Source organism: Glycomyces tenuis DSM 44171, from assembly GCF_000427885.1.
GTDB classification, from domain to species: domain Bacteria; phylum Actinomycetota; class Actinomycetes; order Mycobacteriales; family Micromonosporaceae; genus Glycomyces; species Glycomyces tenuis.
The window spans coordinates 1-57,327 of the sequence record NZ_ATYW01000024.1 but is presented as its reverse complement, the minus strand read 5'-3'; the positions used below and the strand labels follow the sequence as shown (position 1 = coordinate 57,327).

Annotated in this window: 53 protein-coding genes and 2 pseudogenes (1 of these 55 only partly in view); 35 read left to right on the top strand and 20 right to left on the bottom strand. The window is 71.0% G+C overall.

Features of this window, described 5'->3' with window-relative positions; all coding sequences use genetic code 11:
* Positions 1-184, top strand: partial view of a threonine--tRNA ligase gene (gene thrS / locus YWW_RS0122320; RefSeq protein WP_026931853.1) — the 3' portion only. Its footprint begins 1,805 nt before the window's first position; the window shows 184 of its 1,989 coding nt (coding positions 1,806-1,989); its start codon lies beyond the left edge, outside the window; its stop codon occupies positions 182-184.
* Between the two features lie 294 nt (positions 185-478).
* Here thrS and YWW_RS32300 read toward each other — a convergent pair whose 3' ends face one another.
* Both YWW_RS32300 and YWW_RS0122305 read right to left on the bottom strand, forming a co-directional pair.
* Positions 479-1,402, bottom strand: coding sequence for a sulfite exporter TauE/SafE family protein (locus YWW_RS32300; RefSeq protein ID WP_035699034.1), 924 nt, complete (start codon positions 1,400-1,402; stop codon positions 479-481).
* A 113-nt stretch (positions 1,403-1,515) separates the two neighbouring features.
* Positions 1,516-3,009: a potassium/proton antiporter gene (locus YWW_RS0122305; protein ID WP_026931851.1), complete on the bottom strand. Its 1,494-nt coding sequence runs from the start codon at positions 3,007-3,009 to the stop codon at positions 1,516-1,518.
* Between the two features lie 122 nt (positions 3,010-3,131).
* Between YWW_RS0122305 and YWW_RS0122300 the strand changes: the two genes are divergently transcribed.
* The 6 genes from YWW_RS0122300 (at position 3,132) to pdxS (ending at position 8,065) form a co-directional block, all read left to right on the top strand.
* Positions 3,132-3,677, top strand: coding sequence for an HIT family protein (locus tag YWW_RS0122300; protein WP_245595491.1), 546 nt, complete (start codon positions 3,132-3,134; stop codon positions 3,675-3,677).
* 147 nt (positions 3,678-3,824) lie between these two features.
* Positions 3,825-4,454: a phosphatidylinositol phosphate synthase gene (gene pgsA / locus YWW_RS0122295; RefSeq protein WP_026931849.1), complete on the top strand. Its 630-nt coding sequence runs from the start codon at positions 3,825-3,827 to the stop codon at positions 4,452-4,454.
* A complete protein-coding gene (locus YWW_RS32295) occupies positions 4,447-5,361 on the top strand; it encodes a phosphatidylinositol mannoside acyltransferase (protein ID WP_051326182.1) in 915 nt (304 codons plus the stop codon). The genes pgsA and YWW_RS32295 overlap by 8 nt, the downstream gene beginning before the upstream one ends.
* Positions 5,362-5,369: 8 nt before the next feature.
* Complete coding sequence (locus YWW_RS0122285) at positions 5,370-6,485, top strand: glycosyltransferase (RefSeq protein ID WP_026931848.1); 1,116 nt, start codon at positions 5,370-5,372, stop codon at positions 6,483-6,485.
* 79 nt (positions 6,486-6,564) lie between these two features.
* Positions 6,565-7,044 carry a hypothetical protein gene (locus tag YWW_RS0122280; RefSeq protein WP_026931847.1) on the top strand — a complete coding sequence of 160 codons (480 nt, stop codon included), beginning with the start codon at positions 6,565-6,567 and terminating at the stop codon, positions 7,042-7,044.
* Positions 7,045-7,144: 100 nt separating this feature from the next.
* Complete coding sequence (pdxS, locus tag YWW_RS0122275; RefSeq protein WP_035699035.1) at positions 7,145-8,065, top strand: pyridoxal 5'-phosphate synthase lyase subunit PdxS; 921 nt, start codon at positions 7,145-7,147, stop codon at positions 8,063-8,065.
* Positions 8,066-8,129: 64 nt separating this feature from the next.
* Here pdxS and YWW_RS34435 read toward each other — a convergent pair whose 3' ends face one another.
* The 3 genes from YWW_RS34435 to YWW_RS0122260 form a co-directional block, all read right to left on the bottom strand.
* Positions 8,130-8,558 carry an SSI family serine proteinase inhibitor gene (locus YWW_RS34435; RefSeq protein ID WP_051326181.1) on the bottom strand — a complete coding sequence of 143 codons (429 nt, stop codon included), beginning with the start codon at positions 8,556-8,558 and terminating at the stop codon, positions 8,130-8,132.
* Positions 8,559-8,942: 384 nt separating this feature from the next.
* A complete protein-coding gene (locus tag YWW_RS36170; protein ID WP_026931845.1) occupies positions 8,943-9,509 on the bottom strand; it encodes a hypothetical protein in 567 nt (188 codons plus the stop codon).
* A gap of 21 nt (positions 9,510-9,530) precedes the next feature.
* Positions 9,531-9,941, bottom strand: coding sequence for a hypothetical protein (locus YWW_RS0122260; RefSeq protein WP_155830334.1), 411 nt, complete (start codon positions 9,939-9,941; stop codon positions 9,531-9,533).
* A 227-nt stretch (positions 9,942-10,168) separates the two neighbouring features.
* On the opposite strand from YWW_RS0122260, the gene pdxT reads away from it, so the two are divergent.
* The 5 genes and pseudogenes from pdxT (at position 10,169) to YWW_RS0122235 (ending at position 13,113) form a co-directional block, all read left to right on the top strand.
* Positions 10,169-10,807: a pyridoxal 5'-phosphate synthase glutaminase subunit PdxT gene (gene pdxT / locus YWW_RS0122255; RefSeq protein ID WP_026931843.1), complete on the top strand. Its 639-nt coding sequence runs from the start codon at positions 10,169-10,171 to the stop codon at positions 10,805-10,807.
* A 21-nt stretch (positions 10,808-10,828) separates the two neighbouring features.
* Complete coding sequence (locus YWW_RS0122250) at positions 10,829-11,587, top strand: YebC/PmpR family DNA-binding transcriptional regulator (RefSeq protein ID WP_026931842.1); 759 nt, start codon at positions 10,829-10,831, stop codon at positions 11,585-11,587.
* A pseudogene (locus YWW_RS32285) lies at positions 11,572-12,267 on the top strand (dienelactone hydrolase family protein); the annotation flags it as partial. The gene YWW_RS0122250 and the pseudogene YWW_RS32285, both read left to right, overlap by 16 nt.
* A 112-nt stretch (positions 12,268-12,379) precedes the next feature.
* Positions 12,380-12,697, top strand: coding sequence for a type II toxin-antitoxin system Phd/YefM family antitoxin (locus tag YWW_RS0122240; RefSeq protein WP_155830333.1), 318 nt, complete (start codon positions 12,380-12,382; stop codon positions 12,695-12,697).
* A complete protein-coding gene (locus YWW_RS0122235) occupies positions 12,697-13,113 on the top strand; it encodes a type II toxin-antitoxin system VapC family toxin (RefSeq protein ID WP_035699036.1) in 417 nt (138 codons plus the stop codon). Before YWW_RS0122240 ends, YWW_RS0122235 begins: the two co-directional genes overlap by 1 nt.
* A gap of 19 nt (positions 13,114-13,132) precedes the next feature.
* On the opposite strand, the gene YWW_RS0122230 is transcribed toward YWW_RS0122235, so the two are convergent.
* Positions 13,133-13,783, bottom strand: coding sequence for a phosphoribosyltransferase (locus YWW_RS0122230; RefSeq protein ID WP_026931839.1), 651 nt, complete (start codon positions 13,781-13,783; stop codon positions 13,133-13,135).
* Between the two features lie 78 nt (positions 13,784-13,861).
* On the bottom strand, positions 13,862-15,109 hold the full coding sequence (locus YWW_RS32280) for a multidrug effflux MFS transporter (protein ID WP_162145982.1): 1,248 nt from the start codon (positions 15,107-15,109) through the stop codon (positions 13,862-13,864).
* 236 nt (positions 15,110-15,345) lie between these two features.
* Between YWW_RS32280 and ruvC the strand changes: the two genes are divergently transcribed.
* From ruvC to secF, 6 genes are all read left to right on the top strand, one after another.
* A complete protein-coding gene (gene ruvC, locus YWW_RS0122220; protein ID WP_026931838.1) occupies positions 15,346-15,885 on the top strand; it encodes a crossover junction endodeoxyribonuclease RuvC in 540 nt (179 codons plus the stop codon).
* Positions 15,882-16,478, top strand: coding sequence for a Holliday junction branch migration protein RuvA (gene ruvA / locus YWW_RS0122215; RefSeq protein WP_026931837.1), 597 nt, complete (start codon positions 15,882-15,884; stop codon positions 16,476-16,478). Before ruvC ends, ruvA begins: the two co-directional genes overlap by 4 nt.
* Positions 16,479-16,481: 3 nt before the next feature.
* Positions 16,482-17,549, top strand: coding sequence for a Holliday junction branch migration DNA helicase RuvB (ruvB, locus tag YWW_RS0122210; RefSeq protein WP_026931836.1), 1,068 nt, complete (start codon positions 16,482-16,484; stop codon positions 17,547-17,549).
* Between the two features lie 145 nt (positions 17,550-17,694).
* Positions 17,695-18,135 (top strand): preprotein translocase subunit YajC, encoded by a 441-nt coding sequence (gene yajC, locus YWW_RS32275; protein ID WP_211228660.1) that lies wholly within the window; start codon positions 17,695-17,697, stop codon positions 18,133-18,135.
* A 290-nt stretch (positions 18,136-18,425) separates the two neighbouring features.
* A complete protein-coding gene (secD, locus tag YWW_RS0122200; protein WP_051326180.1) occupies positions 18,426-20,288 on the top strand; it encodes a protein translocase subunit SecD in 1,863 nt (620 codons plus the stop codon).
* A gap of 9 nt (positions 20,289-20,297) precedes the next feature.
* Positions 20,298-21,473, top strand: coding sequence for a protein translocase subunit SecF (gene secF / locus YWW_RS32270; RefSeq protein ID WP_051326179.1), 1,176 nt, complete (start codon positions 20,298-20,300; stop codon positions 21,471-21,473).
* A gap of 83 nt (positions 21,474-21,556) precedes the next feature.
* Here secF and YWW_RS0122190 read toward each other — a convergent pair whose 3' ends face one another.
* Positions 21,557-21,748 (bottom strand): hypothetical protein, encoded by a 192-nt coding sequence (locus tag YWW_RS0122190; protein WP_026931834.1) that lies wholly within the window; start codon positions 21,746-21,748, stop codon positions 21,557-21,559.
* A gap of 200 nt (positions 21,749-21,948) precedes the next feature.
* Here YWW_RS0122190 and YWW_RS35335 point away from each other — a divergent pair.
* Positions 21,949-22,944 (top strand): annotated as a pseudogene (locus tag YWW_RS35335) (FAD-dependent oxidoreductase); the annotation flags it as partial.
* A 207-nt stretch (positions 22,945-23,151) separates the two neighbouring features.
* On the opposite strand, the gene YWW_RS0122175 reads toward YWW_RS35335, so the two are convergent.
* The 4 genes from YWW_RS0122175 to YWW_RS0122160 all read right to left on the bottom strand — a co-directional run bounded on the left by YWW_RS0122175 (position 23,152) and on the right by YWW_RS0122160 (position 27,630).
* Complete coding sequence (locus YWW_RS0122175; RefSeq protein WP_211228659.1) at positions 23,152-23,637, bottom strand: hypothetical protein; 486 nt, start codon at positions 23,635-23,637, stop codon at positions 23,152-23,154.
* Positions 23,638-23,844: 207 nt separating this feature from the next.
* Positions 23,845-26,247, bottom strand: a complete 2,403-nt coding sequence (locus tag YWW_RS32265; protein ID WP_425402709.1) for a RelA/SpoT family protein — start codon at positions 26,245-26,247, stop codon at positions 23,845-23,847.
* A 195-nt stretch (positions 26,248-26,442) separates the two neighbouring features.
* Complete coding sequence (locus tag YWW_RS32260; RefSeq protein WP_155830332.1) at positions 26,443-27,279, bottom strand: peptidylprolyl isomerase; 837 nt, start codon at positions 27,277-27,279, stop codon at positions 26,443-26,445.
* Between the two features lie 36 nt (positions 27,280-27,315).
* The gene (locus tag YWW_RS0122160) at positions 27,316-27,630 is read right to left on the bottom strand and encodes a hypothetical protein (protein ID WP_026931831.1); all 315 of its coding nucleotides are present in this window, start codon (positions 27,628-27,630) and stop codon (positions 27,316-27,318) included.
* Between the two features lie 129 nt (positions 27,631-27,759).
* Here YWW_RS0122160 and YWW_RS0122155 point away from each other — a divergent pair, with 129 nt between their 5' ends.
* Both YWW_RS0122155 and hisS read left to right on the top strand, forming a co-directional pair.
* Complete coding sequence (locus YWW_RS0122155; RefSeq protein WP_026931830.1) at positions 27,760-28,437, top strand: MBL fold metallo-hydrolase; 678 nt, start codon at positions 27,760-27,762, stop codon at positions 28,435-28,437.
* Between the two features lie 59 nt (positions 28,438-28,496).
* A complete protein-coding gene (gene hisS / locus YWW_RS0122150) occupies positions 28,497-29,819 on the top strand; it encodes a histidine--tRNA ligase (RefSeq protein ID WP_026931829.1) in 1,323 nt (440 codons plus the stop codon).
* 57 nt (positions 29,820-29,876) lie between these two features.
* Here hisS and YWW_RS0122145 read toward each other — a convergent pair whose 3' ends face one another.
* From YWW_RS0122145 to YWW_RS0122130, 4 genes are all read right to left on the bottom strand, one after another.
* A complete protein-coding gene (locus tag YWW_RS0122145; protein ID WP_026931828.1) occupies positions 29,877-31,070 on the bottom strand; it encodes an NAD(P)/FAD-dependent oxidoreductase in 1,194 nt (397 codons plus the stop codon).
* Between the two features lie 92 nt (positions 31,071-31,162).
* On the bottom strand, positions 31,163-32,107 hold the full coding sequence (locus tag YWW_RS0122140) for an RNA polymerase sigma-70 factor (protein WP_026931827.1): 945 nt from the start codon (positions 32,105-32,107) through the stop codon (positions 31,163-31,165).
* Positions 32,108-32,167: 60 nt separating this feature from the next.
* Entirely contained in the window at positions 32,168-32,935 is a 768-nt protein-coding gene (locus tag YWW_RS0122135; RefSeq protein WP_026931826.1) for a single stranded DNA-binding domain-containing protein, read from the bottom strand.
* A 215-nt stretch (positions 32,936-33,150) separates the two neighbouring features.
* The gene (locus tag YWW_RS0122130) at positions 33,151-34,068 is read right to left on the bottom strand and encodes a hypothetical protein (protein ID WP_155830331.1); all 918 of its coding nucleotides are present in this window, start codon (positions 34,066-34,068) and stop codon (positions 33,151-33,153) included.
* Between the two features lie 484 nt (positions 34,069-34,552).
* Here YWW_RS0122130 and gltB point away from each other — a divergent pair, with 484 nt between their 5' ends.
* The 8 genes from gltB (at position 34,553) to YWW_RS0122090 (ending at position 47,545) form a co-directional block, all read left to right on the top strand.
* Entirely contained in the window at positions 34,553-39,037 is a 4,485-nt protein-coding gene (gene gltB, locus YWW_RS0122125) for a glutamate synthase large subunit (RefSeq protein ID WP_026931824.1), read from the top strand.
* Entirely contained in the window at positions 39,030-40,499 is a 1,470-nt protein-coding gene (locus tag YWW_RS0122120; RefSeq protein ID WP_026931823.1) for a glutamate synthase subunit beta, read from the top strand. The genes gltB and YWW_RS0122120 overlap by 8 nt, the downstream gene beginning before the upstream one ends.
* A 224-nt stretch (positions 40,500-40,723) precedes the next feature.
* On the top strand, positions 40,724-42,133 hold the full coding sequence (gene pyk / locus YWW_RS0122115; protein ID WP_081687673.1) for a pyruvate kinase: 1,410 nt from the start codon (positions 40,724-40,726) through the stop codon (positions 42,131-42,133).
* Complete coding sequence (locus YWW_RS0122110) at positions 42,133-43,029, top strand: acyl-CoA thioesterase (protein WP_026931821.1); 897 nt, start codon at positions 42,133-42,135, stop codon at positions 43,027-43,029. The genes pyk and YWW_RS0122110 overlap by 1 nt, the downstream gene beginning before the upstream one ends.
* A gap of 112 nt (positions 43,030-43,141) precedes the next feature.
* Entirely contained in the window at positions 43,142-43,387 is a 246-nt protein-coding gene (locus YWW_RS0122105; RefSeq protein WP_081687672.1) for a ribbon-helix-helix protein, CopG family, read from the top strand.
* A gap of 2 nt (positions 43,388-43,389) precedes the next feature.
* Positions 43,390-43,821 (top strand): type II toxin-antitoxin system VapC family toxin, encoded by a 432-nt coding sequence (locus tag YWW_RS0122100; protein ID WP_211228658.1) that lies wholly within the window; start codon positions 43,390-43,392, stop codon positions 43,819-43,821.
* Positions 43,822-44,084: 263 nt separating this feature from the next.
* Positions 44,085-46,259, top strand: a complete 2,175-nt coding sequence (locus tag YWW_RS32255) for an acyltransferase family protein (RefSeq protein WP_051326177.1) — start codon at positions 44,085-44,087, stop codon at positions 46,257-46,259.
* A gap of 86 nt (positions 46,260-46,345) precedes the next feature.
* Entirely contained in the window at positions 46,346-47,545 is a 1,200-nt protein-coding gene (locus tag YWW_RS0122090; RefSeq protein WP_026931818.1) for a sulfotransferase family protein, read from the top strand.
* On the opposite strand, the gene YWW_RS0122085 is transcribed toward YWW_RS0122090, so the two are convergent.
* Positions 47,542-48,054, bottom strand: a complete 513-nt coding sequence (locus tag YWW_RS0122085; protein WP_035699077.1) for a GNAT family N-acetyltransferase — start codon at positions 48,052-48,054, stop codon at positions 47,542-47,544. The genes YWW_RS0122090 and YWW_RS0122085 overlap by 4 nt on opposite strands.
* A 228-nt stretch (positions 48,055-48,282) precedes the next feature.
* On the opposite strand from YWW_RS0122085, the gene YWW_RS0122080 reads away from it, so the two are divergent.
* From YWW_RS0122080 to mnhG, 6 genes are read left to right on the top strand one after another with little or no spacing between them, the layout of a single operon-like run.
* On the top strand, positions 48,283-51,141 hold the full coding sequence (locus YWW_RS0122080; protein ID WP_026931816.1) for a Na+/H+ antiporter subunit A: 2,859 nt from the start codon (positions 48,283-48,285) through the stop codon (positions 51,139-51,141).
* Entirely contained in the window at positions 51,138-51,581 is a 444-nt protein-coding gene (locus tag YWW_RS0122075) for a Na(+)/H(+) antiporter subunit C (protein ID WP_026931815.1), read from the top strand. The genes YWW_RS0122080 and YWW_RS0122075 overlap by 4 nt, the downstream gene beginning before the upstream one ends.
* Entirely contained in the window at positions 51,578-53,116 is a 1,539-nt protein-coding gene (locus YWW_RS0122070) for a Na+/H+ antiporter subunit D (protein WP_026931814.1), read from the top strand. The genes YWW_RS0122075 and YWW_RS0122070 overlap by 4 nt, the downstream gene beginning before the upstream one ends.
* Complete coding sequence (locus YWW_RS0122065) at positions 53,113-53,691, top strand: Na+/H+ antiporter subunit E (protein WP_026931813.1); 579 nt, start codon at positions 53,113-53,115, stop codon at positions 53,689-53,691. The genes YWW_RS0122070 and YWW_RS0122065 overlap by 4 nt, the downstream gene beginning before the upstream one ends.
* Positions 53,688-53,948, top strand: coding sequence for an MrpF/PhaF family protein (locus tag YWW_RS0122060; protein ID WP_026931812.1), 261 nt, complete (start codon positions 53,688-53,690; stop codon positions 53,946-53,948). Before YWW_RS0122065 ends, YWW_RS0122060 begins: the two co-directional genes overlap by 4 nt.
* Positions 53,945-54,319, top strand: coding sequence for a monovalent cation/H(+) antiporter subunit G (mnhG, locus tag YWW_RS0122055; protein WP_026931811.1), 375 nt, complete (start codon positions 53,945-53,947; stop codon positions 54,317-54,319). The genes YWW_RS0122060 and mnhG overlap by 4 nt, the downstream gene beginning before the upstream one ends.
* Here the strand turns inward: mnhG and YWW_RS0122050 are convergent.
* From YWW_RS0122050 to YWW_RS32250, 3 genes are all read right to left on the bottom strand, one after another.
* Positions 54,299-55,351, bottom strand: coding sequence for a phosphotransferase (locus YWW_RS0122050; protein WP_155830330.1), 1,053 nt, complete (start codon positions 55,349-55,351; stop codon positions 54,299-54,301). The genes mnhG and YWW_RS0122050 overlap by 21 nt on opposite strands.
* A gap of 86 nt (positions 55,352-55,437) precedes the next feature.
* Positions 55,438-56,505 (bottom strand): LacI family DNA-binding transcriptional regulator, encoded by a 1,068-nt coding sequence (locus tag YWW_RS0122045; RefSeq protein ID WP_026931809.1) that lies wholly within the window; start codon positions 56,503-56,505, stop codon positions 55,438-55,440.
* A gap of 90 nt (positions 56,506-56,595) precedes the next feature.
* Positions 56,596-57,327: beta-galactosidase small subunit (locus YWW_RS32250; RefSeq protein WP_035704894.1), on the bottom strand; the 732-nt coding region annotated here is incomplete at its 5' end.

Sequence of the window (57,327 nt, the reverse complement as noted above, 5' to 3'; positions counted from 1 at the left end):
CCAGCTCCAGAAGATCCCGTTCATGGTGATCGTCGGCGACGAGGACCAGAACGCCGGCACCGTCTCCTTCCGCTACAGGGACGGCTCCCAGCGCAACGGCGTCCCCGTCGACGAGGCCCTCGCCCACGTCGTCGACGTCGTCGAATCCCGCGTCAACACGGGCCCCTCGGCGGCGGGGGAGTAGGACCGCCCGAACCCGGCGGCGGCCCGCCCGCCGCCGGGAACCGCTCCTGTCGCCTATCCGACAACAGTTGGTCGCGCGGTGCTCGCCGCCCGCCGATCACGTCGACTCGAAGGGCCTCTCGAGCGGCGGCCCGCGCGACCGCTACAACAACCTCTGGGCCGACGCGCACCGGCTCACCGAGCGCTTCGACCGCGCCTGCGGCCGCACCGGCGCCGAGCCCGCGGAACCCCCCCGCGCCGCGCCGACCGCCGAAACGGCGCAGGATCGCAGCCGCAGGCCGCCGCTCCGCTCGGTTCAGGCGTCCTCGGCCACCGGCTCGGTCCGCTCCGGGACCGGTTCCGCCGCGGCCGCGGCCCTGTCACGGCGGTGGGCCCGCACCGAGTAGGCGACCGCGCCGATCCAGGCGAGGGCGACGAGCACGTAGACCGTGTTCGCGACGGCCGACGGCGCGGCGATCCAGTCGCTGCGCAGCAGCGTCCGGGCATTGGTGAACACGATGACGCCGCCGACCAGGGACCCGAGGATCCGCGGCGGCACGTGCCGGACGAGCCAGGCAGCGATCGGGGCGGCGATCAGGCCGCCGATCAGCAGCACGCCGACCCAGGAGAAGTTGATCTCCTCGCCGCCCAGCCCGATCAGGAAGCCGATGCTGGCGGCCACGGCGACCAGGAACTCGGAGGTGTCGATCGAGCCGACGACCTTGCGCGGCTCCATCCGGCCGCTGGCCAGCAGGGCCGGGGTGCCGACCGGGCCCCAGCCCCCGCCTCCGGTGGCGTCGAAGAAGCCGCCCACCAGACCCAGTGGGCCGAGGAAGCGCCCCCGCAGCGGCTTGCCGAGGTTGTGCCGGTTGAGCCCGAAGAAGGTGAACCTGACCAGGACGTAGGCGCCGAGGCCGAACAGGATCACCGCCATGACCGGTCCGGCGACCTCCGTCGACAGGCTGGACAGGAACGTCGCTCCGGCGAAGGCGCCGACGGCGCCGGGCACGCCGATCTTCGCGACGACCTTCCAGTCGACGTTGCCGAAGCGCCAATGCGAGGCGCCCGAGGCGAGCGTGGTGCCGATCTCGGCGAGGTGGACGGTGGCCGACGCCGCCGCCGGGCTGGTGCCGATGGCCAGGAGCAGCGTCGACGAGGTCACGCCGTAGGCCATGCCGAGGCTGCCGTCGACGAGTTGCGCGACGAGACCGACCAGGCCGAGCAAGATGAGGGTGCGCACGGGGGCGATCCTTTCCTATAATTCCTATAGCATTAGTAGATTACTTGGATGCAAGAATGCGCGATCACCGGCGAGCTGTCAACCGCGCCGTCCCAGCCACTGGGAGCGGCGGCTCAGCTCCTGCCGTTCTCCCCGAGCCAGCGCGCCAGGCGCCCCGCGCGCATCAGGGCCGTCAGGCGCTGCTCGGTGGCCTCGCGCAGACGCGGCGGCGTGACCACCATGAGCTGGTCGCCCGAACGCAGCCGTTCGCCCACCTCCGGCACGAACAGACGCTCCTCGCGCACCACGGCCGCGATCACGCTGCCCTCCGGCAGCCGCAGCTCGAACAGGCGCAGCCCGGCCAGCCCCGAGCCCTTCGGCACGGTGGCGGTCAGGACCTCCCCGTCGATCGCGTCCAGCGGCGCGATCTCGATGTCGATCTCCCGGACGGCGCCCGGATCGTCGAGCCGCAGGCGCCGGGCGAGCCAGGCCATGGGCGGCCCTTGGAGCAGCGTGTACACCGCGACCAGGATGAACACGATCTCCCACAGCGACTGCGCGCCCTCCAGCCGCGTGGAGTGCGGGATGGTGGCCAGCACGATCGGCACCGCCCCGCGCAGCCCCGCCCAGGAGACGAACACCTGCTCCCGCCACGGCCTGCGGAACGGCAGCAGGCACAGCGCCACCGAGATCGGCCGGGCCGCCAAGGTCAGCACCGCCCCGATCACCAGCGCCGGGACCACCGCGTCCAGCAGGCCCGCCGGGCTCGCCAGCATCCCGAGCATGACGAACATGCCCAACTGCGCGATCCAGCCCAGCCCGGTCGCGAACGACTGCGTGGCCGCCCGGTGCGGCAGATGCGAGTTGCCCAGGACCAGCGCCGCCAGGTACGCGGCGATGAGGCCGGAGGCGTCGAGCGCCCCGGCCGCCGCGAACGCCGCCACGCCCAGGCTGAACACCGCCAGCGGGTACAGGCCCGAGACCGGCAGCGCCAGCCGCCTGAGCAGCCACGCCCCGGCGAGACCGACGGCCAGGCCGATCGACGCGCCCGCCGCCAGCTGCCAGATCAGCGTGCCGATCAGGTTCCCCGCGCTCGGCAGGCCCGCCGCCGAGGCGAAGGCGAGCACCAGGATCATCGCCGGGGCGTCGTTGAGCCCCGACTCGGCCTCGATCAGGCCGCTCAACCGCTTCGGCAGGCCCACGCCCCGCAGCTCCGAGAACACCGCTGCCGCGTCGGTCGAACCGATCACCGCGCCGATCACCAGGGAGAACTGCCAGGAGAAGCCGAGCAGGTAGTGCGTGCCGACGGCCGTGACTAGGACGCTGACGACCACGCCGCACGTCGCCAGGACGCTCGCGGGGGCCAACTGGGCCGAGATCGTGTTCCACCTGGTCGACAGGCCGCCCTCGATGAGGATGAGCGCCAGCGCGAAGGTGCCGATGACCTGCGCCAGCTCGAAGTCCTCGAACTCGATGCCCACCACGCCCTCGCCCAGCAGGATTCCCACGCCGAGGAACACCAGCAGCGCCGGCAGCCCCAGACGGTGGGTGGCGCGGATGGCCGCGATGGAGACGAGCACGGTGACGCAGCCGATGAGCAGCGCGAGATACAGCTGGGGCAACGTCACGCTCCGCAGCATATCGGTGCCGCGAGGGGTGAATCCCCATGGTTTGGCCCCGAAGCGGCGGGGAAGGCCGCCGCGTTTCGTCTCGGTCGACGCCGCGGCGCCGGTGGCTTAGGATCGTGTCCGTGAGCCAAGTTGCATCCGAAGGAGCCGGTGTCCCCGACGATTACGAGCGACTGTGGACGCCGCACCGGATGGCCTACATCAAGGGCGAGGGCAAACCGACCGGTGACGACTCCGACATCGAAGGGTGCCCCTTCTGCGAGATCCCCAAGCTCGGCGACGCCGACGGGCTCATCGTCGCACGGGGCCGCACCATGTACGTCGTCATGAACAAGTTCCCCTACAACTCCGGCCACCTCATGGTGGTGCCGCTGCGGCACGTCCCCGACTACACCGACCTCGACACCGACGAGGTCGCCGAGATGGGCGCCCTCACGCAGGAGGCGATGCGGGTGATCCGCGCCGCCATGGGCGCCCACGGCTTCAACATCGGCATGAACCAGGGCCAGGTCGCCGGCGCCGGCATCGCCGGGCACCTGCACCAGCACATCGTGCCCAGATGGGGCGGCGACGCGAACTTCATGCCGATCATCGCCCGCACCAAGACCCTCCCGCAGCTGCTGGCCGACACCCGGACCGAGCTGGCCGCCGCCTGGGGACGCCCCTGAGCCGGGGCGCATTATAGAGTCAAGGCGCACCCACCACCAGCCCAGTGCCCGAACACCCAATGGGCGACGCCGGCCACGGCGAAGCTTGCGAGCCGTGGATCAGCACCACGGCGAAGTCTGCGGGCCGTAGATCAGGATCAGGAGACCATGGCGAAGTTCCTTCGAACCTCTGGCCGCGCAGGACTGCGGCGTTACATCGACGCCACGGCGAAGGCCCTCATCCGCATCGGCGTGTCCGCCAACGCCGTCACCATCGCGGGCACCGCCGTCATCGTGGCCGCCTCGGTCCTGCTGCTGTCCCAAGGACACCTGCTGGCAGGCCTGATCGTGGTCACGCTCACCGCCTTCACCGACCTGCTCGACGGGGCCATCGCCCGCGTCAAGGGCACCATGAGCCGCTTCGGCGCGCTGCTCGACTCCACCTGCGACCGCCTCGCCGACGGCGCGATCCTGGCCGGCCTGGCCTACTGGCTGCTCACCGAGGAGCGCTTCACCGCCTGCGCGCTGGCGCTGTGGGCGCTCATCGCCTCGCAGATCGTCTCCTACGTCAAGGCCCGCTGCGAGAGCCTCGGCGCCGAATGCAAGGTCGGCATCGGCGAGCGGCCCGAGCGCCTCATCCTCGCCGGCGTGAGCGTCCTGGCCGAAGTGCTCACCGTCCCCTTCGCGATGGAGATCGGCATGGGGCTGCTGGCGCTGCTGGCGTCCGTCACGGTCGTCCAGCGCCTCGTCCACGCCCACGCCGCCCTGGAGGCCCTGGAGGAGCGCGTCGATGCGTGAGAAGCTCACCGAATGGGGCTACCTGGCCGCCTGGCGGGGCGTCCGCCTCATGCCCGAGCGCTCCGCCGCGGCCATGTTCCGCCGCTTCGCCGACCGCGCCTGGGCCAAGGACGGCCGCTCCGTCCGGCAGCTGCGCCGCAACCTCGCCCGCGTCGTCGACGGCGAACCCGACGAGGAGCTCGTGCGCGACGCCCTGCGCTCGTACGCCCGCTACTGGATGGAGGCGTTCCGGCTCCCCTCGATGAGCCGCGAGGCCCTGGCCCGCAATTTCGAGATGAACGGCTACGAGCCGGTCGCCGAGCGCGCCGCCGAGGGCAAGGGCAGCGTCGTCGCCCTGCCGCACTCGGGCAACTGGGACTTCGCCGGGGCCTGGGTGCCCCAGATCGCCGGGAACCCGCTCACCACCGTCGCCGAGCGCCTCAAACCCGAAGGCGTGTTCCGCCGCTTCGTCGAATACCGCGAGTCGCTGGGCATGACGATCGTCCCCGCCTCCGGCGGCGAGCGCAACCCGCAGACGCTCCTGGGCGAGGCCCTCGACGCCGGGCACGTCGTCGCCCTGGTCGCCGACCGCGACCTCGGCCGCAGCGGCGTCGAGGTCAAGTTCTTCGACGAGGCCACCACCTTCCCCTCGGGGCCGGCGCTGCTGGCGATCCGCAACAACGTCCCACTGTTCACCGCGCACATCCACTACGAGAGCGACCGCGCCGTCTGCCGCATCACCGGACCGGTCGACACCGGCACCGGCCGCCTGCGCGAGCGGGTCGCCTCCACCACTCAGGCCATGGCCGACGCCTTCGCCGAGGGCATCCGCGCCCACCCGGCCGACTGGCACATGCTCCAGCGGTTCTGGGCCGCCGACTTCGAGCCCCCGCCCCCGGCCGAGCCACTCGACGCCACGGAGGCCTGATGGGGGACCTGCGGATCGGGATCGTGAGCCCGTACTCCTTCGATGTGGCCGGCGGCGTCCAGTTCCACATCCGCGACCTCGCCGAGACCCTCATCGACGCCGGCCACGACGTGTCCGTGCTCGCCCCGGCCACCGAGACCGCCGAGCTGCCCGACTACGTCGTCCCCGGCGGCAAGGCCGTCGCCGTCCCCTACAACGGCTCCATCGCCCGCCTGGCCTTCGGGCCGCGCTCGGCGGCGCGCGTGCGGCGCTGGTGCCTCGACGGCGACTTCGACGTCGTCCACGTCCACGAACCGCTCACCCCGAGCCTGTCGTGCCTGGCCGTGCTCACCGCCCGATGCCCGGTCGTGGCGACCTTCCACACCGCCATCACCCGCTCGCGGATGCTCGCGGCCGGGAAGAACATGGCGCAACTGGTCCTGGAGAACCTCTCCGCGCGCATCGCCGTCAGCCCCTACGCCCGCAAGGTCCAGGTCGAGCACCTCGGCGGCGGGGCCGTCGAGATCCCCAACGGCGTCCCGGTCGCCTTCTACCGCAAGGCCGCCCCGCTGGTGGCCAAACCGGAGGGGCCCACCATCGGCTTCATGGGCCGCTACAACGAGCCCCGGAAGGGCTTCGGGATCCTGCGGGACGCCTTCGCCCGCCTCGCCGCCGACCGGCCCGAACTCCATCTGCTCGTCGTCGGCCGCGGCGAGCCCGCCGAGGCCCTCGCCGGGCTCGACGCCGGGCTCGCCGAGCGCGTCCACTTCCTCGGCGCGGTCTCCAACGAGGAGAAGGCGAGCATGCTCGCCAGCGTCGACCTCTACATCGCCCCCAACACCGGCGGCGAGTCGTTCGGGATGATCCTCACCGAGGCCATGGCCGCGGGCACCTGCGTGCTCGCCAGCGACATCGAGGCGTTCAAGAGCGTCCTCGACGAGGGCCGCGCCGGCGGCCTGTTCGCCGTCGGCGACGCCGCCGACCTCGCGGAGCAGGCCGGACGCCTGCTCGACGACGACGCCCTCAGATCCGCCTACGTCGAGCGCGCGAGCGAATGGGTCCGCCGCTACGACTGGCCCGAGGTCGCCGACCGCGTCGTCGAGGTCTACCGCGCCGCCATCGAAGCAGGAGCCGAACGCCGGTGAGCGCCCGGCTCCTCCGCGCGGCCCACACCGCGATCGGCCGGGACGGCCCCGCGTGCCGTACGGCATTACGATGATCCCGATGTGGTGGCTGGCTGTGCTCGTAGCGATCGTGGCGGCCGTCGGCGCGTACGCGACGTGGACGGTCACGCGCGTCGAACGGCTGCACCGGCGCGCCCGCACCGCCGAGGCCGCGCTGCTGACCAAGCTCGACGACCGCGCCGAGACCGTCCTCAAGTTCGTCGGACGGCCCGGCTTCGAGGAGGCCGTCGCCCTGGCCCTGTCCGTCGTCGCCGTTCCCGCCGAGACCCGCCGCCAGCGCGAGCTGCGCGAATACGCCGAGAACGACCTCACGCGGGCGCTGCGCGAGCTCGACCCCGGCCACGCCGGGGCCGAGGACCTGGAGGCCGCCAACCGGCGCGTCGCCCTGGCCCGCCAGATCCACACCGACTTCGTGCGCGACGCCGTCGCCTCCCGGTCCCTGCCCGTCGCCGTCATGCTGCGCCTCCACCACCGCCTGCCCCGCCCGCAGTACTGGGACATCGAGGACCCGCTCCACTAGCGCGGACCCCGCCTGGACGTGCGTTCCGCCACGGCGCTGTGAGGCCCGTCGCGGCGTAGAATCGACCAGGTCAGGCACCCCTACATGTCGAGACCAGCAGATGGAGCCGGTGACCGTGTCAGAGACCCAGAAGACCGAGGCCGAGGTCGGGACCGCCCGCGTCAAGCGCGGCATGGCCGACATGCTGAAGGGCGGCGTCATCATGGACGTCGTCACGCCCGAGCAGGCCAGGATCGCCGAGGACGCCGGAGCCGTGGCGGTCATGGCGCTCGAGCGCGTCCCCGCCGACATCCGTGCCGAGGGCGGCGTCTCGCGCATGTCGGACCCCGACATGATCGACGGCATCATCGAGGCCGTCTCCATCCCCGTGATGGCCAAGGCCCGCATCGGCCACTTCGTCGAAGCCCAGGTCCTGGAGACCCTCGGCGTCGACTACGTGGACGAGTCCGAGGTCCTCACTCCCGCCGACGAGGCCAACCACGTCGACAAGTGGCAGTTCACCGTGCCGTTCGTGTGCGGGGCGACCAACCTCGGCGAGGCGCTGCGCCGCATCGCCGAAGGCGCGGCCATGATCCGCTCCAAGGGCGAGGCCGGCACCGGCAACGTCGTCGAGGCCACCCGCCACATGCGGCAGATCCGCGCCGACATCGGCCGCCTGAAGGCGCTCGACGGTACCGAGCTCTACGCCGCCGCGAAGGAACTGCGCGCCCCCTACGAACTGGTCGCCGAGGTCGCCAGGCTCGGGAGGCTCCCGGTGGTGCTGTTCACCGCCGGCGGCATCGCCACCCCCGCCGACGCGGCCATGATGATGCGGCTCGGCGCCGAAGGCGTCTTCGTCGGCTCGGGCATCTTCAAGTCCGGCGACCCCGCCAAGCGGGCCGCCGCGATCGTCAAGGCCACCGCCATGTACGACGACCCGAAGGTCATCGCCGAGGTCTCCCGCGGCCTGGGCGAGGCCATGGTCGGCATCAACGTCGACACCCTCACCGAGGAGCAGAAGCTCGCCAAGCGCGGCTGGTAGCCCGCGAGCACACGTGTGAGGCCCCGGCCGCCCGGCCGGGGCCTCCTCGTCTTCCAGGCCGCCGCTACCGCGGCACGATGTCGAACAGCCGCCCGCCGGTGTGGCCGACGGCCGCGCAGTAGTTGCCGAACTGGCCCTCGTACGAGTGGAAGTCGCCGTTCCACAGGCCGTGCGCCCGCACGGTCACCGGCCGGTAGTCCATGGTGCACAGGCCGTCGCTCGCCCCCAGCGATCCGATGTCGCCGTCGACCTCGGTGAGCTGCGCGCAGACCTCGGCCCCGTGCGGGTGGCCGCCGCCTCCCGGGCACATCAGCACGGCGTCGTACGCGGCGCCGTCGGAGAACTCGACTTCCACGTAATAGGCGGACCCGCCTTGCAGCGGTTCGACCGGGTGCGACGGCTGTGCTTGCGCTCCAACCGCTCCGGTGGCGGTGAACACGGCGAACGCCGCCGGGCCGAGGACGGCGAGAGCGCGCGAGAGCTTCTTGACCATCCCGCGATCCTAAGGAGCCGGAGCGCCGCAAAACCCCATCGACACACCCGGATCGCCCGCCCGCCTTAGGCTGATGGCATGAGCGAAGACGACCTCGACCAGCTGTCCACCGCCGAACTCCAGCATCGGGCGTTCGCGCTGGCGCGCCACCGCCGCGACTGGGTGTTCTTCATCGACCTGTTCCGCCACACCCCCGCCGCCGGACAGGCCGACAGCCTCGACCCCGACGTCGCCGAGATCGGCGTGGCCATCGACGACCTCGTCGCGATGTGGCGCCAGATGACCGAAGGCGAATGGGGCGAGGCCGAGCCGCTGGCGCGAGCCCGGTTCATCGACTACCTCGCCAAGGGCGGGGACGACACGAAGCCCCCGCCGACCGAGGACTTACGACTCCTCGGGCGCGGGCGGCGTCGACTCCGACATCCAGTCCTTGACGTCACCGGAGAACAGCCACCACACCGCCAGGATCGAGGCGAACACCCAGATCATCAGTATGAGGAAGAAGGCCGGGACCATGAGCGTGGTGAGCATGGCGAGCAGCAGCAGCACGATGGAGGTCGCGATCGCCACGCGGCGCACGGTCTTCAACCGCGTCTTCAGCCTGACGGCGCACAGCGCCGAGAGGACGGCGGCGATGACCATGATGCCCGCGGGGATCAGGTTCGCGACGAGGAACTGGGTCGAGTTGTAGAAGTCGAACAGCTCCTGCCCGGCCTCGGTGGGCGATTCGACCTCGGCCTCGGCAGAGAGCTCGATGAGCTGGTCGAGCGTGGCCTGCCTGGCCGAGAACACCGACAGGACCAGGTAGTTGCCCGCCAGGACGGCGAAGGCGGTCTGGACCCACAGGGCGATCCGCAACCGGCCGAGCTTCCTCGGCGGCCCCTCGTCGGCCTCGTCGTTGTCGTCAGGGGGGCCTGAGGAGGTGGGACCGAAGTTCGGTTGCGGGAGCATCGCGTCAGCCTTCCGGGGTGGTCAGTGGTTGAACCAGCGGCGGGCGAACCGCTCGGTCAATGTTCCGATGATGATGATTGGAACGATAGCCAACGCGATGCACAACGCCCAGTACAGTCCGCCGGTGACCATGAGCCAGGCCAGGCCGGCGAGGCTCAGAACCTGGCTGAGCAGGATCAGGATCCACAGGACGCGCCACTGGGTGCGCAGCAGGAGCACGGCCAGGACCAGCCACAACGCGAGGGCGCCGAGGCCGACCGCGCCCCGGTAGACGTCGTGCTCGGCGGCGGGCGGAACGAAGTCGCGGGCGGTGTGGTGCAGCAGCACGATCAGTCCGCCCACGGCGAGGCTGATCGCCGTCTGGAACCACATGGCGTTGCGTCCGGCGCGGACCGAACGGGGCATGGGGTTGCGCTTCACTATCTCAGGCATGGTCCTCTTGCTCCTAGGGGTGCGGCACTTTCGCCCGCAGAGCCTAACGGATCACACCCAGGGACCCGAAGCCGGTCACAGTCCGATTGCCCAGGTAGGCAGTGCGGGGCGCTCGAACTACCCTTGAATCGCCCGCTGAACGCGGCACGCCGGACCGTTCCGCGGACCGCGAGCGCCGTCCGCCCACGCGCGGCTCGCGGACTTCACCGCTGAGAGGAGTGCCCTGAATGGGAATCGTGCCCGAGATCGGCGTGCTCGCCCTCCAAGGCGACGTCGTCGACCACATGCGCGCGGTCGAGGCCGCCGGAGCCCGCGCGGTGCCGGTCCGCCGTGAATCCGAGCTCGACTCGGTCGACGGCCTCGTCATACCCGGCGGCGAGTCGACCACCATGAGCAAGCTGCTGGCCGTCTTCGAGCTGTTCGAGCCCCTCCAGAAGCGCCTGGACGCCGGGATGCCCGCGTTCGGCTCCTGCGCCGGCATGATCATGCTCGCCGACGAGGTGCTCGACGGCCGACCCGACCAGCGCTCCTTCGGGGCCATCCCCATGACGGTGCGCCGCAACGCCTTCGGCCGCCAAGTCGACTCCTTCGAAGCGCCGATCGACTTGGAGGGCATGGTGGGCGGCCCGTTCCACGGCGTGTTCATCCGCGCCCCCTGGGTCGAGCGCGTCGGCGAGGGCGTCGAGGTCCTGGGCCGCGTCAACAGCGGGGACGGACCGGCCGACGAGGCGGGCGGTAGGATCGTCGCCGTACGCGCGGGCGCCTGCATGGCCACCTCCTTCCACCCGGAGGTGACGCCGGACGCGCGGGTGCACCAGTACTTCGTGGACATGGTCCGGCGCTCCGGCGCCGGAGCGGTTGAATAGAACGACAAGGGGAACGCCGGGATGAGTGGCCACTCCAAGTGGGCGACGACCAAGCACAAGAAGGCCGCGATCGACGCCAAGCGAGGCAAGATATTCGCCAAGCTGATCAAGAACATCGAGGTCGCCGCGCGCACCGGTGGTCCCGACCCCGCCGGCAACCCCACGCTCTTCGACGCGATCCAGAAGGCCAAGAAGAGCTCGGTCCCCAATGACAACATCGACCGGGCCGTCAAGCGCGGCGGCGGCCTCGACGGCGGCGGCGTCGACTACGAGACGATCATGTACGAGGGCTACGCGCCCGGCGGCGTCGCGGTGCTCATCGAGTGCCTGACCGACAACCGCAACCGGGCCGCCTCCGAGGTCCGGGTCGCCCTGACCCGCAACGGCGGGTCCCTCGGCGAGGCCGGGAGCGTCGGCTACCTGTTCGCGCGCAAGGGCGTCATCGTGGTCCCGCAGGCCGAGGGCCTGAGCGAGGACGACATCCTCATGGCCGTGCTCGACGCGGGCGCCGAAGAGGTCAACGACCTCGGCGAGGGCGGCTTCGAGGTGCTGTGCGAGCCGACCGACCTGGTCGCGGTGCGCACCGCGCTCCAGGAGGCCGGGATCGACTACGACTCGGCCGAGGCCGGGTTCCAGCCGTCCACGAGCATCGCCGTGGACGCCGAGGGCGCCCGCAAGGTCTTCCGCGTGGTCGACGCCCTGGAGGACTCCGACGAGGTCCAGAACGTGTACACCAACGTCGACGTCTCCGACGAGGTCCTCGCCGAGCTCGACGCCTGACGCTTAGCGGCCTCCGGCCGGGGTACGTCTGCCGGATGAGCGAAGAGACGCTGACGATCCCGGCCGGGCCGGTGCGGCTCGAGGCCCTCCTGGACGTCCCCGACGACGCCGCGGGTGTGGTGGTGTTCGCCCACGGCAGCGGCAGCAGCCGCCACAGCAGGCGCAACCGCTTCGTCGCCGAGGCCCTGCGCGGGGCCGGGCTCGGGACGCTCCTGTTCGACCTGCTCACGCTCGAGGAGGCCGACGACCGGGACAAGGTCTTCGACATCGGGCTGCTGGCCGAGCGGCTCACCGAGGTGACCAACTGGCTCCAGGACCGTCCGGGCCCGGAGAACGAGTGGATCGGCTACTTCGGGGCCAGCACCGGCGCGGCCGCCGCGCTGCGGGCCGCCACGGCCCCCGGCGTCGAAGTGCGCGCCGTCGTCTCCCGCGGCGGGCGCCCCGACCTGGCCGCCGACGACCTCCCGAACGTCAGGACGCCGACGCTCCTGATCGTCGGCGAGCGCGACGAAGACGTCCTGAGCCTGAACTACGACGCGCAGCGCCACCTCGGCGGGCCGAACCGGGTGGCGGTCGTCCAGGGCGCGACGCACCTGTTCGAGGAGCCGGGCGCCCTGGAATCCGTCGCCGAGCTCGCCCGCGACTGGTTCAACGAGCACCTGGGCGGCGTCACGCCCTGAACGCCGAACGCAGTCCCGCCTTCGGAGACGAGCACCGTGTGTCGTCCACCCGACAGTCAGATCGGCGAGTCATTTTCGAAATTCGCCTGACATGCTGGTCAAAATATGCGTCATGATTGACGTCATGACCGAAGAACACGTGACCATCCGAGAGCTCCAGCGGAACGCCGCCGAGATCTTCAAGCGTGTTCAGGAGGGGCACACCGTGCTCGTCACCCGGTGGGGCGAAGTGGTCGGCCAGATCACCCCGCCGGATCCCGCCAATATCGCAATCGACAGGGCCATCGCGGCCGGACTGCTTGATCCCGCGGTCCTCGACAGGCTCCCCACCGGGCCTGAAGCGCGCAACATCGTGCGCGAACCCTCCCCTCCGGGCACGAACCGCGGAAGCGAAGCGATCGATCGCCTGCGAGAAGAGCGAGAGTTCTGATGCGGTTCCACTATTTGGACTCCTCGGCGGCGATGAAGCTCTTCCTCGACGAAGAGTGCTCCGAGGACTTGGAGGAGTGGCTTGCGCGCCGTGTTGAAGATCGCCAGATCACCTCGAAGCTGACGCGAACTGAAGTGCGCAGAGGGCTGCACGCGGCGGGCGCGCAGGCCGACGCGCGGGCGCAGGCGCTGCATTGGTTGGAGCGCACCGCGGTGGTCGCGCTGCCGACCGAAGTGTTCGATGCGGCCGGGGACCTTCAAGCAGGATCTCCTCTGCGCTCGTTGGACGCGATCCACGTGGCGGTGGCAGGCGGCCTGGGCGAGGCACTGGGGTACTTCCTCACTTACGACAAGCGCCAGGCCGCTGCGGCCGAGGCTGAGGGCATGAAAGTGGCTTCACCGGGTCTGACCGGCTGACGCGCGGTGTCGCCGTGATTCAGGCGGCCAAGCTCCTGCCGAGGAGTTCCCGGACCTCGTCGTCGGACGTCTGCTCGAATCGCCGGTAGGACTGGCCGACCGCGTAGAACGGCTCGGGGTTCGTCGCGCACACCATCTCGTCGACCAGGGCGCCCAGCTCCCGGCACGTCGAGGCCGCGCCGGTGGGCACGGCGACGACGAGGTTCGCCGGGCCGAGGCCGCGCACCGCCTGGATCGCGGCCCGCATCGTCGAGCCGGTCGCCAGGCCGTCGTCGACGAGCAGCACCGTCCTGCCCTCCAGCTCCGGCGGCGGCCGGTCGCCGCGGTAGGCCCGCTCGCGGCGGTGCAATTCGGCGCTCTCGTGCTCGGCGACCCTGGCGATCGCCGCCTCGTCGACCCCGCTGAGGCGCACCACCTGGTCGTTCAGCACCTTGACGCCGCCGCTGGCGATGGCGCCCATCGCCAGTTCGGCGTGCCCCGGCACGCCGAGTTTGCGGACCGTGAAGACGTCCAGCGGCGCCCCCAGCGCCCGGGCGACTTCGAAGGCCACCGGCACGCCGCCGCGCGGCAGCGCCAGGACGAGTGTGTCGGAGCGGCCCCGGTAGCCGTCGAGCAGGGCGGCCAGTGCGTGCCCGGCGTCGCTTCGATCGCGGAAGACCCGGTTCGGCATCCAGGGGAGATGCCCCCCGGTGGCCCGGTTAAACGACGGCGGCCGGCCCCCGTGGGGACCGGCCGCGCCGAGCGAGTGTCAGTCGGCGAGCGCCGGCTTCCGCCGGTAGACCCGGATCGTCCAGACCACCGCCAGAGCCGTGGCGACGGCGTAGACCGAGATGCCCAACGTCATGTTCGCGAGCGTCACGCCGCCGATGGTCGCCAGCGCGGGCAGCGCCCCGCCCGCCCCCATCTGGAGTGCGCCCATGAACGCCGACGCAGTGCCCGCGACCTGCGGCGGCTGCGAGGACATCGCGGCCGCGCCCGCGTTCGGGAAGACCACGCCGCAGCCGAACATCATCACGATGATCCCCGCCGTGACCGTCCACAGGTTCTCGGCTCCGGCGAGCTGCACCCCGGCCAGCCACGCGACACCGGTCAGCGAGATCCCCATGCCGATGACCATCCGGTGGTTCGAGTCGCTGCGGTCGATCATGAGCATGTTCGTCTGGTTCCCGGCGAGGAGCGCCAGCGTGCCCGCGGCGAACAGCAGCGAGTAGAAGCCCGCGGAGGCGCCGAGCTCGTTCTGCGAGATGAAGCTGAACGTCGAGACGTAGGTGAACAGCATCGAGAAGTTCATGATCACGATGAGCGTCGGCGCGATGAAGCTCGCGTCGCGCACCAGCGCGACGACCGAGGCGCCGAACTCGCGCATGCCCATCGAGCGCCGCTCGACGGCCGGAAGGCTCTCGGGCAGGAACTTCCACACCAGGAACGTCGACAGCGTGGACAGCACCGCCATGAACACGAAGACCACCGGCCACGGGCCGAAGCGGATGAGCTGCGCCCCGATGATCGGGCCGAGCATCGGCGCGAGCATCGTGACGAACATCATCTTGGCCGTGAAGCGGGTCATGTCGTCGCCCTGGAAGTGGTCGCGGATGACCGCGCGGGCGACGACCACGCCGGCCGCGCCGCTCAGACCCTGCAGGAAGCGCATCGCGATGAGCAGGTCCGCGCTGGTCGCGACCGCGCACACGAGCGAGGTGAGGGTGAACAGGACCATGCCGATGAGCAGCGGCTTGCGGCGGCCGATGCGGTCGGAGAGCGGTCCGATGAACGCCTGGCCGATGCCCATGCCGACCATCATCGACGTCAGGGTGAGCTGGATGCGGGCCTCCGGCGTTCCGAGTGCGCCGGCCATGTCCGGGAAGGCCGGCAGGTAGAGGTCGATGGCGATCGGCGCGGTCGCCGAGAGCGCGCCGAGCACGAAGACCATCGTGGCGATGGAGCGGCGCGAGTGGCCGCCTGGGAGGGCGGGGGAATGAAGCGCAGCGGCAGACACAGGCATCTCACAAAGAACGTCTCGGGGAGAACAGGATGGGGAGCGGGAGGTCGACGTACGGCTCGCAGGGTTCGCCGTGCGGTAGGGCGACATCGTCGTCGGCTCCCGGCCATTATCAAGGTAACCCCGCGCCTAGCCGCCCGGCAAGTGGTTTATGGGCCATGCCACGGGCGTCACGGAACACACCTGTCACCCCGCCCGGATAAGCTGACGCGAACGACGGAACGGAGGGGCGAGTGCGCGTCATGGGGATCGATCCGGGGCTGACCCGCTGCGGCGTCGGCGTCGTCGAGGGAAGGCCCGGCGCGCCGGGCCGCATGATCGCCGTCGACGTCGTCCGCACCGATCCCGAAGCGCCCCTTGCCGACCGCCTGCTCGCCCTCGACGAGGGCCTGCGCCGCCACATCGAGTCGCACCGGCCCGAGACCGTCGCCGTCGAGCGGGTCTTCAGCCAGCACAACGTCGCCAGCGTCATCGGCACGGCCCAGGCCTCCGGCGTCGCCCTCCTCGCCGCCGCCCGGGCCGGGCTCCCCACCGCCACCTACACCCCCTCGGAGGCCAAGGCCGCCATCTGCGGCAACGGCACCGCCGACAAGCGGCAGGTGACCGCCATGGTCACCCGCATCCTCCGCCTGAGCGAAGCGCCCAGACCCGCCGACGCCGCCGACGCGCTGGCCATCGCCATCTGTCACCTTTGGAGAGGCGGCATGAAGGCCAGGCTCGCCGCCGCCGACGGCTCGCGGACGCCGCCGCCGAGGAAGGGAGGACCGCGATGATCGCGCAGCTCACCGGATCAGTGGCCGCGGTAGGGGAGTCGTACGCCGTCGTCGACGTCGGCGGGGTCGGCTACGCCGTGCACGCCGGGGCGCACACGCTCGCCAACCTGAAGGTCGGCTCCCAGGTCGTCCTCCACGTCTCCACGATCGTCCGCGAGGACTCGATCACCCTGTTCGGTTTCAACAGCGCCGCCGAGCGCGACCTGTTCGAGCTGCTCCAGACCGCGCAGAAGATCGGCCCGCGCATCGCCCGCGACGCCGTCGAGGTCCTGCGGCCCGACGTCATCCGGCGCGCCATCGCCACCGGCGACACCGCCACGCTCTCGCGGATCCCCGGCGTGGGCAAGAAGAGCGCCGAGCGGATCGTCCTCGACCTGGCCGACAAGATCGGCCCGGTCGACATCGGCTCCCCGGGGCGGGCCGCCCAGCGCCCGGGCGGCTGGCGCACCCAGGTCGGCCAGGGCCTCCAGGCGCTCGGCTGGTCGGCCAAGGACGCCGAGACCGCCATCGAGAAGCTCGACGCCGAAGGCGTCGACGGCTCGGACGTGCCCACGCTGCTCAAGCAAGCCATCCGACTCCTCGGGAAGCGATAGCCCATGGACGAGAAGGACGAACCCGAGTACACCGCCGAAGAGTGGGACGCGGCCCTCACCGCCGCCGAGGCCACCGAGCTCGACCGCCTCGTCGAGGCCGGCATCCGCCCCGGCAAGCTCGACGACGTCATCGGGCAGACCCGCGTCCGCGAGCAGATCGGCCTTCTCCTCGAAGGGGCCCGCCGCCGCGGCGCCTCCCCGGACCACCTGCTCCTGTCCGGCCCGCCCGGTCTCGGCAAGACCACCCTCGCGATGATCGTCGCCGCCGAGCTCGGCGTCGGCCTGCGCCAGACCTCCGGCCCGGCCATCGAGCGCTCCGGCGACCTCGCGGCGATCCTCACCAGCCTCGCGCCGGGCGAAGTCCTGTTCATCGACGAGATCCACCGCATCGCCCGCCCCGCCGAGGAGCTCCTCTACACCGCCATGGAGGACTTCCGAGTCGACGTCATCGTCGGCAAGGGCCCCGGCGCCACCGCCATCCCGCTCGAACTCGAGCCGTTCACGCTCGTCGGCGCCACCACCCGCGCGGGCCTGCTCACCGGCCCGCTGCGCGACCGCTTCGGCTTCCTCGGCCAGCTCGAGTTCTACGGCGACGCCGAGCTCGAGGCGATCGTGCAGCGCTCGGCCGGGATCCTCGACGTCGCGATCACCGACGACGGCGCCGTCGAGATCGCCTCGCGTTCGAGGGGCACGCCCCGCATCGCCAACCGGCTGCTGCGCCGCGTCCGCGACTTCGCGCAGGTCCGAGCCGACGGCACCATCACCAAGACCGTCGCCGAAAGCGCCTTGGCGCTCTACGACGTCGACGAGCTCGGCCTCGACCGCCTCGACCGGGCGGTCCTCGGCGCCCTGGTCAAGACCTTCGGCGGCGGCCCGGTCGGCCTGGCGACCCTCGCGGTGGCCGTGGGGGAGCAGTCCGACACCGTCGAGGAGGTCAGCGAGCCCTACCTGGTCCGCGCCGGGCTCCTGGCCCGCACGCCGCGAGGCCGCGTCGCCACCGCCGCCGGCTGGCGGCACCTCGGCCTGGCGCCCCCGAGCACCGAAGGGCTCTTCGGCGCCGGCGACGCGTAGGGTTGGGAGTACAAGCAGGAGCTCAGCTCCTCCCCGTCCCGCACGGACGGGCCGAAAGGCGCGGGCGGCGCGAACCGGACGCCGGGGCGCGCGAGATAGACTCCGCCCACGTCTCAAGTGACCACCAACGACGAAAGGCACCGCCGTGCTCTCAGCCGTAGACGTCCTCGCTCAAGAAGGCGCCGGAGGCAGCAACATGCTCTTCCTGATCATGATCGTCGGTTTCATCCTCCTGATGTACTTCGTCATGATCCGGCCGCAGAAGAAGCGCCAGCGCGAGCAGCAGGACATGCAGAACAACGTCGAACCGGGCGCCCGCGTCATGACCATCGGCGGCCTGTACGGCACTGTCGTGGACTCCGACGAGGAGACCGTGACCCTGGAGGCCTCCGACGACGTCTTCCTGGTGTTCGCGCGCCAGGCCATCGCCCGCGTCCTGCCCTCCGAGGAGGAGGGCCAGCCCGAGGCCGAGGCCCCGATCACCGAGGAAGACACCACGCTCACCGACGAGGACCTCGAGAAACTGCGCTCCGCCGACGACGGCGACGACAAGCACACCGGCAAGTCCGACCGCAAGGAGTACTAGCGGCGCCCGCGGCCGTGTGTTCGGACCGTGAACCGGCCGGGGCGCGCTCGAACCCCCGCACGGGGGCCGGTTCGGCCCCACCGCGCCCGCGGCCCGCGGTCAGGGCGGACAAAGCCGCCGATCGCGGCCGTCTAGAATGAGCCGCGCCGACACTACGTGTGCAAGGCCACTCCCTCCGGTCGGCGCCCGTCCCCATCGGGCGGAGCCCCGGAGGCCGGCACTGTCGGACCGGGCTCTCCCTGCGTCCGCTCCGCATCGAATGAGGAAGAGACTGACCATTGCCGTCGAACATGGGTGCAACCACGGGCGCTGACCGCCCGCGGAAGAAGATCCAGCGAAAGCGCCTGCCCGTCGCCCCCTATTTCCTGGCGCTGCTGGCCGTCATAGGCATCCTCTGGGCCGCCTCGCTGGCCGGCGCCGGGTGGAAGTTCCCGACGCCGAAGCTCGGTCTCGACCTCCAGGGCGGGCTGTCGATGACGCTCACCGCCTACCAGCAGGACTCCGATGAGCCGCCGAGCGCGGAGACGATGGAGCAGGCCCGCCAGATCATCGAGGGCCGCGTCAACTCCACCGGCGTCGCCGAGCCCGAGGTCTACGTCGAAGGCGACCAGAACATCGTGGTCAACGTCGCGGGCACCGACACCGACGAGGAGGCGCTGCGTGACGTCGGCGCCCCCGCCGAACTGCGCTTCCGCATCGTCACCGACTCTCTGCCCGACTACTCGGCGGCGGAGGAGGAGGCCGCGGCCGAGCAGGAGGCCGCCGAAGAGGAGGCCACCTCCGAGCCCACCGCCGAAGCCACCGACGGGGGGGCCACCGAAGAGCCCACCTCCGAAGCCACCGCTGAAGAGCCCACGGCCGAAGCCACCGAGGAGTCCTCCGAGGAGGAGACCGCGGGCTCGCCCCAGGTCGCCACCTCCGACGAGGATCTCACCATCGAAGACGTGTGGGCCAAGGTCGGCGAGGAGGCCGCCGGGCTCGCCCAGAGCCTGACCGCCGCCCCCACCGACGAGGCCTCCATCGCCGCCCTCGAGCCCTTCGGCGAGCTCACCCCCGAAGAGGTCGGGCTCCTGCCCCCGAATGTGCAGTTCTACGTCCCCTCGATCACCTGCGAGCAGCTCGACAACCGCCCGCCCGGCTCGGTCCAGCAGGCCGACCTCGATGTCGTCGCGTGCTCGCCGCCCGAGCCGATCGCCGAAGACTCGCCCGACCTGACCTTCTCCACGAAGTACCTGCTCGCGCCCTCCACCGTGCTCGGCTCCGACGTCTCGCAGGCCGACGTCGGCAGCGACCAGGCCAACCTCAACGCGTTCATGGTCAACGTCCAGTTCACCACTGCGGGCGCAGAGAAGTGGGGCGCCCTCACCAGCGAGAACGTCGGCCAGCAGGTCGCCATCGTCCTCGACAACGAGGTGGTGAGCGCGCCGAACATCCAGGAGGCCTCCACCAACTCCACTTCGATCACCGGTGACTTCACCGCCGAGGAGGCCAACCAACTGGCCGACCAGCTCAACTTCGGCTCCCTGCCGACCACGTTCGTCGTCCAGACCCTCAACGAGGTCACCGCCACCCTCGGCGTCGAGCAGCTCGAGGCGGGCATGGTCGCCGCCGCGATCGGCGTGGGCCTGGTCCTCGTGTACTGCGTGTTCTACTACCGCGTGATCAGCCTGATCGTCCTCGGCAGCCTCGTGACCTCCGCGGCGATCCTCTATCCGACCGTGGCGCTGCTCGGCTCCCAGATCGGCATGACCCTCACCCTCGCCGGCGTCGCCGGCTTCGCGGTCGCCATCGGCATCACCGCCGACTCCTTCGTGGTGTACTTCGAACGCATCAAAGAGGAGATGGTCGGGGGCAGATCCGTGCGCTCCGCGGTCTCGCGCGCCTGGGTGCGGACCCGCCGGACGATCCTCTCCGCCAACGCCGTCTCAGTGATCTCGGCGGTGGTGCTCTACATCCTGGCCATCGGCCCGGTCCGCGCCTTCGCCTTCACCCTCGGCCTGTCCACGGTGGTGGACCTCGTTGTGGTCTTCCTGTTCACGCACCCGATCGCCGAATGGATGGCGCGCGGCAGAGTCCTCAACAACGTCCACCTCTCCGGGCTCCACACCAAGGCGATCCCGGTCCACGGCAAGAAGGCCGCCGCGCGCGGCTAAGGAGCACCGATGAGCACCAAGCAGAAGCAAGCCGACAAGCCCGAGCGGCTGTCCATCTGGAGCAAGCTCTACCGGGGCGAGACGGACATCCAGTTCGTCCCGAACCGCAAGCGCTGGTACCTCGTCTCGGCGGTCGTGATCCTCGGCTGCGTCGTCGTCATGCTCACCAAGGGCTTCGTCCTCGGCATCGACTTCGCCGGCGGCAACCAGTACAACGTACCCTCCACTTCAGGCACCTCGCTGACCGAGGTCGAGGACGCCGCCGAGGGCGTCGGAGCCGAGATCGCCTCCGCCCAGGTCGCCGGCACCGGCGACGGCGCCTCCTACATCGTCCGCATCGCCGAGGTCGACGACGAGCAGTCCCAGGACATCCGCGAGGCCATGGCCGAGGCGGCCGGCGTCGACCCACAGGAGATCTCGGTCTCCACGGTCTCCGGGACCTGGGGCGCGGCCGTCTCCAACCAGGCGCTCATCGCGCTCGGCGTGTTCCTGGTGCTCGTCTCCGCGTTCATCTGGATCCGCTACGAGCGGCGCATGGCGATCGCGTCCATCGGGGCGCTGCTGCACGACCTGGTCCTCACCGCCGGCATCTACGCCCTGTCCGGCTTCGAGGTCACGCCGTCGACCATCGTCGGCATCCTGACGATCCTGGGCTACTCCCTGTACGACACCGTCGTCGTCTTCGACAAGGTCCAGGAGAACACCGCGAACCTGCTCCAGACGCGGCAGAAGACCTTCGCCGAGGCCGTCAACGACGCGGTCAACCAGACCCTCATGCGCTCGATCAACACGACCATCATCGGCGTGCTGCCGGTGGCGGCGCTCCTGGTCGTCGGCGTGGGCATGCTCGGCGTCGGCACCCTGAAGGACCTGGCGCTGGTGCTGTTCATCGGCATGGTCGTCGGCACCTACTCCTCGATCTTCCTGGCCGCGCCGTGGGTGGTCGACATGGCCGAACGGAGCGCCGCCTACCGGCGTCACAACCAGAAGATCGCCAACAAGCGCTCGGACGGGACCGAGGAGCGGGGCAAAGCCGAGGACCGCGACGCGGACGACGAGGACGACGACCGGCTCCGCACCGCGAAGACCGACGAGATCCCGCTCGAACTGCTCGATGAGCCCAAGGCCACGGCAGGCGCCGGCTCGGGCGGCCCGCGCCCGCAGCGCCGCAAGAAGCGCCGTTAGACCGCGCTCCAGACGCGAACAAGAGGGCGGGCGGATCCGAATCGGATCCGCCCGCCCCTCGCGCTTTCGGTGAGACCGCCCGGCTACTCGCCCCGGTCCTGGAACCTCGAGGCGGCGTCCTGGCCCCGCTCCTTGAGGTCGTCCATGCGACCGCCGCCCTGCTCGTCGTCCTCCGGCGAGTCCTTGTCGCGGTTGAACATCTCGCTGCCCTTGTCCTTGGCCTCGTCGGCCTTGTCCCGGGCCTTGTCCTTCATCTCGTTGAACTTGTCGTCCATACCCACGGTAATCCCCCTTTGTGCGTGAGTGACGTTCAATATAAAGGCTCCAAGGCGCCCCAGGGGCGCACTCGCGGAAGAGCGCACCCGGGCCCCGCGTACAACCCCGGTCGATCCCCGGACGCGACTCCAGGCCGATTCGCCGCGCCCGAACTCCGCCATACCGTGGCCGCAACGCACATCGACCAGCGGAGACCGACATGACCGACACAGCGAAACCCCAGGCCAAGGCCAAGACCGCGATCATCATCGGCGGGGGCGTGGCCGGCCCGACGGCCGCGCTCGCGCTGCGCAGGGCCGGCATCGAAGCGGTCGTCCACGAGGCCCGCCGCCCCGGTTCGGGAACCGCGGGCGGGCCGCTCTCGATCGCCCCCAACGGCCGGGCCGCGCTCGCCCTCGTCGGCGCCGACCACCTGCTCGACGGCCTCGCCGCGCCCACGCCCCGGTTCATCGTCCAGAGCTACACCGGCAAGGTCCTCGGCGAGATGAGCGACCTCCCCGAGCTGCGTCCCCGCCTCACGCTCCCGCGCGGCACCCTGACCGCCGAGCTCCAGCGCCACGCCGCGGCCGAAGGCGTCGAGTTCGTGTACGGCAAACGCTTCGTCGACGCCGTCGACACCGGGCGCAGCGTCATAGCCCAGTTCGACGACCACACCACCGCCGAAGCCGACGTCCTCATCGGCTGCGACGGCATCCACTCGGCCGTGCGCACCCGCATCGACCCCAAGGCGCCCGAGCCGCGCTACACCGGCCTGGTCAGCTTCGGCGGCTACGTCGAGGGCGACGGCCTGCCAGACACCGGCGGCGCCCAGCACTTCGTGTTCGGCCGCACGGCCTTCTTCGGATACCAGATCGAAGGGGACGAATGCGGTTGGTTCGCCAACCTCCCGATCAGGCGCATCGATCGTGACGAGCTGCGGGAGACCGACGTCGAGACCTGGATGCGGCGCCTGCGCCTCGCCTTCGCGCGCGACCACGGCCCGGCGACGGCGATCCTCGACCGCGTGACACCGGAGGACTTCGCCCCGGCGCACAAGCTCGAGGACCTGCCGCGCCTGCCGCGGTGGTCGAAGGGCCGGATGGTCCTGGTCGGCGACGCCGCGCACGCCACCTCGCCGTCCTCGGGGCAGGGGGCCTCGCTCGCGGCGGAGTCGGCCGTCGAACTGGCCCTGTGCCTGCGCGACCTCCCGCCGGAGGCGGCCTTCCAGGCCTACCGGCGGCGGCGCCGCGAGCGCGTCGAACGCGTCATCGCCGCGGCGGCCAGGACCAACCGGGCCAAGGCCGCGGGCCCGCTGGCGGCGAGGTTCCGCGACCTCCTCATGCCCTTCTTCCTCGAGAAGTTCAACACTCCGGAGAAGACCGCCTGGCAGTACGCCTACGACATCGACTGGGAGGCCGCGGCCTTAGTCCTTGACGGCCTCGGTGAGCCGCTCGATGAAGGCCTGCTCGCCGGGGGTGACGGCGACCTTCTTGCTGAAGAGTCCTCCGAGCTTGGACTTGGACGCCTCGCTGACGTGCACGGCGATGCGGACCAGCCACGCGCCGTACTCCTCGGCGTCGTCGCCGTCGGCCCGCTCCCGCAGCAGCGTGAGCGCCCGCCCGGCCTGGTCGAGCGCCGCGGACATCGCCTCCTCCGAGTCGGGGAGGCCCTGGCCGCCCGAACTGTCGCTTCCGCGTTCGCGGATCGCGTTCGCGACGGCCCGCACGAATCGGTTCTCGTCCCGCTGCGCCTCCCGGAACACCTTGGCGCCCGCGGAGAGCTCCTTGAGGAACTCCAGGGGGCTCGGCCGCCCGTCGGAGACGACGGTGGCGTTGAGCACCGCCCCCGGAGCGTCCAGGATGAGGGCCCGTTCGTCTTCGCTGAAATCGGAGAGTGTCGTCATCGCCACGCTTTCGGTTGTGCCACCAGGGAATCGCCCCAAACATATAGCGACCCTCGGAACCACCGCCGCCCTGGGGCGCGAAGCCTGACGTACGCCACGAAACCGGCCGATCGCACCTCATATGCGGTAGGCCCGAACCGTGACACGAGGCGATGCCGCCGTCGTCGACTTCGCGAACGGCTGCGACGAACGGGAGCCGGTTCGCCGTACCGCTCAGGGCCTGGACGACTCGGCGCCGGTGAGGCGGTAGGCGTCGTAGACGCCGTCGACCTTGCGGATCACCTTGATGATGTGGTCCAGGTGCTCGGGCGTCGCCATCTCGAAAGTGAAGCGCGACAGCGCGACCCGGTCCCTCGTCGTCGTCACCGTCGCCGACAGGATCGACACGCGCTCGCCCGACAGCACCTGCGTCACGTCGGCCAGCAGACGATGGCGGTCCAGCGCCTCGACCTGCACCGTCGCCACGAAGGTCGCCTGGTCGTCCTCGTCGGACCAGCGGACCTCCAGCACCCGGTCCGGTTGCAGCTCGATGCGCTCCTCGGCGTTCTCGCAGTCCCGCCGGTGAATGCTGATCACGTGGTAGCGCGTCGCGAAGCCGATGATCGAATCGCCCGGGATCGGGTTGCAGCAGTGGGCGAGCCGCACCGGCATCTCGCCCTCGTCCATGCCCGCCACCGTCACCGCGACGTGGATGTCGCCGTGCGCCTCGGGCACGATCCTCGCCGGCTGCGTCGGCGCCGTCGCCTCCGCCATGTCCTCGGTGGCGCCCTCGGCGCCGCCCTGGACCTCCAGCAGGCGCGTCACCACGTGCGTCGGCGAGATGTGGCGCTCGCCCAGCGCGGCGTACAGCGCCTCGACGTCCTTGAGGTTCAAGTCCTTCGCGAGCGAGGTCAGATTGTCGTGCGTGAGCATCCGCTGCAGCGGCAGCCGCCGCTTGCGCATCGCGCGCGTGAGCTCGTCCTTGCCGAGCTCGATCGCCTCCTCGCGGCGCTCCTTCTTGAAGTACTGCTTGATCTTGGTGCGGGCCCGCGGACTCTTGACGAAGTTCAGCCAGTCCTCGCTCGGACCGGCGGTCTCCGAGTTCGAGGTGAACACCTCGACCACGTCGCCGTTCGACAGCGTCGACTCCAGCGGCACGATCTTGCCGTTCACCTGCGCGCCGATGCACCGCCTGCCGACCTCGGTGTGGACGGCGTAGGCGAAGTCGACCGGCGTCGAGCCCGCCGGCAGCGCGATCACGTCGCCCTTGGGGGTGAACACGTACGCCTCCGAGGAGGCCAGGTCGAAGCGCAGCGCGTCGAGGAACTCCGAGGGGTCGGCCGCCTCCCGCTGCCAGTCCAGCAGCTGGCGCAGCCACGCCATGTCGTCGATGTGCGCGGGCGGGCCCGCGACGGTGGAGTTCTTCGTCTCCTTGTACTTCCAGTGCGCCGCGATGCCGTACTCGGCGGTGCGGTGCATCGCCCAGGTGCGGATCTGCATCTCGACCGGCTTGCCGTTCGGCCCGATGACCGTCGTGTGCAGCGACTGGTACATGTTGAACTTCGGCATCGCGATGTAGTCCTTGAAGCGGCCGGGAACCGGCTGCCAGGACGCGTGGATCACCCCGAGGGCCGCATAGCAGTCCCGCTCGTTCTCGACCAGGATCCGCAGGCCGACGAGGTCGTAGATGTCGTTGAAGTCGCGGCCGCGCACGATCATCTTCTGGTAGATCGAGTACAGGTGCTTCGGCCGGCCCGACACGTCCGCCTTGATCCGGGAGTCCTTCAGCTGCTCCTTGACCTGCGCGGTCACCTGCTGGAGGAGCATCTCCCGCTGCGGGGAGTGCTCGGAGACCAGGCGGGCGATCTCGGAGTACCGCTTCTTGTACAGCGTCGCGAAGGAGAGGTCCTCGAGCTCCCATTTGATGGTGTTCATCCCGAGGCGGTGGGCCAGCGGGGCGAGGATCTCGAGCGTCTCGCGGGCCTTCTGCTCCTGCTTCTCGGGCGCCAGGAACGTCAGCGTGCGCATGTTGTGCAGCCGGTCGGCGAGCTTGATGACCAGCACGCGGGGGTCCTTGGCCATCGCCACGACCATCTTGCGGATGGTCTCGGCCTTGGCCGCGTCCCCGAGCTTCACCTTGTCGAGCTTGGTGACGCCGTCGACGAGGAGCGCGACCTCGCCGCCGAACTCGTCGGCGAGCTCGTCGAGCGTGTACTCGGTGTCCTCGACCGTGTCGTGCAGCAGCGCCGCGACCAGCGTGTTCGTGTCCATGCCGAGCTCGGCCAGGATCGAGGCCACCGCGAGCGGATGCGTGATGTACGGGTCGCCGGACTTGCGGAACTGGCCGCTGTGCAGCTGCTCGGCCCGCGTGTACGCCTGCTGGAGTAGCCGCACGTCGGCCCGCGGGTGGGCGGCCCGGTGGGTCGCCACCAGGGGTTCGAGGACCTCGGGCAGCGTCGAGGACTGCCAGGGCGCGTTGAACCGCGCCAGGCGGGCGCGCATGCGCCGACCCGTGGGCGGACCGACCGAGACGGCCTCCGAGCCGGAGGCCTGCGTCTCGGTGTCCGAGATCCTCCCGTCGGGCCCTGCGGCTCGTTCGGTCACCACCGTCGCCTCCTCATGACTCGCTGTGCCAATTTACGGCTCGCAAGCTTCACCGTGGGTGCCAATTTACGGCTCGCAAGCGTCGCCGTGGGTACCCGTTTGCGGCTCGCGAGCGTCGCCCCGGGGTACCCGTTCAGGCCCCGCGAACTTCGCCGTAGGTGCCGGTATCGCTCATCAAGCTTAGGTTCCCATGGTAACCGGGGCCAGCATCGGCCCCCGGCTCGTGGATCACATGGCGCCGGCCGCGGCGACCTCCTGCACGACCTCGAGGCCGGAGGTGATCTGCCCCAGGATCGTGTAGTCGGCGGGCAGGCTCGTGTCCTCGTAGACGAGGAAGAACTGGCTGCCGGTGGTGCCCGCCCCGGCGTTCGCCATCGCGAGGGTCCCGGCCGGGTAGTTGTTCTCGGCCTCCTCGGGCAGGTTCTCCTCGGCCATCTGGTAGCCGGGGCCGCCCATGCCCGCGCCCTGCGGGTTGCCCGACTCGAGCGCGGCGCGCGCGTCGGGATCACCGCATTGGAGGACGAAGATGCCCTCGGTGGTCAGCCGGTGGCACTGCGAGCCGTCGAAGTAGCCCTGGCCGGCGAGGTAGGTGAACGAGCCGGCGGTGCACGGGGCGTTCGCGGTGTCGATCTCGGCGGTGATCGTCCCCAGACCGGTCTCGATGGTCATCTCCTGCACCCCGGAGGCGGGCTGCTCGGCGGGCGGCGTCTCGGTGCCGGTGGTGGGCGTGTACGCGCACTCGGCGGTCTCGCCCGACTCGGGCTCGCTCATGGTCATCGAGTCGATGATGACCGGCTCGACCGGCACGCCGTCGGGGACGGTGGCGGGGGACTCCTCCTCGCTGGGGGCGGTGGACGCGGTGTCGTCCGAAGCGGAGTCGCTCTCCTCATCGGGCGCGAACACGGTGAAGGCGACCCACGCCAGGAGCCCCAGCACGACGAGCGCGCCGACGCCGCCGATGCTCCACCAGACGGTGCGCTGCTTGCGCTCGCGCTCCGCCTTCTCCGCCATGCGCTGCTGAAGCTGCTGGCGGGCGGCCATGCGTTGCGATTGTTTCGACGCCACCGTCGGGTCTCCTTCGAATTCGTCGTCTGTCAGGGGTTATTCGGTCGTCTCCGCGGTCGGCGTCTCGCCGGTCGGCGCCTCGCTCGCCCCGTCCGTCGGCTCCGCGGTGGGCGAGCCGCTGACGTCGGAGGTGGGGGTCTCGGTCACGGCCGGGTCGTCGGCGGGCTCGTCGGACTCGAAGAATCCGCTCTGCCACAGGTACCCGGCGCCCACGAGCACGATGATGGCCAGCAGTCCGAACGTGGCCTGGAGCCTCCGGCGGCGGCGCAGCTTGCCCGCCAGGCGCGCGTTCTTCTTCGCGTTCGCGATGCGCTGCTTGCGCCGCTCCATGTGCTTGGACTTGGCGGGCACTGCGGGGCCTCCTCGGTTGACCATTGCTCGTACTGGGGGTTACGCGAATGGCAGTGTATCCGGCTCTGTCAGACGGGTCACTGCTGGCCGCCGGGTGTATCCTGAGGCCCGCGAGGGAAGGGGGAGCGGGTGCTCATCGAGACGCTTGTGGCCGATGCGTTCGGCACGAACTGCTATGTGCTGGCCGACGGCCGCGGTTCGGAGTGCGTCGTCGTCGACCCCGGCATCGGCATCGCCCCGCGTCTCGAGGACGTCCTGTCCGAGCACCGGCTCAAGCCGGTGGCGGTGCTGCTCTCCCACGGGCACCTCGACCACACCTTCTCGGTGACGCCCGTGTGCGGCTCGCACGAGGTCCCCGCCTACATCCACTCGGACGACGAGCACCTGCTCGCCGACCCGGCCCGGGGCTTCGGTCCGGGCACCAGCGCCATGTTCGGCACCGGCCTGGAGTGGACCGAACCGGACGACGTGGCCGTGCTCGAGGACGGCGCCGACGTCGAGCTGGCCGGCATGCGCTTCACGATCGACCACGCGCCCGGCCACACCGCCGGGTCCATCCTGTTCCACACCTCGGGCGCCGAGGCGCCCTACACGCTCTCCGGCGACGTCCTCTTCGCCGGCGCCATCGGCCGCACCGACCTGCCCGGCGGCAGCGACGCCCAGATGTGGGACAGCCTCGAGCGCAAGGTCCTGCCGCTGGCCGACGAGGTCGTCGTCCTGCCCGGCCACGGCCCGCGCACCACCATGGCGACCGAGCGCGCCACGAACCCCTACCTCAAGCAGGTGGCGGCGCGGCTCCATCGCTGAGCGCCGCCCGCCGCGACCGCGGCAATCCGATCGCAGCCAGTCCGAACGAGGAGACAGCCATGCCACGACCCCAGCCGCTCTCGGGTTTCCCCGAACTGCTGCCCCGGCAGCGCATCGTCGAGCAGCAGGTGGTCGACCATCTCCGCCGGGCCTTCGAGCTGCACGGCTTCGCGAACGTCCGGACGCGCGCCGTCGAGCCCATGGATCAGCTGCTCCGCAAGGGCGAGACGTCGAAAGAGGTCTACGTGCTGCGCCGGCTCCAGGCCGACTCCGGCTCGGGCGACGCCGGGCTCGGGCTCCACTTCGACCTGACCGTGCCCTTCGCGCGCTACGTCCTGGAGAACGCCGGGAAGCTCCAGTTCCCGTTCCGCCGCTACCAGATCCAGCCGTGCTGGCGCGGCGAGCGCCCCCAGGAGGGCCGCTACCGCGAGTTCCTGCAGGCCGACATCGACATCGTCGACCAGGGCGAGCTGCCCGCCCACTACGAGGTCGAGATCCCGCTCGTCATCGCGGACGCGCTGCGCGGCCTGCCGCTGCCGCCGGTGCGCATGCACGTCAACAACCGCAAGCTCTCCCAGGGCTTCTATCAGGGCCTCGGCATCGACGACACCGAAGAGGCCCTCCGCATCATCGACAAGCTCGACAAGATCGGCGCCGAGGCCGTCGCGAAGCTCCTCATGGACGAGCTCGGGGTCGGCCCCGAGCAGGCGGAGGCGTGCCTGAGGCTCGCCGAGATCACCTCGGCGGACGCCTCGTTCGTCGACGAGGTCAAGGCCCTCGGCGTCGCGAACCCGCTGCTCGAGGAGGGGCTGAGCGAGCTGGCGGCCGTCGTCGAGGCCGCCGCGGCCGAGGCCCCCGGCCTGGTCGTCGCCGACCTGAAGATCGCCCGCGGCCTCGACTACTACACCGGCACGGTCTACGAGACCTTCCTCGAGGGCCACGAGGGCCTCGGCTCGGTCTGCTCGGGCGGCCGCTACGACACGCTCGCCTCGGACGGCAAGCACACCTATCCCGGCGTGGGCCTGTCCATCGGCGTCTCGCGGCTGCTGGTGCCGCTGCTCCAGTCGGGGAGGCTCACGGCCACCCGGGAGGTCCCCACCTGCGTGCTGGTGGCGGTGGCCGGCGAGGAGGACCGCTCGGCGTCGAACGCGATCGCGCAGCGCCTGCGCGCCCGCGGCATCCCGACGCAGGTCTCGCCCTCGGCGGCCAAGTACGGCAAGCAGATCAAGTTCGCCGACCGGCGCGGCATCCCCTTCGTGCTCTTCTCGGGGGAGGACGGGCACCAGATGCGGGACATCCGCTCGGGGGAGCAGGTCCCGGTCGACCTCGACTCCTGGGAGCCTCCCGCCGAGGACCTGCACCCCCGCATCGTCGCCGAATAGTCCGACGCGGCGGAGCGGGCGCCCTCGAACCGAGGGCGCCCGCTCCGCCGCGTCGCGCTAGGCGATCGCCTCGACGCTCGAGCCCGTCTCGGCCCGCCGCTCGGCGACCCGCCTGCGGCGCACCGGCATGCCCAGGGTCGGGTGGGCCGCGCTCCAGGCCGCGCCCTTGCAGACCAGCTCCTTGTAGACCGCGGCCGCGCGGCCCCGGAGCGTGGCGTTCACGGCCCTGTCGTCGGCGGTCACGTACTGGATCAGGCCCTCCCTGCGGCCCAGCGAGATGCACTGGTTGACGTACCGCAGCGGCGCGTTCGGGAGCTTCCCGCCGGTCAGCCGCGCGGCGATCGCGTCGGCCGCCTGCCAGGCCATCGGGATGCCCGAGGCGCACGACATCCGCAGCGGCCTGCCCTTCGCGCCGATCGCGAACCCGGCGTCGCCGACGGCGTACACGTCCGGATGCGAGACCGAGCGCATGGTGCCGTCAACGACGATCTGACCTCGGTCGGTCACCTTCATCGTGGACGCCGCGGCGATCGGGTGCACCGCGAAGCCGGTGGTCCACACCGTGACCGCCGAGGGGACCGTCCCGTCCTCGGTCCTGACGGCGTCGGTCTCGACCGTGGTCACGGCGGCGTGCTCGTGAACGGCGATGCCGAGCCGGTCGGCGACCTTGCGCAGGTGCTCCCGGCCCTTCGGCGAGAGCCAGTCACCGAACTCGCCGCGGACCGCGATGGCCACGTTCAGGTCCGGCCGGGCCTCGGCGAGCTCGGTCACCGCCTCGATGCCGGTGAGCCCGCCGCCGACGACGGTCACGGTCTTCCCGGCCTCGAGACGGGCGAGCCGTTCGCGCAGGCGCAGCGCGCCGGACCGGCCGGCGATCTGGTGGGCGTGCTCGGCGGTACCGGGGACGTCCTGGTCGTTCCAGCCGCTGCCGAGCGCGTAGACGAGCGTGTCGTAGGCGAGTTCGGCGGAGCCGTCCGCGTCTATGACGGCGACGGCCTTGCGGTCGGCGTCGACCGCCGTGACCTTCGCGAGTCGCAGCTCGACGCCGGTGCCCGCGAACATGTCGGCGAGCGGGCGCGGCTTGAGGTCCTGGCCGGCGACCAGCTGGTGCATGCGGACCCGCTCCACGAAGTCGGGTTCGGCGTTGACGAGAGTGATGTGCACATCCTCGCGGCTCAGCCGCTTGGCGAGTCGACCGGCGGCGATGGCCCCGGCGTATCCGGCTCCGAGGACGACGATGCGGTGCTTCATGGTGCTGCTCCTGTCTTGGCGTGTGCACCTCCTGAACCGGACGGCGGCGCGATTCCTGACAGGCGCGGGGTATGAAGACAGTCACATGGGCGTCACCAGGCGTGCAGCAGCGGCTCCCCGTGGTCGGACGCCGTCCACCGGCGCGTGATGCGGTCGAGCTTGTCCGGGTTGACCTGGTTGCGGACCCCGCTGATGCCCTCGGGTGTCCACTCCAGCGACATGACGCCGACGACCCGGCCGTCGACGACGGCCAGCGCCGCCGCCTCGCCGTTGACGACCGCGGCGTAGACGGCGGGCCTGCCGCCGAGCATGTCGCGTTTGCCCGCGGAGGGCTTGAACAGGCCGCGTATGAACTTCGCCACCTCCAAGGCGCCGACCACGACCTTGGCGCGTGCGGGGACCTTGCCGCCGCCGTCGCCGATGCTGATCGCGTCGTCGGTCAGGAGCTTGAGCAGCGGCTCGGTCTGCCCGGTGGCGGCGGCGGCGAGGAACTCCTCGACGACGCGCCGGGCCGCGGCCGGATCGATCTCGGCGCGGGAGCGGCCGTCGGCGATGTGCCGCTTGGCGCGGTGGTAGGTCTGCTGGCTGCCGGCCTCGGTGACGTCGAGGATCTCGGCGATCTCGGCGTGCGGGTAGGCGAAGACCTCGCGCAGGACGTAGACGGCGCGCTCGTTGGGGGAGAGCCGCTCCATGAGCAGGAGCATGGCGAGGGACACCGACTCGCGCTGCTCGGCGGTGTCGGCCGGGCCGAGCATCGGGTCGCCGTCGAGGACCGGCTCGGGCAGCCACTCGCCCACATAGGCCTCCCGCCTGGCCCGCGCCGAGGTCAGCTGCGTCAGGCACAGGTTGGTGAGCACCTTGGTCAGCCACGCCTCGGGCACCTCGATCTGGTCCCGGTCGGCGGCGTCCCAGCGGAGGAAGGTCTCCTGGACGGCGTCCTCGGCCTCACTCGCGGAGCCGAGCAGGCGGTAGGCGATGGCCCCCAGGCGTGCCCTGGAGGCCTCGAAGAGATCGACCTCTTGCGAACGCAGCGACATGGATCGATCCTAACCGCGCGCGGGCGACACCGGCGAAGGAGCGAATGCGCGCCCCGTTCGTCACTCCACGCGCTGGACGCAGTAGATCGCGGTGATCGAGTCGATCTCGGGGTCCCACTCGCGACCGGCCGACACGGCGGTGTCGGTGAAGTAGTACTGGTCCCACTCGTAGCCCTCGCAGGCGTCGTTGGCCGCGACCGCGTGCCACTCGTCCTCGGGGTCGGGGTCCTCGGGGCTCTGTGCGATGTGGAGCACCAGCCAGTAGGCGGTCTCGGAGTCGCAGGGGACGACGTAGAAGCCCTCTTCGACGTTCTCGATGCACTCGTCGACCTCGGGCGCGCGGTAGACGGCCTCGTCGGGGTCGGTGGTCGTCTCCTCGGGGCTGGGCTCGTCCTCGGTCGTCTCCTCTTCTTCGGAGGGGCTCGCCGACTCGCTGGTGGCGTCGTCGGCGATGACCGGGTCCTCCTCCTCATCGCCGCCGAAGGTCATGCCGATGATGATCGCCCCGGCCGCGATGGCCACGACCACGACGATGAGGGTCGCGATCAGCGGCGTGTTCGACGATCCGCTCGGCGGCGCGGGCGCGGGCTGCCCCGGCTGGAACGCCTGCCCCGTCGTCGGGTACCCCTGGTTGGGGGGCACGCTGCCGGGCGCGACGCTCATCGGCGGGTTCGTCGGGTAGCCGGGCTGGCCGTAGGACGGCTGGCCGTACGAGTCGGGGCGGGCGTAGGGGTCGGCGTCGGTGTTGAAGTGCTGGGGCTGCGAGGGCTGGCCGTACCCGGGCTGCTGCTGACCCGGGTCATAGGGGTTCGGGGGCGGGTAGCTCATGTGGTTCTCCGTTGCATCGCGCCGGGCAGGGGCGTGGACTGAGGCCCACGGTCAATCATATGAGGCGCGTGCGACTCACGCGAAAACGACCGGGGCGGCCCCGATTCCGCGGAATCGGGGCCGCCCCGGTCGTTTTCGCGGTCAGCACACGGTGCTGACGACAGCGGTGCGGGCCGCCTCATCGAAGACCGAAACGGCCCGCATGCCCGGCTCTGCTAGACGGCGTCGTCGGCGCAGATGATGCCGCCGGTGCGCCCCAGCAGGTCGGTGACCGGCCAGTAGTAGGCGCCGCCGGAGCAGTTGGCCGCCTCGGCCTCGGCGTCCGCGTCGGTCATCTCGACGGGCGGGTCGACCGGGATCGCGTCGACGACCTCGTACACCGCGCTGGCCGAGCTGCAGTCGACGGTCCACCAGTCGCTCGAGTCGTCGAAGCAGTCGCCCACGTCCGGCGTCTTGGGGAGCTGGTCCGACTCGTTCGGCTCCTGGATGGCCTCCAGGCAGAAGAACTGGTCGGTCATGCTGGTCGTCTGGTCGTACACGAAGTTGTAGTCGGTCCACGGCTGGCCGGGGATCCGCGAGGCCACGTTCTCGCCGCAGATGCCCTGCGCGTCCGCGACGTCCATGACGTCGCCGCCGGAGATCATGACGCTCGCCTCGTTGTCGACCGTCGTGATGGTCCAGAACGCCGACGGGTCGGAGCACTCGACGATGAAGTCGGCGTCGGTGGCGACACCGGGCTCCTGCGGCATGCAGTCGCCCTCTTGGGCCTGCTCGGCCGCCTCGGCCTCCTCGTTGCTGAGCGTCGTGTCGCCGGCGTCGTCGCTCGAGCCGCTGTCGTTCATGAAGACGCGCACGGCGATGACGATGCCGATCACCACGATGGTGCCGACGGCGCCCAGGATCTTGGCGGTGAAGCCGCCGCCCTTGCCGCCGCTCGGCGCCGGAGGCATGGGCGGCGGGGGAGCGCCGTAACCGCCGCCGGGCTGCTGAGGCGGCGGGTACCCGGGCTGCTGCTGGCCGTAGCCGGGCTGCTGCGGGGCGTACCCACCCTGCTGCGGGGGAAATCCCGGCTGCTGAGGCTGCTGGCCGTAACCAGGGGGCGGAGGGTTACCGCCGGGTGGGGGATAGGTCATTGGTGAATAGCTCCTTGAAAACGTACTGTTGCAGTGCCGACGATGGTCGGCGGCTGTCGCCATGGCTGTGCCAGGGGTGGCTTGCGAACGTCGCCATGACCCTCCCAGGGGGGACCGACAGGTTTCACCCTGGAGTGCCAGGGGCGGCTAGCCGGTTCCACCACGGCAGGTGCCTCGATCACGGTGATGGGCGCCGTGCGATCACAACACTCTAACCATTGGCCGCAATGCCGCCGCGCGCCGATCCCACTCGTAAAACACGCGTTACACGCCCATGACGGCACGATCGGGCAGTGGGCGCGACACGCGGGCGGAAAACGGCCGGAGCTGCTCGGATAGTAGGACGATGGTGTCCGCTAGATGAGCGATGCATTACACTCGTCTGACACTTTGCATTCTTTCGGGCCGACGTCGTCCCGTATGAAATACCGCCGTGTTCCAGCGCCCCACGAGCTGGAGCCCTCGACGACGAAGGAGGCCAAGGTTGCGTTCTGCCCTGAACAACGAACCAGGTCTTTACCGCCCCGAATGGGAACACGACGCCTGCGGCGTCGCCTTCGTTGCGGACATGCAAGGCCGGGCCGCCCACAGCGTAGTCGAGCGCGGCCTCTCCGCTCTCGTCCGCATGGAGCACCGCGGCGCCACCGCCCCCGATCCCGACTCGGGCGACGGCGCCGGCATCATGCTCCAGATCCCCGACGCCTTCTACCGCGACGTGGTCGATTTCACCCTGCCCGCGCCCGGCCACTACGCCGCCGGGCTGGTCTTCACCCCCGTCGACGACGAGGACGCCGCCGCCCGCGCGCGCGCCATCGTCGAGAAGTACGCCGTCGCCGAAGGCTGCCGCGTCGTCGGCTGGCGCGAGGTGCCCGTCGACCCCGCCGGCCTCGGCGCCGGCGCCCTGGCCTCCATGCCGAGCGTCAGCCAGGTCTTCCTCGCCGCCGAGGACGAGGCCGCGGCCGGGATCGAGCTCGACCGGCTCGCCTACGCCGTGCGCAAGCAGGCCGAGCGCGAGATCCGCGAGCGCCGGCTCGACGGCGCCGCCATCGTCGGCCTCTCCGCCCGCACCATCGTGTACAAGGGCATGCTGACCCCCGCCCAGGTGCCGCAGTTCTATCCCGACCTGCGCGACGAGCGGCTCGTCAGCGCCATCGCTCTGGTCCACTCCCGCTTCTCCACGAACACCTTCCCGTCCTGGCCGCTGGCCCACCCGTTCCGGATGGTCGCCCACAACGGAGAGATCAACACGATCCGCGGCAACCGCAACTGGATGACCGCCCGCCAGGCCGAGCTCGCCAGCGAGCACCTGCCCGGGCGCCTGCGGCGCCTGTTCCCGGTCAACACGCCCGGCGGCTCCGACTCCCTCGCGTTCGACGAGGTCGTCGAGCTGCTGCACCTGGGCGGGCGGAGCCTGCCCCACGCGATGCTCATGATGATGCCCGAGGCCTGGGAACACAACGCGACCATGGACCCCAAGCGGCGCGACTTCTACCGTTACCACGCCGCGATCATGGAGCCGTGGGACGGCCCGGCCGCGGTCTGCTTCACCGACGGCACCCAGATCGGCGCCGTCCTCGACCGCAACGGTCTGCGCCCCGCCCGCTGGTGGCGCACCACCGACGACCTCGTCGTCCTCGCCTCCGAGGCCGGCGTCGTCGACTTCGAGCCCAGCCAGGTCGCCGAGAAGGGCCGCCTGACGCCCGGCCGCATGTTCCTGGTCGACACGGCCGCCGGCCGCATCGTCGACGACGAGGAGATCAAGGACGAGCTCGCCGGCGAGCACGCCTACGGCGACTGGCTCCACGCCGGGCTCATCCGGCTCGAGGAGCTGCCCGAGCGCGAGCACGTCACCTACACCGCCGAGTCGGTGCGCCGCCGCCAGCTCACCTTCGGCTACACCGACGAGGAGCTGCGCCTCATCCTCGCGCCCATGGCCGCCTCCGGCGCCGAGCCGGTCGTCTCCATGGGCTCGGACACGCCCGTCGCGGGCCTGTCCAAGCGCCCCAAGCTGCTGTACGACTACTTCACGCAGCTGTTCGCGCAGGTCACCAACCCGCCGCTCGACGCCATCCGCGAGCAGCTGGTCACCGCCCTGGGCACCATGATCGGCCCCGAAGGGAACATCCTCGAGCCCGGGCCGCACTCGTGCCGCCAGATCGAGCTGGCCCGCCCCGTCCTCGACAACGACGAGCTCGCCAAGATCCTCCACATCGACGACGACGGCGACATGCCCGGCTTCAAGGCCGTGCGCGTTTCCGGCGTCTACAAGGTCCGCCACGGCTCGCGCGGCATGAAGGACCGCCTGACCGAGATCTGCCGCCACGTCTCCGAGGCCATCGAGGACGGCGTGCGCATCCTGGTGCTGTCCGACCGCGACTCCACGGCCGACCTCGCGCCGATCCCCTCGCTGCTGCTCACCGCCGCCGTCCATCAGCACCTGGTGCGCGAGCAGACCCGCACCAAGGTCGCGCTCCTGGTCGAGACCGGCGACTGCCGCACCGTCCACCACGCCGCGGTCCTCCTCGGCTACGGCGCCGCCGCCGTCAACCCGTACCTCGCGTTCGACTCCATCGAGGAACTGTGCGACTCCGGCGTCATCGACGCCGAGCCCGCCCAGGCCGTGCGCAACTACATCGAGGGCCTGTGCAAGGGCGTGCTCAAGGTGATGTCCAAGATGGGCATCTCCACCATCGCCTCCTACACCGGCGCCCAGGTCTTCGAGGCCGTTGGCCTCGACGCCGACTTCGTCGGCCGCTACTTCAAGGGCACCGACTCCCGCATCGGCGGCATCGGCCTCCAGACGCTCAGCAAGGAGGTCGCCGAACGGCACCGCCGCGCCTACGAGCGGGCCGTCGACCCCGTCCAGCCGTTGCCGCCCGGCGGCGACTACCAGTGGCGCCGCGACGGCGAGATCCACCTGTTCAACCCCGAGACGGTGTTCCTGCTCCAGCACGCCACCAAGTCCGGCCAGTACGACGTCTTCAAGCGCTACACCGAGAAGGTCAACTCCCTGGCGGCCGACTCGGGTCTCCTGCGCGGCATGCTCGACTTCGACACCGCCTCACGGGAGCCGATCCCGGTCGACGAGGTCGAACCGGTCGAGGACATCGTCAAGCGGTTCCACACCGGCGCCATGTCCTACGGCGCGCTCTCCCAGGAGGCGCACGAGACCCTCGCGATCGCCATGAACCGTCTCGGCGGGCGCTCGAACTCCGGCGAGGGCGGCGAGGACGTCGACCGCCTCTACGACCCCGAGCGGCGCAGCGCCATCAAGCAGGTCGCCTCCGGCCGCTTCGGCGTCACCAGCGAGTACCTGGCCACGGCCGACGCCATCCAGATCAAGATGGCCCAGGGCGCCAAGCCCGGCGAGGGCGGCCAGCTGTCGGGCAAGAAGGTCCACCCGTGGATCGCGAAGACCCGCAACGCCACGCCGGGCGTGGGGCTCATCAGCCCGCCGCCGCACCACGACATCTACTCGATCGAGGACCTCGCGCAGCTCATCCACGACCTCAAGCACGCCGGAGGCGGCGACGCCGAGGTCCACGTGAAGCTCGTCAGCGAAGTCGGCGTCGGCACCGTCGCCGCGGGCGTCTCCAAGGCCAAGGCCGACACGATCCTCATCTCCGGCCACGACGGCGGCACCGGCGCGGCCCCGGCCAACTCGGTCAAGCACGCCGGGACGCCCTGGGAGATCGGCCTCGCCGAGGCCCAGCAGACCCTCATCCGCAACGGCCTGCGCGACCGCGTCAAGGTCGAGGTGGACGGCGCGATGAAGACCGGCCGCGACGTGGTCATCGCCGCGCTCCTCGGCGCCGAGGGCTACGGCTTCGCCACCGCGCCGCTGGTCGTCGCCGGATGCGTCATGATGCGCGTGTGCCACCTCGACACCTGCCCGGTGGGCGTGGCCTCCCAGGACCCGATCCTGCGCGAGCGCTACAACGGCCAGGCCGAGCACGTGGTCAACTTCTTCCGCTACATCGCCCAAGAGGTCCGCGAGCTGCTCGCCGCCCTCGGCTACCGCTCCCTCGACGAGGCCGTCGGCAACGTCGAGCGGCTGCGCCAGATCCCCGGGGAGGGCCGCAAGGCCGCCCGCATCGACCTGTCGAACGTCATCGCCGCGCCCGTCGAGGGCCCGCGCGTCCGCGTCCGCGAGCAGGACCACGAGGTCGAGCGGACCCTGGGCGCCGAGCTGGTCGAGATCGCCAGGCCCGCCATCGAGGAGGGCCGCACCGTCGCCGCCGAGCTCGCGATCCGCAACACCGACCGCTCGGTCGGCGCGCTCCTGGGCGCCGCGGTCAGCCGCGCCCACCGCGAGGGCCTGCCGGACGGCTCGGTCGACCTGGTCTTCCGCGGCACCGCCGGGCAGTCCTTCGGGGCCTTCCTCACCCGCGGGGCCACGTTCAAGCTCGTCGGCGACGCCAACGACTACCTCGCCAAGGGCCTCTCGGGCGGCCGCATCGTGGTGCGGCCCGACGCCGGGGCGCCCTTCCGCGCCGAGGACAACATCATCGCCGGGAACACCATCCTCTACGGCGCCACCTCCGGCGAGGTCTACATCCGCGGCAAGGTCGGCGAGCGCTTCGCCGTCCGCAACTCCGGGGCCGTCGCCGTCGTCGAAGGCGTCGGCGACCACGGCTGCGAGTACATGACCGGCGGCACCGTCCTCGTCCTCGGGCCCACCGGACGCAACTTCGCCGCCGGCATGTCCGGCGGCGTCGCCTACGTGTGGCGCCTGGACGAGGGCCGCACCAACACCGCGCTGGTCGACCTCGACGAGCTCGGCGCCGCCGACATCGACCTGGTGCACAACCTGCTGCTGCGCCACGGCCGCGCCACCGGCTCGGCCGTGGCCGCCGAGCTGCTCGGCAACTGGCCCAAGGCCGCCGGCGGCTTCACCAAGGTCATTCCCACCGAGTACAAGGCCGTGCTCGCCGCCCAGGAACAAGAGAAGGAGGCGCAGCATGCCTGACCCGAGCGGATTCCTCCGACACGGCCGCCAAGTGCCCAAGAAGCGGCCGATCCCGCTGCGCGTCCTCGACAACCGCGAGGTCTACGAGCGCGCCGACGGCGAACTGGTCAAGGCCCAGGCCTCCAGGTGCATGGACTGCGGCATCCCGTTCTGCCACAACGGCTGCCCCCTGGGCAACCGGATCCCGGAGTGGAACGACCTGGCCCGCACCGACCAGTGGGGCGCCGCGATCGAGCAGCTCCACGCCACCAACAACTTCCCCGAGTTCACCGGCAGGCTCTGCCCCGCCCCGTGCGAGGCCGCCTGCGTGCTCGGCATCGGCGACGACCCGGTGACGATCAAGAACATCGAGGTCGAGATCATCGACCGCGCCTTCGACGACCAGAACGTCGTGTCGCGCCCGGCCGAGCGGTCCACCGGCAAGTCCGTCGCCGTCGTCGGCTCGGGACCGGCCGGCCTGGCCGCCGCCCAGCAGCTGGCGCGCGCCGGACACGCCGTCACCGTCTACGAGCGCGATGACGCGCCCGGTGGCCTGCTGCGCTACGGCATCCCCGACTTCAAGCTCGAGAAGCACCACATCGACCGCCGCGTGGCGCAGATGCGGGCCGAGGGGGTGGAGTTCGCCTGCGGCGTCAACGTCGGCTTCGACCTGTCCGCCGACGACCTGCGCGAACGCCACGACGCCGTCATCCTGGCCGTCGGCGCCCTCGAAGGCCGCGAGACCGACCAGAGCGGCCGCGAGCTCGCCGGGATCCACCAGGCCATGGAGCACCTCGTCGGCGCCAACCAGGTCGTGGCGGGCAAGGCCCCGTTCGCGCCCATCGACGCGCGCGGCAAGCACGTGGTCATCATCGGCGGCGGCGACACCGGCGCGGACTGCCTGGGCGTGGCCCACCGGCAGGGCGCGGCCTCGGTGCGCCAGCTCGACCTGTACCCGATGCCGCCCGAGGAGCGGGACGCCGGGAGCGACCCGTGGCCGACCTGGCCGGTCATCGTGCGCGACTACCCGGCCCACGAGGAGGGCGGGGAGCGGAACTACGGCAGCGCCGCCGCCGAGTTCATCGGCGACGAGCGCGGCCACGTCCGCCAGATGCGCCTGAGCGAGGTCACCGTCGACAAGTCCTCGGGCCGCCGCGTCGTCACCCCGGTGCCCGGCACCGAGCGGATCGTCCCGGCCGACCTGGTCCTGCTGGCGATCGGCTTCGCCGGCACCGAGGACCAGCAGCTGCTGCGCCAGCTCGGCATCGAGCGCAACCGCCGCGGCGTCCTCGAGTGCGGCGACGACTGGCAGACCGACGCGCCCGGCGTGTTCGTGGCCGGCGACGCCCACCGCGGCGCCTCGCTGATCGTGTGGGCGATCGCCGAGGGCCGCGCCGCCGCCGCGGCGGCCCACCGGTACCTCGGAGGCGAAGTGGCGCTTCCCGAGCCGGTCACCGTCGACGCGCAGCCGCTCACCGCATGAACGCGAATACCGGAATTGCGCGCGGGAGGCCCGCCGAATTCGGGCCCGCGAGCGCCACCGCCACCGGACGGCGCTTTCACGGCCGCCCATTCGGCACGCCCGCCCGCGCGCAATTCCGCCTATCTCCAATGTGCAGTCCGACCCCATTCGCCCCCCGGTGAATTCCACCTCTCAACTGCGGTGACCTCGCGAGTGCGAATCGGCGTCCGATATAAGCTCGCAAGGTGACTCGTAGAGCAAAAATCGTCTGCACCATCGGGCCCGCGACGGCCACGCCCGATCGCATGGCCGGCCTGATCGACGCCGGTATGAACGTCGCCCGAATGAACTTCAGCCACGGCACTCAGTCCGATCACGAGGCCGTCTATCAAATGGTCCGCGAGGCGGCCGAGGCCGCCGGCAAGCCCGTCGCCATCCTGGCCGACATGCAGGGCCCCAAGATCCGCCTCGGCACCTTCGAGACCGGTTCCGAGCAATGGGACGCCGGCGACCGCGTCCGCATCACCTCCGAGGACGTCGAGGGCACCCACGACCGCGTCTCGTGCACCTACAAGAAGCTCCCCGGCGAGGTCACCAAGGGCGACCGGCTCCTGGTCGACGACGGCAAGCTGGCCCTGGAGGTCCTCGGCGCCGACGAGACCGACGTCGAATGCCTCGTCGTCGAGGGCGGCCCCGTCTCGAACCACAAGGGCCTGTCCCTGCCGAACGTGGCCATCTCCGTGCCCGCCCTCTCGGAGAAGGACATCTCCGACATGAAGTTCGCGCTCAACCTGGGCGTGGACCTCATCGCCATGTCGTTCGTGCGCCACCCCGACGACGTCCGCCTCGGCCACAAGGTCATGGACGAGGTCGGCGTGCGGCGCCCGATCATCGCCAAGGTCGAGAAGCCCGAGGCCGTTGACCGCCTCGAGGAGGTCGTGCGCGCCTTCGACGGCGTCATGGTCGCCCGCGGCGACCTGGGCGTCGAGATGCCCCTCGACGAGGTGCCGATCGTGCAGAAGGAGATCGTCCGCCTCTGCCGCGAGAACGCCAAGCCGGTCATCGTCGCCACCCAGATGCTCGACTCGATGATCGAGAACGCCCGGCCCACCCGCGCCGAGGTCTCCGACGTCGCCAACGCCGTCCTCGACGGCACCGACGCGGTCATGCTCTCCGGCGAGACCTCGGTCGGCAAGTACCCGATCGGGACCGTCCGCACGATGGCCAAGATCGTCGAGACCACCGAGAGCGGCCCCATCGGCGTCGTCCACATGGAGCACGACCCGAAGACCAAGCCCGGTGCCATCACCGCCGCCGCCGCCCAGATCGCCGACTCGATCGGCGCGAAGGCCCTCGCGGCGTTCACGCAGACCGGCGACACCGTCAAGCGCCTGGCCCGCCTCAAGCCGAACCTGCCGATCGTGGGCATGACCTCGATCGAGTCGGTGCGCAACCAGATGGCGCTGTCGTGGGGCACCGAGTCCTACCTCGTCGAGCACGTCGACCACACCGACGCCATGTTCCAGCTGGTCGACAAGACCATGCAGGAGCACGGACTGGCCGCCCCCGGCGACCTGGTCGTCATCGTGGCGGGCACCCCGGCCGGCACGCCGGGCTCGACCAACACCGTCCGGGTCCACCAGATCGGCTCGTAGTGGGCGAGGTACTCGTCGGCCAGGACGCCGTGGACTCGCTCCTCGGCGTCCTCGACCTCGAACAGATCGACACCGGCCTGTACCGCGGGCCGCGGGCCGAGGTCGGCCTTCAGCGCGTCTTCGGCGGCCAGGTGGCCGGGCAGGCGCTCGTCGCCGCCGGACGCACCGTCGCCCCCGAGCGGCGCGTCCACTCCCTGCACGGCTACTTCGTGCGGCCGGGGGACTCTTCGAAGCCGATCCTCTACCAGGTGGAGAACATCCGCGACGGCCGCTCCTTCTCGGTCCGCCGCACGGTGGCCCTCCAGGGCGGGCGCACGATCTTCTTCATGTCGGCGTCCTTCCACACCGGCGAGGACGGCCTGGAGCACGGCGACGGCGCACCCGAGGGCCTGCCGGCCCCCGAGGCCGTGCCGACGATCGCCGAGCGCCTCAAGGCCGACCCGGACCGCCTGAGCATGTGGGCGCGCATCCCGCGCCCGATCGACGTGCGCTACCTGGGCGGATCGGGCTACTTCCGCTCCGGTGAGCGCCCGGCCGAGCCCAGGCAGCGGGTGTGGATGAAGGCCGACGGGAAACTGCCCGACGACCCGCTCATCCACGTGTGCGTGCTGACCTACGCCTCGGACCTGACGCTGCTGGACTCGGTGCTGAGCCGCCACGGCGCGGTGTGGGGCCCCGGCGGCTACCTGGGGACGAGCCTGGACCACGCGCTGTGGTTCCACCGGCCCTTCCGCGCCGACGAGTGGATCCTGTACGACGCCGAGTCGCCGACGGCTTCCGGCGGCCGCGGCCTGGCCCAGGGCCGCTTCTTCGACCGCGACGGCCTCCACATCGCCTCGGCCACCCAGGAGGGCCTGCTGCGCGAGACCCCGGAGATGCCGCCGGGCGTGCCGTAGACCGAGCAGCCGATCAGCGAGAGGGGGCGGCCCGCCGCAGGCGGGCCGCCCCCTCTCGCCGTTTGAAGGCTGGTACCACCTATGCGATGCCTATGGGTGGTACCATTCACTCATGAGACGCAAAAACACGGTTTACCTCGATGAGGAGATGGAGCTTCGCCTCGCGGCGATCGCTCGCTCCACCGGAGTGACCAAGGCCGAGCTCATTCGGCGCTACCTGGCCAAGGGCATCGAGGAAGCCCGGCGAGAGGAGCGTCCGAAGCCGTTTCCCACGTTCAAGAGCATGAAGCCCATGACTGTCGAGGAGATGGACGAGGCGATCTACCAGAGCATGAAGCGGCGGGTGTCCAAGCGGTGATCGTGGTCGCCGACACTTCCGGGCTCCTGGCCGCCTTTGACGAGAACGACCAGGTGCACGAGGCGGCCGCGCGCGTCGTGGACACCAGGACGCTGCTGATCTCCCCGTTGGTGCTCACCGAACTTGATTACCTCACAAGGAGGGAAAGGGGGTTCGGCTTCGCGACGGCGGTGCTCGAGACGATGCTGAGCCGCTTCAAAAGCGGCTTCTACAGCCTTGCCAAGGTAGACGTCGACGATTTCGAAACTGCCTATGAGGTTCGGGGTGAATACGCCGGTCTGGAGCTGGACCTCGCGGACACCATCGGCGTAGCCCTGGCTCATCGGTATGGCACGAACGAGATCTTCACCCTCGACCAGCGCGACTTCAGGGCGATCAAGCCGCTGACCGCCGGGTTCGACGCGTTCAAGATCCTCCCCTACGACGTGGATTGACGGCGCCGGGACGGTTCCTTCGGCATACGGCCGCCGCTCCTTCCTTACGACGCCGACTGACGAGGACCGCCGGCCGCGCAGCGGTCGGCGCGATCGCATAGGCGTGCAAATGAGATGAATACCACGATCTCCGATCCGCTCGTTACCAATGGGTTGAAAATGGTATGGTCACCAACCGCGCCCGGTATCGATCCCCCGATTGTCAGCCCAGTGATGCCCGACTGGGAAACCCTGCCCGGTGAACCGTTCGGAGACCTATATACATGCGTCTGACCAACGCACCACGAGCGACGACACAACCGCAGAACGACGGCGAGGCCGCCGAGGAACCGGCCGCGAAGGAACGGCCGAGCCACTGGCGCCCCGACATCGAGGGCATGCGGGCCGTGGCCGTGGGCGTCGTCATCGCCGCGCACATCGGCTTCCCCTACATGGCGGGCGGCTTCATCGGCGTCGACGTGTTCTTCGTGATCTCCGGCTTCCTGATCACCTCGCTGCTGCTGCGCGAGATCGACCGCACCGGCCGCATCTCCCTGGCGGGCTTCTACGCCCGCCGTGCCGTGCGGCTCCTGCCCGCCGCCGCGGTCGTCCTGCTGGCGACGCTCACGGCCGCCTGGATCTGGCTGCCGCGCACCAGACTCGGCGAGATCGCCGCCGACACCGCCGCCGCCGCGCTCAACGTCGTCAACATCCGCCTGGCCGCCGAGGGCACCGACTACCTCAACGCGGACGTCGAGCCCTCACCGCTGCAGCACTTCTGGTCGCTCGCGGTCGAAGAGCAGTTCTACCTCGCGTGGCCGCTGATCCTGCTGGCCATCGCCCTGCTCGGCGCCAAGTTCGGCAAGCCCGGCAGGTTCCAGGCCCGCCCGAACCGCGGTGCCGTCCGCACCGTGGTCATAGCCGCGTTCCTGGCCGCCGTCGCCGCCGGCTCGTTCTACCTGAGCGCCACCCAGACCATCGACGACCCCGTCTGGTCCTACTTCGGCATCCACACGCGCGCCTGGGAACTCGCCGTCGGCGCGCTCATCGCCCTCGGCGCGGCCCGCCTCCGGCGCGTCCCCGCGCCGCTCGCCGCGCTCGCCTCCTGGGCGGGCCTGGCCCTCGTCGTCGCCTCCGTGTTCGTCCTCGACGAGCGCACGATCTTCCCCGGCTACGCCGCCGCCCTCCCCGTCGCGGGCGCCGCCCTGGTCATCGCCGCCGGATGCGTCCCCCACCGCGGCGGCGCGACGGTGCTGCTCGGCATCGCGCCCGCCCAGTACGTCGGCAAGATCTCCTACGGCCTGTACCTGTGGCACTGGCCGCTCATCATGATCGGCCCGGTCGTGCTCGGCCTCGACGACCCGCGCGTGCGCCACCTCCTGATGCTGATGGTCGTCGCGTTCATCCTCGCCGTCGCCACCTACCACCTGGTCGAGAACCCGATCCGGACCCGCAGGCCGCTGGTGCAGGTGCCCTCGCGCGCCCTCGCCATGGGCGGCGGGCTCATGGTGTGCGCGCTGGCGGCCTCGTTCATCGCCGTCACCCAGCCCGTCCAGAACCAGGACGCGGAGACGGCCGCCGAGGTCACCGGCGACGACCTGACCGTGTGGCAGCTCATCGACGACTCCTCCGACGTGGGGGATGTGCCGGCCAACCTGACGCCGCCGCTCGACAACGCCCGCGAGGACAAGCCGCTGCCCTACGCCGACGGCTGCGTGACCATGCAGGAGCCCACCGAGCTGGCCGAGGACTGCTGGTACGGCGACCCCGACGGCGACAAGACCATGGTGGTCTTCGGCGACTCCCACGCGGTCCAGTGGTTCCCGCCGCTCAACCAGCTGGCGGAGGTCTCGGGCTGGAAGATGCTCGTCCTCTCCAAGGCCGCGTGCGCCGTGCCCGAGGTCGAGGAGTACAACTCCGAGCGCGGCCGCGAGTACACCGAGTGCACCGAGTGGCGCGAGAACGCGCTCGACGAGATCGACGACATCGCCCCCGACCTCGTCTTCGCATCCACCTCGGACAACAAGGAGCTGCTCGAGGACGACCCCGACCAGGCGTGGGTCGACGGCTGGACCGAGACCACCGAGCGGCTCACCGAGGCCGCCGGCGAGGTCTACGTCATGGCCGACACCGCCTGGGGCGTGGGCAACGTGCCCGACTGCCTCTCCCAGCATCCGGAGGACGCCACCGAGTGCGTCAACGACCTCGACGACGCCGTGCTCTTCCCCGAACGCCGGGAGCGGGCCATGGAGGCGGTCGAGGAGGCCGGGGCGCAGGTGATCGACCCGGTCCCGTGGATCTGCGACACCGAAGAGGGCAAGTGCCCCGTCGTGGTGGGCAACCTCCTGGTCTACCGCGACGACAACCACCTGTCCTCGCGCTTCGCCGCGGAGCTCGCCCCGCAGCTCGCCGCCGCCCTGCCGTTCGAAGACGAGTCCGGAGGGGCCGAGGCGGGGTGAACGCCTTGGCCCGCAAGAGGTTCCATATTGGGGCGTTCAAATGTAAGCTGGCTTCACCGTTAAGGCCCGCCAAAGGAGAAGCCGCAATGCACCGAGTCGCCCCTTGGCTCAAGGCCGTCAACACCGTGCTCGCCCCCACCGTCGCGGGCCGGCGGGGCAAGGTCGACAAGGTCGTCGAGCGGGCCGTCCGCACGGCCGAGGCGAAGACCGACGGCACCGCCTCGGGCGACGAGCGCTTCATCGAGGAGATGCGCTTCCTCCTCGGCTGCTTCGCCGAGGTCGACGGGCTCACCCCCAGCGGCTGGGCGGGCACCGTCGGGGACGTCACCACCCGGCTGGAGAACCGCTTCCGCATCCGCAGGCTCCACGCCCGCCACCCCGAGATCGCCGACGAGCCGATCGAGCGCCCCATCGTCGTCGTCGGCATGCCCCGCACCGGCACCACCGTCACCCACCACGTCCTCGCCTCGCCCGCCGCGCACCGCGCCCCGCTGATGTGGGAGCTCCTGCACACCGACCTCGGCGACATCCCGGAGGAGACCAGAGCCGAGTACATCAAGCGGGCCGCCCGGGTGGCCGAGGGCGCGGTCAAGGCCGCGCCGATCATGCGCCACATCCACCTGCTCGGCGCCGAGCACCCCGAGGAGTGCGTGTTCGTGCTGCCCCACGGCCTGCTCTACCTCGTGCGCGCCCACATGCCCCGCTACGAGCAGTGGATGCTCGACCGCGACTACACGCCCGACTACCAGTACCTCAAGCAGGCCCTCCAGGTCCTCCAGCACGGGCGCGAACGCCGCCGCTGGGTCCTCAAGTCCCCGGCGCACCTGTGGAACCTCGACGTGCTGCTCAAGGTCTTCCCCGACGCGCAGGTGGTGTGGACCCACCGCGACCCGGCCGCGGTCCTGGGCTCCATGTGCTCCCTGGCCGAGACCAGCATGTCCGTGCACATGCACCGCGTCGACCCGCACCAGATCGGCCGGACCTGGCTCGGGGTGCTCGCCACCGGCGTCGGCCGGGCCTTCGCCGCCCGCCGGGAGCTGCCCGAGGACACCCTCGTCGACGTGCCCCACCGGCACCTGACCGAGGCGCCCGGCAGGCGGCTGCCCGAGCTGTTCGAACGCCTCGGCGCCACCTGGGGCGAGGAGGAGCGGCGCAGCCTCGAAGGGCTCCTCGACCGGCCCGGCGGCAGCGGCCACCACTACGAGCTGTCCCGCTACGGCATCACCGACGCCGAGATCGAGCGGGCCTTCGGCGACTACCGCCGCTTCATCGCCGGGCTCGCCTAGAGTTCGAGCGCGTACCCCCACAGCAGCACGTCCGGCAGCGGCCTCCAGTCGAGCCGCGGCGCGCGCTCGAAGCCGAGCCGCTCGTAGATCCGGTGCGCCGCCTTCATCTCCCGCTGGCTGCACAGGACGACGCGCTTTGCCTCGGCCCGCCGGGCGCGTTCGACGCAGGCCGTGGCGAGCGCCGTGCCGACCCCGCGCGTCCGCCCCGCCGGATCGACCGCGAGCGCGCGGATCTCGGCCTCCCCGGCCCCGGCGAGCTCGGCCAGGGGGCTGCCGGGCGGCACCAGCGTCACGCCGCCGAGCACCCGGTCGCCGTCGGCGGCCACGAGCACCTCGGCGCCCCCGACGACGCGTGAGCCGACGTCCCGCAGGAAGGCGGCGTACGGATCGTCCGCGCCGCGCAGGAAGCCGTCCTTGAGATAGGCGCTCACGATCATGTCGCCGAGCACCGCGTGCTCGGCCTCGCTCACCGGCCGGATCGCGAAGACGGGGGAAGAGGGTTCTCGCATGGAGGCATTCTCGCTCACCGAGGCGACGTTCCGCACCCGCCTTGTCCGCGTGACGGGACCCGGCCGGAGCGGCGACGAGCATCACTGTCCGCTGCGCGGACGGACCCGCACCATATCGGATCGGACTCAGTAGACGCTCGAAAGTCCGGGGCGCCGAGTTTGGCGGTGACGGTCTCGGAACGGATAGTCTGAGTGCCAGATCGGCGTGATCATTTCCTTGGGGGTCGTTTGCTCGGGCTGCTTGCCGGCTATGCCGCGGTTTCGGTGCTCGCCCCTGCCCTCGTGCGCTGGTGGGGACGCAAAGCGATGTACGCGGTCGCGCTCGTTCCGGCGGCGACCTTCGCCTGGGCGCTGACGCACACCGGCACGATCCGCTCGGGCGCCGCGGTGACCGAGACCTACCCGTGGGTGCCGCAGCTCGGCCAGGAGCTCGCGTTCCGCATGACCGCCTTCCCATGGGTCATGGTGCTCCTCGTCAGCGGCGTCGGCGCCCTCGTGCTCGCCTACAGCGCCCACTACTTCGCGGCCGACGAATGGGGGCTGGGCCGGTTCGCCGCCGTCTTCCTCGCCTTCGCCGGCGCCATGTTCGGCCTGGTCGTCGCCGACGACCTGCTCCTGCTCTACGTCTTCTGGGAGCTGACCACCGTCTTCTCCTACCTCCTGATCGGCCACGACCCGACCAGGCGCGCGAGCCGCTGGGCGGCGATGCAGGCGCTCATGGTGACCACCTTCGGCGGCCTGGCGATGCTCGTGGGCTTCATCATGCTCGGCCAGCACGCCGACTCCTACCGCCTGTCGACGGTGGTCGACCACCTGCCCGGCGGCGCCTACCTGGTGGTCGCCCTCGTCCTGATCCTCCTGGGCGCCCTGTCGAAGTCGGCCCTCTTCCCGTTCAGCTTCTGGCTGCCCGCCGCCATGGCCGCGCCGACGCCGGTCAGCGCCTATCTCCACGCCGCCGCCATGGTCAAGGCCGGCGTCTTCCTGATCGGCGTGCTCACCCCCGTGTTCGCCTCGGACTCGCCGTGGCAGCAGATCATCTGGGTCTGCGGCGCGCTCGCGTTCCTCTTCGGAGGGTGGACGGCGCTGCGCCAGACGGACCTGAAGCTCATGCTCGCCTACGGGACGGTCAGCCAACTGGGCATGATCGGCATCGTGCTCGCGGGCGGCACCCGTACCGCCGCGCTCGCCGGGGCCGCCCTCCTGGCCGCCCACGCCCTGTTCAAGGCCACGCTGTTCCTCGTGGTCGGCATCGTCGACAAGTCGACCGGCACCCGCCAGATCCACTCGCTCAGCGGGCTCGGCGCCCGCAGGCCCGCCTTGGCCGCCGTCGCCGTCCTCGCCGTCGCCTCGATGATCGGCCTGCCGCCGACCTTCGGCTTCGTCGCCAAAGAGGCGATGCTGGAGGCGTTCTGGGAGGGCGACGCCTGGTACCGGGTGATGCTGGTGTGCCTCATCGCCGGGTCCGCGCTGACCGTCGCCTACGGGCTGCGCTTCCTGTGGGGCGCCTTCGCCCGGAAGCCCGGCCTGGACGACAGCCCCGCCGAGCGGGTCGGCCTCGGATTCCTCTCCCCGGCGGCGCTGCTGGCGCTCGCCGGGCTCGCCGCGGGCCTCACGGCCGGGCTCGCCGCCGGCCCCGACGGCATCCTGTCGGTCTACGCCGGCCGCTACCCCGGCACCGGCCACATCTACCACCTGGCACTGTGGCACGGCCTCACGCCCGCCCTCGCCATGTCCGCGGCGGTCTTCGCCGCGGGCCTCCTGATCTACCTGGCGACCAACCGGACCGAGGCGTGGAAGTCGGTGCGGATGCCCTTGACCGCCAAGGAGGTGTACCGACGCGCCATCGGCGGCGTCGACCGGCTGGCGGTCGAGCTGACCGGCGGCACCCAGCGCGGTTCCCTGCCGTTCTACCTCGGCGTCATCCTCATCGCCCTCGTCGCGCTCGGCGGGGGCCTGTTGATCGCCGGCGGCCCCTGGCCGCTCGAGGCGCGCCTGTTCGACACCCCGCTCCAGCTGGCGGCGGGCGGCGCCATCGTCGCCGCGGTCGTCTCGGCCGCGCTCGCCCGGCGGCGCCTCACCGCGATGATCCTCGCCGGCGTCTCCGGCTACGGCGTGGCCGCGCTGTTCGTCCTCCACGGCGCCCCCGACCTGGCGCTCACCCAGTTCCTCGTCGAGACCGTCACCATGGTCATGTTCGTGCTGGTGCTGCGCCGCCTGCCGGCCCGGTTCTCGGAGCGGCCCCTGAAGAAGGTGCGGCGCTTCCGCGTCGCCATCGGCATAGCGGTCGGCGTCGTCGCCGCGGGCATGGCCTACGTGGCGGTCGGCGCCCGGCAGGACGAGCCCGTCTCGACGCTCTTCCCCGACCTGGCCGTCTCCTACGGCGGCGGCGAGAACATCGTCAACGTGATCCTGGTCGACATCCGCGCTTGGGACACGATGGGGGAGATCGCGGTGCTCCTGGTCGCCGCCACCGGCGTGGCGAGCCTGATCTTCGGACGCGACCGGGCGCTGCTGCGCCGCGGCGGCTCCCGCCCCGCGCCGCCGAAGACCGGTGAGCACGTCCGCTGGCTCGCCCGGCCCGAACCGGAGGGCAGCCGCCAGGCGATCATCCTCCAGGTCGTGACGCGCCTGCTGTTCCACACCATCGTCCTGTTCTCGATCTACCTGCTGTTCACCGGGCACAACGACCCCGGAGGCGGCTTCGCCGGGGGACTCGTGGCGGGGCTGGCGCTGGCGGTCCGCTACCTGGCCGGCGGACGCGCCGAGCTCAACGCCGCCGCCCCCGTCGACGCCGGGCGGCTCCTCGGCACCGGCCTGCTCATCTCGGTCGGCACCGGCGCCGCGGCGATGCTGCTGGGCGGCGAGGTGCTTCAGAGCGCCGTCCTCGACTTCCACCTGCCGCTGATCGGGCACGTCCACTTCGTGACCTCGGTCTTCTTCGACATCGGCGTCTACCTGATCGTCATCGGACTGGTCCTGGACATCCTGCGCAGCCTCGGCGCCGAGCTCGACCGCCACCACGAGTCCGGAGACGAGCCCGAGAGCGGCACCGGCACGATGCCCGTGCCCGAGAAGGAGGCCGCATGACCCCGAACCTGGTGTACGTGATCGTGATCGGCGTGCTGTTCGGCGCCGGAGTGTCGCTGCTGCTGGAGCGCACCCTCACCCGGGTGCTGATCGGCGTGATCCTGCTCGGCAACGGCGTCAACGTGCTCATCCTCATGGGCGGCATGCCCGGGACACCGCCGATCGTCGGCGAGACCGCCCAGGACCGCATGAGCGACTCGCTGCCGCAGGCGATGATCCTGACCGCCATCGTGATCACGCTCGGAATCACCGCGTTCCTCCTCGCGCTCGCCTACCGGAGCTGGCAGCTTCTCGGGCACGACGAGGTGCAGGACGACGCGGAGGACCGCCGCATCATGGACCTCGCCGAACGCGACGAGGGGCCGCACGCCAAGGAGCACGACTCCGACGACCCGCCGACCCCCGTCGACGACGTGGCCCCCGGGCGGGCGGGCCGATGAGCCACCTCGTCCCGCTCCCGGTGATCATCCCCCTGCTGGGGGCCGCGCTGACGCTGATGATGGCGCGCGCCCCGCGCGCCCAGCGCGCGGTGAGCGTGATCGCGCTGACGGCCACGCTCGTCGTCGCCGCGGCGCTGCTGGCGGTGACGTTCGTCGAGGGCCCGCAGGTCGTGGCCGTCGGCGGCTGGGCGCCGCCGCTGGGGATCGTCCTCGTCGCCGACAAGCTCGCCGCGCTCATGCTGGTGGTCTCGGCCGCGGTGACGCTGTGCGTCCTGGTCTACTCGATCGGGCAGGGCCTGGCCGACGGCAGCGACGAGACGCCGCTGTCGATCTACCACCCGACCTACCTCGTCCTGACCGCCGGCGTCACCAACGCCTTCCTGTCGGGCGACCTGTTCAACCTGTACGTCGGCTTCGAGGTCCTGCTCGTGGCGAGCTACGTGCTGCTCACCCTCGGCAGCACCGAGAACCGCATCAGAGCCGGGACCACGTACGTCGTCGTCAGTCTGCTGTCCTCGGTGATCTTTCTCAGCGCCCTCGGGCTGGTGTACGCCTCGACCGGCACGCTGAACATGGCCCAGCTCGCGGGCCGCTTCGACGAGCTGCCGGACAACCTGCGCCTGATCCTCCAGGGGATGCTGCTGCTGGCCTTCGGCATCAAGGCCGCGGTGTTCCCGCTCTCGGCGTGGCTGCCCGACAGCTACCCGACCGCGCCCGCGCCCGTCACCGCCGTGTTCGCCGGCCTGCTGACGAAGGTCGGCGTCTACGCCATCATCCGCACCGAGACGCTCCTGTTCCCCGACGGGCGGATCACCGACGTCCTCATGGTGATCGCGCTGCTGACGATGGTCGTCGGGATCCTCGGCGCCGTCGCGCAGTCCGACATCAAACGTCTGCTGTCCTTCACGCTCATCAGCCACATCGGGTACATGGTCTTCGGAGTCGCGCTGACCAGCGTCTCCGGCCTGTCCGGCGCGATCTTCTACATCGCGCACCACATCACGATCCAGACCGCGCTGTTCCTCGCCGCGGGCCTGGTGGAGCGGCGCGGCGGCACGACCTCCCTCGAACGGCTCGGCGGCCTGGCCCGGGTCGCTCCGCTGCTGTCCGTCCTGTTCTTCGTCCCGGCGCTCAACCTCGCCGGGATACCGCCGTTCTCGGGCTTCCTCGGCAAGCTCGGCCTGCTCCAGGCCGGTGTGGACGACGCCGGGCCGCTCGCGTGGGTCGTCGTCGCCGGCGGGGTCCTCACGAGCCTGTTGACGCTGTACGCGATCGGCCGGGTCTGGAACCTGGCGTTCTGGCGCGCCCCCCACCCCGACGTGCCCCGCGACGAGGCCGAGGCCGAAGCCGAGCCCGAGCAGTCCACGCCGATGCTGCCGAAGCTGATGGTGGCCCCCACGTGCGCGCTGGTCGCGTTCAGCGTCGCGCTCACCTTCGTGGCCGGTCCGCTGTTCGAGTTCACCTCCGAGGCCGCCGAGGACCTCCTGACCCGGACGCCGTACATCGAGGCGGTCTTCCCGGACGGTGCGCCATGAGGGCCGCCAATCCGCCGACCCGGCGCGACCGCATTCGCACCCAGGTCATGGCCGTGATCGCCCTGACCGTGGTGTGGAACCTCCTGTGGGGCGCGTTCACGTGGGCGAACCTGTTCAGCGGCATCCTGGTGTCGGCGGCCGTCGTGATCTTCTTCCCGCTCCCGCCGGTCGAGTTCGACGGCCGCGTGCGCCCGCTCGGCCTGCTCAACTTCGCGCTGCGGTTCATCGCCGACCTCGTGGCCGCCAGTGTCCAGGTCGCCGTGCTCGCCTTCCGCTTCGGGCATCGGCCGACCAGCGCGATCGTGGCGGTGCCGCTGCGCATCCGCTCGGACCTGAACATGACGCTCGTCGCCGAGGCGGTCTCGCTGATCCCCGGCAGCCTCATCGTCGAGGCCGACCACGAGACCACGACCCTCTACATCCACATGCTCGGCGTCGAGGACGAGGAGCACCTGGAGCGGCTCCGGGAGCACGTGCTGCGGCTGGAGGACCGCCTCGCGCGGGCTCTGGGCTCCGATGAGGAGCTGCGCAGGTGCGGCATCGACCCGAGCGAACGAAAGGAGCGCCGATCGTGACCGTCGCCGCCATCGCCGTGGCCGCCCTGCTCACCGCCGCCGGTGCGCTGACCCTCATCAGGATCGTCCGCGGGCCGTCCACGCTGGACAGGATCGTCGCCACCGAGGTCCTGCTGGCGATCACCGCCTCGGCCATCGCCGCCGAAGCCGCGTTCACCAGGGACCCGACCTCGCTGCCGGTCCTGGTGGTCCTGGCGATCCTCGGGTTCACCGGCTCGGTCGCCGTCTCCCGCTTCATCACCAGGGAGAAGCCGTGACGGTCGCGGGCGTCCTCGACGCGATCGCCGCGGTCTGCATGGTCGCGGGGGCCGTGCTGAGCCTGTCCGCCGGGGTCGCCCTGCTGCGCTTCCCGGACCTGCTCAGCCGCATGCACGCCGCGGCGAAACCGCAGGTGCTCGGACTGCTGCTGATCCTCACCGGCTGCGCCATCAGGATCGGGACGGTCATCGACATCACGACGATGGTGCTGATCGCGGTGTTCCAGCTCGCGACGGCCCCGGTGGCGGCCCACATGGTCGGCCGGGCGGCCTACCGGGAAGGCCGCGTCCGCGCCGAGCTACTGCTGGCCGACGAACTCGCGCCGGACGCGGACAAGTTCACCGACAAGTCACGCGACGACTCCCGCTGACGGCCCGCCGGAAGACGAGCGGCGTGAACGGCGCGGTCCCGCTCCCGAGACGAGCCGCCGCGAACCGCCCGGACGGATTCCGGGCCGCCGCGACGCTCCATCATGCCCCATGATCGGGCTGAGCGCGGGGTCGTCGCCGAGCCGTAACCCGAGCCGGGACTCCGCCAAGTCGAGATGCCAGTCGACGGCCTCGGGCGAAGCGGTGCGAATCGCCCGAGCCAGTTGCCGGAGCATCCACCACGCCCAGTACAGCCGCAAGGTGTCCGGAGGGATACGCTCGGCGAGGATCTCGTCCAGACGGAACGCCGCCGCGGTCTCCACGGGGTCGGCGTCGGGCGACCGCACGAACCATTCCCGGTCGAACCGGGTCTGGACGAGGGCGAAAAGCCGATCGCCGCGGTAGGCCCCCAGGTTCCAGTCCACCACGCCCGTCGCGGCGCCGCTCTCGTCGAAGAGGACGTTCGCGCCGGACAGGTCGACGTGGACCAGGTCGGCGCCGACCATTCCATCAGGCGCCCGTTCGGTGATGCGAACGATCTGCTCGAGTACGCGACGGCTGCGAGGACCGTGGCCGGCCAGGACCTCGTGCCGCGGATCCGAGCCGCCCCCGCGAGGGCTGCACTGCGGCGGCGCCGGCACCTCGGGCCGGGCCGCGAGCGCGTCCGCGAATCGGTCGTTGATCCCCACGATCGCCTCCATTCTCGCGGGGCTCAGCCGCTGCGGCGACGCGCTCGGCAGCCGCTCTTGCACGAAGAACACGCCGTCGTCGAGCTGGACGACCAACTCGTGCCGCGGCACCGGCAGACCACTGTCCCGCACGTGGGCCAGGACTCCGGCGGTCCGCCTCGCCTCGGCGAGCGAACCCAGGAATCGGGTGACCACGGCCGGTCGCCCGTCCGGCCACTCGGCGTAGACCGCGCCCCCGAGCCTCCCGAACAGCGACCGGCCGGTCATCGTCAAGCCGGCGCCCGTGCGCCGGTTGATCTCCGAGACGATCCGTCGATCTCGCACTGCCGTGGGGGTGTGGTTCACATCGACCACCCTAGTCCGGGACGATCATCGCCGTCGTCTCCACGAGGCGGTCCGGCAGGGCTCGCACGAGCTCCCCGCTCCTCCGCTCAGGCGGCGGGCCGCTTCGGCGGCGCCACCGACTCGCGCACCACGATGTGCGTGCCCAGGACCACCGGCTCGGCGCCCGTGTCGGCGCGGCGCAGGCCGAGCCGCACCGCTTCCTTGCCCAACTCCTCATGCGGCACATGGACGGTCGTCAACGCCGGGGTGAGATCGGAGGCCAGCGGGATGTCGTCGAAACCGACCACCGACATGTCCTCGGGGACGCGCAGACCCGCCTCCCGCAAGGCCCGCAGCACTCCGGCGGCGACCATGTCCGTGGCCGCGAACACCGCCGTCACGTCGTCGCGTCCGGCCAGCAGCTCCTTGGCCAGCTCGTAGCCGCTGGCCTTGGTGAACTCGCCGGGCATCACGAGCGACTCGTCGAACTCGACCCCGAAGTCGGCGTAGGCCCGCCGCAGGCCCGCCACGCGCTCATCGGTGGTCGACAGGCCGAGCGCGCGGCCGAGGTAGCCGATCCTCCGGTGCCCCACCGACAGCAGATGCGAGGTCATCGCATAGGCCCCGCCCTCGTTGTCGTAGTGGACCACTGTCGCCGGGACGTTCTCGCCCAAGGAGGGCCGCCCGCACAGCACCAGCCGCGAACCGGACTTGTCGAGCGCCGTGGCGAAGTACCGCATCCGCTCGCGGTACTGCTCCCTGTCCCACGCCCCGCCGACGACGATGACGGCCTCGGCGTGCTGCTCGCGCATCAACTCAACCACTGCCAGCTCCCGCTCGGGGTCGCCGTGCGTCGTGCACAGCAGGCACAGCCGCCCCTCCGAGGCCGCCTGCTGCTCCACCCCGCGCGCGATGAAGGCGTAGAACGGCCCGGTCACGTCGTCGACGACGAACGCCACGGTCTTCGTCGTCGCCCCTGCCAGCGCCCGGGCGTGCGCGTTCACCACGTAGTCGAGCTCGCGCATCGCCCGCAGCACCTTGGCACGCGTCGCGGGCGCCACCGGGTAGTTCCCGGCCAGCACGCGCGACACCGTCGGCACGGACACCCCCGCCAGCGCCGCCACATCCCGGATCGTGGGGCGCTTCTCGCCGTCGGGCTTCGACTTCTTCGGCACGGGACGCCTTTCCTTCAGGGCTGTTGTCCCTCTCAGCCTAAATTACGGGCCGCGGCATCGCCCAGTTCGGAGTGATGCCGCGGCCCTCGGCTAGCGATCGGACACCTCGAAACCGACCGTGAACGCGGTCGGGCGGGGGGTGAGCCGGTGTTGTGGGAGTACGCCCGGTCCGCATGAGGCTGTGCCGATGCCCTGGAGTGCCGCGTCGAGGTTGACGTAGATCCGGTCGCGTTCGACCAGGTCTGTGGGGTGCTCGGCCGTGTCGAGGTCTTCGGAGGTCCACGGCCGCACGGTCAGTGCGAAGTGCGGGGCGCCGTGCACGGTGAGGCCGGGGCCCTCGCCGCTCAGGGTCGCCCAGCGGACGTCGGTGCGGGAGCCGTTCTCCTGCGGGAAGACGTACGGGGTCTGCATTTGGGCGACGGTGGCGCTGTGGCGGCCGATGCGGGCGGCGGCGCGGGTGTCGGCGTAGGCCTCGCCGGGCCCGCCACCGAACCAGGTGACATCATCAATATATCTCGGCAACGAGGCACGGAGACCCAGCCGCGGCAGCGGGAAGTCCCACTCGCCCTCGGGCGTCACCTCGACGGACAACCAGAGCAGCTCCCGCGCTTCGGCGAAGCACCGCCAGCGGTAGACCGCGCGCATCGCGGCGTCGGTCGCCGCCGCGGCCACCCTGGTGTCGACGGTGAGCTCGTCCTCGCCGACGGCCACGTCGAGCACCTTGTGCTCTAGGCGGTGCAGGCCTGCCTTGCGCCAGCGTTCGGCGATGCTGCCGTGCCAGCCGAGGCGGTCGTTGTCGGTGGGCGCGCGCCACAGGTCCAG

What these genes read in the sequence shown, in the direction of transcription:
- pgsA (WP_026931849.1), top strand. Translation starts at nt 3,825, where the DNA reads ATGGCGAAGTTCCTTCGAACCTCTGGCCGCGCAGGACTGCGGCGTTAC.
- YWW_RS32295 (WP_051326182.1), top strand. Translation starts at nt 4,447, where the DNA reads ATGCGTGAGAAGCTCACCGAATGGGGCTACCTGGCCGCCTGGCGGGGC.
- YWW_RS0122280 (WP_026931847.1), top strand. Translation starts at nt 6,565, where the DNA reads ATGTGGTGGCTGGCTGTGCTCGTAGCGATCGTGGCGGCCGTCGGCGCG.
- pdxS (WP_035699035.1), top strand. Translation starts at nt 7,145, where the DNA reads ATGGAGCCGGTGACCGTGTCAGAGACCCAGAAGACCGAGGCCGAGGTC.
- YWW_RS34435 (WP_051326181.1), bottom strand. Translation starts at nt 8,558, where the DNA reads ATGGTCAAGAAGCTCTCGCGCGCTCTCGCCGTCCTCGGCCCGGCGGCG.
- YWW_RS36170 (WP_026931845.1), bottom strand. Translation starts at nt 9,509, where the DNA reads ATGCTCCCGCAACCGAACTTCGGTCCCACCTCCTCAGGCCCCCCTGAC.
- YWW_RS0122260 (WP_155830334.1), bottom strand. Translation starts at nt 9,941, where the DNA reads ATGCCTGAGATAGTGAAGCGCAACCCCATGCCCCGTTCGGTCCGCGCC.
- pdxT (WP_026931843.1), top strand. Translation starts at nt 10,169, where the DNA reads ATGGGAATCGTGCCCGAGATCGGCGTGCTCGCCCTCCAAGGCGACGTC.
- YWW_RS0122250 (WP_026931842.1), top strand. Translation starts at nt 10,829, where the DNA reads ATGAGTGGCCACTCCAAGTGGGCGACGACCAAGCACAAGAAGGCCGCG.
- YWW_RS0122240 (WP_155830333.1), top strand. Translation starts at nt 12,380, where the DNA reads ATGATTGACGTCATGACCGAAGAACACGTGACCATCCGAGAGCTCCAG.
- YWW_RS0122235 (WP_035699036.1), top strand. Translation starts at nt 12,697, where the DNA reads ATGCGGTTCCACTATTTGGACTCCTCGGCGGCGATGAAGCTCTTCCTC.
- YWW_RS0122230 (WP_026931839.1), bottom strand. Translation starts at nt 13,783, where the DNA reads ATGCCGAACCGGGTCTTCCGCGATCGAAGCGACGCCGGGCACGCACTG.
- ruvA (WP_026931837.1), top strand. Translation starts at nt 15,882, where the DNA reads ATGATCGCGCAGCTCACCGGATCAGTGGCCGCGGTAGGGGAGTCGTAC.
- ruvB (WP_026931836.1), top strand. Translation starts at nt 16,482, where the DNA reads ATGGACGAGAAGGACGAACCCGAGTACACCGCCGAAGAGTGGGACGCG.
- secD (WP_051326180.1), top strand. Translation starts at nt 18,426, where the DNA reads ATGGGTGCAACCACGGGCGCTGACCGCCCGCGGAAGAAGATCCAGCGA.
- secF (WP_051326179.1), top strand. Translation starts at nt 20,298, where the DNA reads ATGAGCACCAAGCAGAAGCAAGCCGACAAGCCCGAGCGGCTGTCCATC.
- YWW_RS0122190 (WP_026931834.1), bottom strand. Translation starts at nt 21,748, where the DNA reads ATGGACGACAAGTTCAACGAGATGAAGGACAAGGCCCGGGACAAGGCC.
- hisS (WP_026931829.1), top strand. Translation starts at nt 28,497, where the DNA reads ATGCCACGACCCCAGCCGCTCTCGGGTTTCCCCGAACTGCTGCCCCGG.
- YWW_RS0122145 (WP_026931828.1), bottom strand. Translation starts at nt 31,070, where the DNA reads ATGAAGCACCGCATCGTCGTCCTCGGAGCCGGATACGCCGGGGCCATC.
- YWW_RS0122140 (WP_026931827.1), bottom strand. Translation starts at nt 32,107, where the DNA reads ATGTCGCTGCGTTCGCAAGAGGTCGATCTCTTCGAGGCCTCCAGGGCA.
- YWW_RS0122135 (WP_026931826.1), bottom strand. Translation starts at nt 32,935, where the DNA reads ATGAGCTACCCGCCCCCGAACCCCTATGACCCGGGTCAGCAGCAGCCC.
- YWW_RS0122130 (WP_155830331.1), bottom strand. Translation starts at nt 34,068, where the DNA reads ATGACCTATCCCCCACCCGGCGGTAACCCTCCGCCCCCTGGTTACGGC.
- YWW_RS0122120 (WP_026931823.1), top strand. Translation starts at nt 39,030, where the DNA reads ATGCCTGACCCGAGCGGATTCCTCCGACACGGCCGCCAAGTGCCCAAG.
- YWW_RS0122105 (WP_081687672.1), top strand. Translation starts at nt 43,142, where the DNA reads ATGAGACGCAAAAACACGGTTTACCTCGATGAGGAGATGGAGCTTCGC.
- YWW_RS32255 (WP_051326177.1), top strand. Translation starts at nt 44,085, where the DNA reads ATGCGTCTGACCAACGCACCACGAGCGACGACACAACCGCAGAACGAC.
- YWW_RS0122090 (WP_026931818.1), top strand. Translation starts at nt 46,346, where the DNA reads ATGCACCGAGTCGCCCCTTGGCTCAAGGCCGTCAACACCGTGCTCGCC.
- YWW_RS0122085 (WP_035699077.1), bottom strand. Translation starts at nt 48,054, where the DNA reads ATGCGAGAACCCTCTTCCCCCGTCTTCGCGATCCGGCCGGTGAGCGAG.
- YWW_RS0122075 (WP_026931815.1), top strand. Translation starts at nt 51,138, where the DNA reads ATGACCCCGAACCTGGTGTACGTGATCGTGATCGGCGTGCTGTTCGGC.
- YWW_RS0122070 (WP_026931814.1), top strand. Translation starts at nt 51,578, where the DNA reads ATGAGCCACCTCGTCCCGCTCCCGGTGATCATCCCCCTGCTGGGGGCC.
- YWW_RS0122065 (WP_026931813.1), top strand. Translation starts at nt 53,113, where the DNA reads ATGAGGGCCGCCAATCCGCCGACCCGGCGCGACCGCATTCGCACCCAG.